We start from the raw sequence: 57,671 nt of genomic DNA on the forward strand, positions 1-57,671 counted from the left end.
CCCGTCGCCCGTCCTGCATCTGCCCTGGCTTAGAACCCCACTGCCGAACCTCCCGGCACGCGCGCCCGCAGCCGACGCCTTCACCGAGGTACCGCTCTCCTGCGTACTGCACTGTGGCCTGTGACAGCGCCACTCTCCGGCAGCCAGCCCCGTCGCCCGTCCTGCATCTGCCCTGGCTTAGAACCCCACTGCCGAACCTCCCGGCACGCGCGCCCGCAGCCGACGCCTTCACCGAGGTACCGCTCACTCAACTTCACTGCCGGGTACTGCACTTGCGTCAACTGCGGTACTGCTCACGGCGGCCCCTGATCACTGCGGGCCACCCGGTCCGGTCGCCAGTCCCGTCGCCGTCCCGCAACAACCCTGGCTTCGAAACTCCACCACCGCACCGTCCTGCGAACTGCAACTGCGGTCACGCTGCCCGGCAGTTCGTCTCTGCCGGGCCCTGCTGTCTCTCTGGGCTACGAGAGAAACCATAACCACACCACCACCCAATGTCTACTCCGGCCGACATAGATTTCTGTACGCCGATCAGGAAGACAGTCGGCCACGACCGCAGACGGGGCATCCCGTGGCCCACTCCGGCCGGGGACACCCGCTCCGAGCAGCGCCGTTACGCAAGCCTCGATGCCGTGAGCACCGCAGCCTCTCCTTCTGACCGCGTGGATGACCAGCCGGACACACTCCCCAGCGGGCACCCCGTACGGTTAGCGGGCCGCGGGCCGGGGCAAAGGCACCAAGCAGACCAGACCCGGCATTGACGATCCAGAGACCAGGGTGAACCTGATGGACACAGTGAGCGTCAACGTCGCAACCGTCCGCTCCGCGACGTCGATCGCCGGTGCGCGCGAGAGCACGCGGGTTTAACTCGAAGGTCTCGCAGATCCGGTCGCGGCCGAGGCCGCCGACACCGTGGTCCTGGTCGTCTCGGAGCTCGTCACCAACTCCCTGCGCCACGGCGGCGCCACCTGCACCCTGGACCTGACCGCGCACGCGGACAGCATCGAGGTGGCCGTGCACGACCGCAGCCCGCGGCCTCCGCGCATGCGCACCCCCGACCTGAACGGCGGCACCGGAGGCTTCGGCTGGCCCATGGTCAACCGCCTCGCCCGCTCCACCGCGGTGACCCACCGGCCGGGCGTCGGCAAAGCCGTAAGCGCCCTCTTCACCCGGTAGGCCCAGGCGCCGGCCGGCCAAGCCTCGCACCGGAGGGCTCATTTCGACGCGGGAAGGCGTCCGGGCCGGACGTCACTACCATCTGGTTATGGTCGATCACGAGACGGCGTTTCGGTCACTGGACGGCACCGCGTTGTTAGGCACGGTCTCGTCTGCGGCAACGCCCTGTGAGTGGCGGGTCTCGTCCACGGGGCAGGGGCGACCCGGGAGGAGGGCGGCTGAGGAGGGCGGCCTTTTCGCGCGCCTGACCGCCGGTCTGGCCTCGTCCGGGGTAACGAGCCTGCGGTTCGACATGCGGGCGCACGGGGCCAGCGGCCGGCGTGAGTCGGAGCTGACGATCGCGTCGGTGACCAACGACTCCGTCCGGGCCCGAGAGCCCTCGGCTCCAACGCGGACAACGCCCCCCCCCGCCGAGTCCTTCGACGCGACGTTCAAGCGGGAGACAGTCCAGGGGCGCAAAAGCTGGTCCAGCGAGTAAGACGTCCGCTCGCCGCGTTCCGCTGGCTGCACCGCTACGACACCCGGCGTCGTGACGAGTGGGGGACGTGCCCGACTTCAGAACGCGGTTCACAACTGTGGTTGCTGGCGCGACCCGCAGAGGGTCGGTCCACGGCCTGAGCTCCTGCGCGAGGCCCGAACGGCGGCTCAGGCGGAGACTTCGGGAAACCCGGGCCCAGTCGTCCAGCAGCCCGCTCGCGCGTTGGCACTGCCGACGCCCTCTGCCGCTGGAGGGAATCTCAATCCTGCCGACAGCGTTGGAGCACTGCCCGTGAGGGCACCAACCATCTGAGCCCGCGTCAGTTCAGCCAGCAACGAGTCTCCAGGCCATCGAGTGGGACACCGACGTGGCCTGAGCAGTAATGCACAAGACTTCGTACACGGTGGTGCACTCAGACAATTACGCGGACAGTACGTGCAGACCGCACACCGCGGACAAGGCCCTGCCACGAGTGAGTCCGCTTACCGGGCGACACCGTCCGCCGCCTGCTCACAGTGGAAGACGTCAACCATGTCCTTGACCTGGTCCCTGCCGGAAGTCTGGTGCCGCCCGTTCTGTCATGACCGGACCTGCGCGGCGCCGTCGATTCGTGGCGGGATCCGCCAGGAGACTGGCGGGCCTTGTCAGTCCGCGAGTGCAGTGTCGAGGCGAGCCAGTGATACCCGCAGGCTTTTCAACTGTTCCGGGTCCAGCGAGCCGAAGAGCTTACGCAGGACATGTGCGCCCGCGTCTTCGGCTGCCGCCAGCGTGGTGCTGCCTGCGGTGGTCAGGGACACGGTCTTGCGGCGGCGGTCGCTGGTGTCGTCGGTGCGAGAGAGCAGGCCGAGGCGTTCGAGTCCTTCCACGATCTGGGTGACGGACCGGGGTGCCTGGCCGAGGATGTCGGCGAGCTGGGCCTGGTGCAGGGTGCCGTGCGCGGCCAGGGCCTGGAGGACCTTGGTCCGGGACAGGGAGAGCCCCACGGTCGACTGCATGTGCCGGTCCACTTCTTCGCGTAGACCGTAGGCGATGGTGAGGAAGGCCAGTCCCACCTGCTCAGGACCGGTGCCGGTGGTGATCGCTTCGTACTCACTCATGGTGTCGGGTATCGTCCCACACAGAGACCATGAGGTACCTCACGAATGGAGTGAAGTGATGACCCGTCCCGTTGCCGTGATCACCGGAGCCACCTCCGGCCTGGGCCGTATCGCCGCCCTCGACCTGGCCGGCCGCGGCTACCGCATCGGCATGGTGGCCCGCTCCCGTACCAAGGCCGACGTCCTGACGAGTGAACTCAAGGCGGTGGCCGGTGACGTGCCGGTGGACGTCTTCTACGCGGATCTGGGCTTGATCTCACACGCTCGACGGGTCGGACAGGAGATCGCCGCGTTCTACCCGCGTTTGGACGTGCTGGTCAATAACGCCGGACTGCACGCCTTTTCGCAGCGCACCACCACCGAGGGCTTCGCGGACATGACCGCAGTCAACTATCTGGGTCCATTCGTGCTGACCCACGCCCTGACCGACAGGCTCCTGGGCTCGGCGCCGTCGCGGATCGTCAACGTCGCCTCCGAGGCGTCCCAGCAGGCGAAGTCGATCGCACCGGCGGAGGACCTGCGCCATGTCGCCCCGTACACCCGCCGGGCGTCGATGGCGCTGTACGGGCGGACCAAGCTGATGACGATCATGTGGACGCAGGAACTGGCCCGGCGCCTGGATCCCGCGAAGGTCACGGTCAACTGCTGTGATCCCGGCTTCAATGCCACCGGCCTGGGACGTGATCTGCCCGGATCCAAGGTGCTGCGGCAGGTGCTGAACGCGCTGCGCATCGGTGACCCGCGCAAGGGCGCGGGCATCATCGTCCGGCTCGCCACCGACCCCGCGTTCGCGAACACTAGCGGCGGCTATTTCTCCGTGCGCGACGCCAAGCCGCTGGAGTGCCCCGAACCGGGGCGGGATCCCCGCCTGCAGAAGGAGCTGTGGGATCAGACCATGGCGCTGCTGTCGGCCCGCGCGTTCGGCTGAGACGTGGCGGCTCCGTCTCAAGGAGGAGGCCGGCCGGTACCGGGGTACTGACCCCGGCGCAGATTCAGCCTTGAGTAGCTCACGTCGGCCACGTCTGGCTTCTACGTTTTCATCCGGCGCCTTCAGGCCCGTTTTCACACATCCTCTCTTTCTCCTGGTGGGAGTACTTTTCGTGGCCACCTTTCTCTACCGGCTCGGCCGGCTCGCCTTCCGGCGGCGTCGGCGTGTGCTGCTGGTCTGGGTCGCGGTGCTGATCGCCGCAGGCATCGGCATCAGCGGCGTCTCCGGCAGTACGACGGACGACTTCACCCTTCCCGGCACCCAGTCGCAGCAGGCCATCGACCTGCTGGAGGCGGAGTTTCCGCAGGCATCCGCCTCGGGTGCCACCGCTCGCGTGGTCATCGAAGCACCGGACGGCGAGAGACTGACGTCGGCCGCCCGCAAGCCGCACGTGGAGGCGCTGGTCGATGACCTGCGCACGGCGCCGCAGGTGGCCAATGTCGCCGATCCGTTCTCCGCCGGGCTGGTGTCCGCCTCCGGCGGCATCGCCTACGCCCAGGTCACCTATGCGGTGCCTCAGGCGGAGATAACCACCACTGCCTCCGATGCTCTGCGCGAGGTGGTGCGGCAGGGTGCGGAGGCGGGCCTGGCCGTCAGTCTCGGCGGCAACGCGGTTCTGGACGAGAGTGGGAGCAACGCCGCGGAGCTGATCGGCCTGCTCGTCGCCGCGTTCGTACTGGTGATCACCTTCGGTTCGCTGGTCGCGGCCGGGCTGCCGCTGCTGTCCGCGATCGTCGGCGTCGGAATCGCGCTGTGCGGGATCACCGTCGCCTCGTCGTTCGTCGACATGGCTTCCAACGCACAGACGCTGTCCCTCATGCTGGGCCTGGCGGTGGCCATCGACTACGCCCTGTTCATCGTCTCCCGCTACCGCAGCGAGCTGCTGCGGGGCCACCCGCCGGAGGAGGCCGCAGGCCGGGCCCTGGGGACAGCGGGATCCGCGGTGGTGTTCGCCGGACTGACGGTAATCATCGCGCTGGTGGGTCTGTCCGTCATCGGCATCGGGATGCTGACCACCATGGGGCTGGCCGCGGCCTTCGCCATCACCGTCGCGGTCCTGGTCGCCCTGACCCTGCTGCCGGCGCTGCTGGGCTTCACCGGTACGCGCGTGGCCAACGGGCGCCTGACCACACGCCGGATGCGTGCCGCGGAGCGCGGTCGCCGCACCACGATGGGAGTGCGCTGGGGCCGATTCGTCACCCGCCACCCCTGGAAGATGCTCCTGGCCTCCGTCGTCGGCCTCGGCGTGCTGGCCCTCCCGGCGCTGTCGCTGCGGCTGACCCTGCCGGACGACAGCATGGCCGCCCCGGGCAGCACCCAGCGAATGGCCTACGACACCCTCAGCAAGGGCTTCGGGCCGGGCTTCAGCGGCCCGCTGACCGTCGTCGTCGACGCGCGCAGCAGCGACGATCCCGAGGCGGCGGCGAAGGACACCACCGCTTTGCTGGACGGGCTCGACGATGTCGCCACCGTGCGACCGCCCGTCTTCAACCAGACCGGTGACGTCGCCCTGATCACCGCCGTTCCGGGCAGTTCCCCCACCAGCCAGGCCACCGTGGATCTGGTCGCCGACATCCGTGAACGCAGCACGGCCGCGGAGGGGGGCAGCGGCGCGCAGGTGATGGTCACCGGCCCGACCGCCCTCAACATCGACGTCTCGGCCAAGCTGGGCGAGGCGATGGTGCCCTACCTGGCCATCGTCGTCGGGCTCGCACTGATCCTGCTGCTGCTGGTGTTCCGTTCGCTGCTGGTTCCGCTCAAGGCCGCCCTCGGCTTCCTGCTCAGCGTGGTCGCCACCCTCGGTGTGCTGGTCGCCGTCTTCCAATGGGGCTGGCTCAAGGACGTGTTCGGCGTCGACGAGACCGCGCCGATCGTCAGTCTGCTGCCGATCCTGCTGATCGGCGTCGTCTTCGGCCTGGCCATGGACTACGAGGTCTTTCTCGTCTCCGGCATGCGCGAGGCGTACGTCCACGGCGCCTCGCCCACCGAAGCCATCGTCACCGGCTTCCGGCACGGGGCCCGCGTGGTCACCGCAGCGGCCATCATCATGATCTCGGTGTTCGCCGGATTCCTCCTCGACGACGTCGCCCTGGTGAAGTCGATCGGCATGGGGCTCGCCGTCGCGGTCCTCTTCGACGCGTTCGTGGTCCGTATGACCATCGTCCCGGCGGTGATGACCCTGCTCGGCGACCGGGCCTGGTCGCTTCCCGCCTGGCTGGACCGGATCCTGCCCAACGTGGATGTGGAGGGCGAAAAGCTGCGCCGGATCCTCGACGACCGAGATCGGGGGGCGGGCGTGCCCGCACCCGCAGGCCAGAAACCGGAGCCGGCTGCCCCCGTCGGCTGAACGCCCGATTGGCCCCACCCGTCGGCCCTGTCCCTCCGAGGCCGGCGGGCGGCCCGGACCCGGGCAGCAGGAGGCCGGACCCCCACCAGGCAGCTGCCCGGGTCCCCCTCCTATCCCCGCCCGCCGGTTTGTCTCCCCTTGGGGGCCGGCGGGCGGCTCTTCCCCTCTGGACCGACCTGGACCGCGAGGGCCCGACTACGAAGGCGCCCTGCCATGCCCGAGCCGATCAACCCGGTGCCCGCCTCCCGGACGGCCATGCACGCCGCCCGGCTACCGCGCTCACTGACCAGCGATCCGGACCAGCGCGTGGCGGTGTCCATCATCAGCGGGCTCGCCGCATGGCGGATGCTCGACCAACGGCACCCCCGGCTGCGCCGGTGGGCCCTGCCCGCGTTCTGCTCCCTGTTGGCCCTGCCCTCGCTGCTCAACCCGGCCAACCGCGCCCACCTGCCCAGCGAGATCGCCCTCACCCTCGCCTACACCGTGCCCCTGCTGTGGCGCGAGCGGCACCCCGGCCTGGTCTTCGCCCTGACGACCATCGCCTCGCTGCTGGCCCTGCCCCTCCACGTACTCAACGGCGCCGACGCCGCCCGCATCGTCGCGCTGTACAACGTCAGCCGCTACGGCACGCCGCGCCAGCTGGCCGCCGCCTGCACCATCACGGCGGCACAACTCGTCGTGTGGGCCTCGGCGTTCTGGGGCAGTGGCCATCTCCAGCACGCCAAAAGACCCGAGATGATCACCCTGCTCACCATGCTGGCCGTCACCGCCTGCGCGGGCCTTGCACTGACCGGGCGGCTGGCGAAGGCATACATCGTGGCCCTGGAGAGTGAGCGGGACCAGCAGGCGCGGCTGGCGGCCGCGCGGGAACGCACCCGGGTGTCACGAGAGATGCACGACATCCTCGGCCACACCCTCGCCGTGATCGTCGGCCTGGCCGACGGCGCCGCAGCCCTTGCCAAGATCCGCCCCGAACGCTCGGCCGACACCTTGCACATCATCGCCGACAGCGGGCGCGAAGCCCTCGCGGAACTGCGCCGCCTCCTCATTGTCATCGACGACCGTGTTCTGAAAACGGACGTGCCCCTGGCGCCACAGCCGACTCTGGACGATCTCACCGCCCTACTGACCCGTGTACGGGCCGCCGGCCCCGCCGCCACGCTGCGCACCGACGGCGACCTGACCGCGCTCAGCAAAGGAGTGCAGCTCACGGCCTACCGAATCGTCCAGGAAGCGCTCACCAACACCCTCAAGCACGCAGCATCCGACACCCGCGTACAAGTGAACGTGACCACCGACGGCAGCACGGTGCACGTGAGCGTCGAGGATTGCGGACCGCCACGCCGCGCGGACACCGAACACCCCAGCGGCCAGGGCCTGGTCGGCATGCGCCAGCGCGCCGCCCTCTACCAGGGTCGGATCAGTGCCGGACCCACCCCCTCGGGCGGCTGGCGCGTACACACCTCTCTCAGCACCCCCACCGTCGCCATGGAGAAGCACCTCACATGACCACCGTCCTCGTCGTCGACGACCAGACCCTGCAGCGGCTCGGCTTTCGCATGCTGCTCGAAGCCCAGCCCGACATGACCGTCGTGGGCGAAGCGGCCCACGGACACGACGCCGTCCGCATGACCGCCGAACTGCGACCCGACGTCGTGCTCATGGACATCCGCATGCCCGGCCTCAACGGCATCGAGGCCACCCGCCGCATCTCCGCTTCGGGCGGCCGCTCCCGTGTCCTGGTCCTGACCACCTTCGACCTCGACGAGTACGCCTACGAAGCACTGCGCGCGGGAGCCGCAGGCTTCTTCCTCAAAGACGCTCGCCCCGAGGAACTCGTGGTCGGAATCCGCGCGGTGGCCGCCGGAGACTGTGTCACCTCACCGAGCCTGACCCGCAGGCTGATCAATGCGTTCACCACCTCACGGCCCCAGCAGCACCTCGACCCGGCCCATCTCAGCCGCGAGCAGCAACAACAACTGGCCCTCCTCACCGAGCGGGAACGCGAAGTACTCGCCGCCGTCGCCTGCGGGTCGTCCAATGCCGAGATCGCCGCCGAACTCCACCTGGCCGAGTCCACAGTGAAGTCCCATGTCAGCCGCATCCTCGCCAAGATCAACGTCCGCGACCGCGTCCAAGCCGTCATCTTCGCCTACGACGTCGGTCTGGCCCGCCCCAACTGATCCCGCGCACAGCAGTCGCAGCCCCGCCCTTCCAGGCCGCGCACGACCACAGCCACACATGCCACCCCACCAGCAGCCGGGCCGACAGGCAACCGCACCGCCCTCCACCACCCACGCCTCATCAGGAGCTACTGCCCCCATGCCCAGGCACTCCCGACCCACCCGCCGCCCGTACGCCGGCACCGCGGCCCTCGCCCCGGCGGAAGCTGTATGAGTACCCTCGCGCAAGAAATCACCGTCGCCGGCACGAGCATCGTCGTCGCAGCCGCCGCCCACCGATACCTGTACCTGCGGCTCGTCAAGAACGTCACAGCCTCCCCCCGGCTGCGCCGCAGTGGGCAGATCGCCGCGGTGGCGCTGACCGCCCTGGTCCCCGCCGGTGTACTGACAGCCCAGTACGCCAACCCCACCAGCATCGCGTGGCTCGTCTGGCCGGTGTTCGCCTGGGTCGCCTGCGCCGCCTACCTCCTGCTCGTCCTCACCGTCCTCGAAATTCCGACGTGCCTCACAGCGCGCTCGCTACAACGGCGGGCCCACGTAACCCGTCACACGCCCACACCGAACACCGGGAACACGCGGCAGCAACAGGGCACGGCAATACACAAAGCGGACCCCGCCGGGCCTGCTCCGTGCCCCGACCCGCCAACCATGGCCAGTCGTCGCCTCGTGCTCGCCCGCTCAGTCGCCCTGCTGGCCACAGCAACCGCCACCGCCACCACGGGCTACGGCTTCCACCGCGGCCTGGGACCACCCGACATCAAGACGGTGCCCGTCAATCTGCGCCGACTCCACCCCTCTCTCGACGGCATGCGCATCACCATGGTCAGCGACCTCCACCTCGGCCCCTTCTTCGGCCACGCCCACACCGCCCGCAACGTCCGCATGATCAACAACACCTCGCCCGACATCGTCGCGATCGTGGGCGACCTCTCCGACGGCAGCGCCGAAGACCTCGCCGGACACGCAGAACCGCTGACGCGCCTCACCTCCACCCACGGCACGTACTTCGTCACCGGCAACCACGACTACCGCTATGACGCCGATGCCTGGATCAACACCCTCACCGACTTCGGCATCACCACCCTGCGCAACACCCGCACCCTGATCACACACCGCAGCGGAGCCATCGACCTGGCCGGCGTCACCGACGTCGAAGGCGAACGCCACCACGACACCCCCGACTACGACAAGGCCCTCGCCGACCGCGACCCCTCCCACCCCATCGTTCTTCTCGCCCACCAGCCCGTCCAGGTACACGAAGCAGCACGACACGACGTAGATCTCCAGCTCTCCGGACACACCCACGGCGGAGGCTTCTTTCCCGGGAACCTGCTCACCCCTCTGACACAGCCGGTCACAGCCGGGCTTGCCACCTTCGACACCACCCAGCTCTTCGTCTCACGCGGAGTCGGGGCCTCCCTCCCCCCGATCCGAGTCGGAGCCCCACCCGACATCACGGTGATCGAACTGCGCAGCACCTCGTAATCACACGTTGCGGCAGAAAGGGCAACGACCAGTCATGGAGGTGACGACCCGATTCCCGCGTTCACTTCGCTGCCCCGCCCCTCGGCCAGGAAGCATCGTGAAAGAGCTCTGACCAGCGTGGTCGGGTCACCCCCGACCACGGACCCGACCACGGGACGGGCCCCTCGCCAGGACGGCGGTTCCGAACGCGATCCGTACGGGGCCACGTCGGCGGGCGCCTGGTCCAGGCGTAGCCGAACGAAGCGGACCGGGTGGCGGTAGAGGCCGCGGTCGACAGCGGTGTCCGTGCTGATCTCCGCGACCACCTCGGGGGCGACCAGTCTTCCCGGCTACAGCCCTCATCACGGTCGAAGAACCGGCCGATCTGACGCGGAGAGCTGAACGGTCGGCCCTCGGCAGGACTTCGCATGGGAAATCCTCGCTCCTGGGCGCGAAAACAAGGAAGCTCCCGCCTGCGGCACCAGTACACGAGCCGGGCGTTCGCAGATGCCTGCCGACGAACCGGCGTCCGGCAGTCCGGCAGTCCGGCAGTCCGGCAGTCCATGAGAGCGATCGGCTCCAGCGCGGACAACGCTCCTCGCCGAGTCCTTCAACGCGACGTTCAAGCGGGAGACACTCCACGGGCGCAAGAGCTGGTCCAGCGAGTACGAGGCCCGCCTCGCCGCGTTCCGCTGGCTGCAGCGCTACGACACCCGGCGTCGTGACGAGTGGGGACGTGCCCGACTTCAAAAAGCGCTTCGCAACTGTGGTTGCTGCCGCGACTCGCAGAGGGTCGGCCCAAAGTCAGCGCTCCTGTGCGAGGCCCGAACGGCGGCCCAGGCGGAGGCCGCGCGAGAGGACTTCTGGGACTTCTCTGGGACTTCCGGCCGCGTAAACAGGCAAGGGCCTGAAACACCAGAAAGGCAATCTCGCCTGGTCAGCGCCCCACGCCTGCCCATGGAAGCAGGTCACAGACCCGGCTGGTCTCTTCCGCGACAAGTGACCATCAGGACCCAACAGCTCCCCGCAAGGGCGCCGCCCGCCCTCGGCGCCCCATAGATGTACGCCGCCTGGGCCCGACCTGCCAAAATATCTGCCCTGGCACCTCATCAGAACGAGCGTCAAATGAGCGTCACGGGCGTCATTTCACCGTCACACCGCACATAATGCCCACTCAAAAAACCGCAGGTCAGAAGCTTTTTGCGGTCGGCTCCAGGATCGCCACGCACTCTACATAGTGCGTCATCGGAATCAAGTGGAATGGACAGGCGGCCGTCGTGCGCTTCGCCACCCGCTAACGGGCGGTAACGGGCATGGGACAGGAGCCACCTCCTACCGACCGCCCGACGCCAGCGCGCCAGACTTCACGATCACCCCTGCCTCTTCGATACTGAGTGCGCCGGGCACGGCAAGGACCGGGCCCAAGACAGTCTGACGATTCATCAGGAAAGTCAGCATCAAGTCAGCAACACCCCCGCCGGGGAACGCCATCGACCGTCACCGACCGCTAAGAGGCAAGGGCCACTGCACGTCGGCTGACCAGGCAGAACCCCGCTCAGAAGCCTGGCTGGTAAACTCTCGAGGAGGATCCGTTGAGAATGCTCATCAATGTGCCGGAGACCGTCGTCGCCGACGGGCTGCGGGGAATGGCCGCCGCGCACCCCGATCTGTCCGTCGATGTGGACAACCGCGTCGTCGTACGCCGGGACGCGCCGGTCGAGGGAAAGGTGGGGCTCGTCTCGGGCGGTGGTTCGGGGCATGAGCCGTTGCACGGGGGGTTCGTGGGGCCCGGGATGCTCTCCGCCGCCTGTCCGGGTGAGGTCTTCACCAGTCCCGTGCCCGATCAGATGGTGCGGGCCGCCACCGCCGTGGACAGTGGTGCGGGCGTGCTGTTCATCGTCAAGAACTACACCGGGGACGTCCTCAACTTCGACATGGCTGCCGAGCTGGCCGAGGACGAGGGCATCCGCGTCGGGAAGGTACTGGTCAACGACGATGTCGCGGTGGTCGACAGCCTGTTCACGGCGGGGCGGCGCGGTACGGGCGCCACGCTCTTCGTCGAGAAGATCGCCGGCGCCGCCGCCGAGGAGGGCGCGCCGCTGGAGCGGGTCGAGGCGATCGGGCGGCAGGTGAACGAGAGCGCGCGCAGCTTCGGTGTCGCCCTCAGCGCCGTGACGACCCCGTCCAAGGGCAGCCCCACCTTCGATCTGCCGGACGGTGAGCTGGAGCTGGGCATCGGTATCCACGGCGAGCCGGGGCGTGAGCGGCGCGCCATGATGACCTCGCGCGAGATCGCGGACTTCGCCGTGGACGCGGTACTGGAGGATCTGCACCCGTCGGGCCCGGTGATCGCGCTGGTCAACGGCATGGGGGCGACGCCCCTGCTGGAGCTGTACGGCTTCAACGCCGAGGTTCAGCGGGTACTTGCGGAGCGGGGCGTGGCGGTGGCCCGTACGCTCGTCGGGAACTATGTGACCTCGCTCGACATGGCCGGGTGCTCGGTGACGCTCTGCCAGGTCGACGAGGATCTGCTGCGGCTCTGGGACGCGCCGGTGCAGACGCCCGCACTGCGCTGGGGCCGCTGACCCGCGGGGCCCGCCGGGCCCCGCGGGCACGTACGCCCGACACGTACGCCCGACGTTCTTCGAGGAGACCTTGTGTCCGACCAGGATTCCGAGCCGGTGTTCGACGTCGATTTCTTCCGCCGTTGGCTCCTGGCGGTGGCCGCCGCCGTGGAGCGGGAGGCGGGCCGTCTCACCGAGCTCGACTCGGCGATCGGTGACGCCGACCACGGCAGCAACCTCCAGCGCGGCTTCCGTGCCGTGACCGCGTCGCTGGAGTCGGAGCCGCCGGAGACGCCCGGCGCCACGCTGATCCTCGCGGGGCGGCGGTTGATCTCCACGGTGGGCGGCGCCTCGGGGCCGTTGTACGGGACGCTGCTGCGCCGTACGGGCAAGGCGCTCGGCGATTCGCCCGAGGTCACGGCCGCGCAGTTGGCCGAGGCGCTGGGCGCCGGGGTCGCCGCCGTGGCGCAGTTGGGCGGCGCGAAGGCCGGGGACAAGACGATGATCGACGCGCTGGAGCCCGCGGTGGCGGCGCTCGGCACGTCGTTCGCGGCGGCGGCGACCGCCGCGGACGAGGGCGCGGTGGCGACCGTGCCGCTCCAGGCCCGCAAGGGCCGGGCCAGCTATCTCGGTGAGCGCAGCATCGGACATCAGGATCCGGGCGCCACGTCCTCCGCGCTGCTGATCGCGGCCCTGGCCGCGACGGCGGGCGAATGAGTACCGGGAAGCCGGTAGGCGTCGTGCTGGTGTCGCACAGCCGGGCGGTGGCTGAGTCGGTCGCCGAGCTGGCCGTCGGGCTCGCGGGCGGCGGCGCCACCGCTCCGGTGGCCGCCGCCGGGGGCACTCCCGACGGCGGGCTCGGTACCAGTTCCGAGCTGATCGCGGCGGCCGCCGCCGAGGTGGACCGGGGCTCGGGTGTCGCGCTCCTGGTCGATCTGGGCAGCGCCGTGCTGACCGTGAAGTCGCTGCTGGCCGAGGGCGACGAACTGCCGGACGGTGCCCGGCTGGTGGACGCGCCCTTCGTGGAAGGCGCGGTCGCGGCCGTGGTCACGGCGTCGGCGGGCGCGGATCTGGACGCGGTGGAGGCGGCGGCCTCGGAGGCGTACGACTACCGCAAGGTCTGACGCCTACCGCAGGGCTGACGCGGTAGCCGGGCTTCCGGGTGGTGGGCGAGAGACCGGCCACACTTTGTGCAACTGGTTGCACAAAGTGTGGCGGCCGGGCTACTACTGGAGCGCAGCCGTCGCGCGAGGAGCCCCCCATGAGCCCGTACCCCCACCTGTTCAGCCCTCTCGACCTGGGCTTCGTCACCCTGCCCAACCGGGTGCTGATGGGTTCGATGCACGTCGGTCTGGAAGAGGCCGAGAACGGCTTCGCCCGCATGGCCGCCTTCTACGCCGCCCGCGCCCGTGGAGGCGTCGGCCTGATGGTGACCGGCGGCATCGCGCCCAACGACCGGGGGCGGCCGTACGAAGGCGGCGCCCGGCTCACGACCGAGGCGGAGGCCGAGCAGCACCGTCTGGTCACGTCGGCGGTGCACGCCGAAGGCGGCCGGATCGCGATGCAGATCCTGCACTTCGGGCGGTACGCCTACCATCCGGACCTGGTCGCGCCGAGCGCGCTCCAGGCTCCCATCAGCCCCCATGTCCCGCACGCCCTCACCGACGACGAGGTGGAGGAGACGGTCGAGGACTTCGTACGGGCGGCGGAGCTGGCGCGGCTGGCCGGGTACGACGGCGTCGAGGTGATGGGGTCCGAGGGCTATCTGATCAACGAGTTCATCGCCGCGCGGACCAATCTGCGCGAGGACCGGTGGGGCGGCACCTACGAGAACCGCATCCGCTTCCCCGTGGAGATCGTCCGCCGTATCCGGGAGCGCGTGGGTGACGACTTCATCCTCGTCTACCGGCTGTCGATGCTCGACCTCGTGCCGGGCGGCTCCTCGCTCGCCGAAGTCGTCACGCTGGCCAAGGAGATCGAGGCGGCGGGCGCGACTCTGATCAACACCGGGATCGGCTGGCACGAGGCCCGGATCCCGACGATCGCCGCGTCCGTGCCGCGCGGCGCCTACACCTGGGTGACCAAGGCGCTGATGGGGTCGGTCTCCGTACCGCTGATCACCAGCAACCGCGTCAACACCCCCGAGGTGGCCGAGCAGTTGCTCGCCGACGGGCGCGCCGACATGGTGTCGATGGCGCGCCCCTTCCTGGCCGATCCCGATTTCGTCGCCAAGGCGCGCGACGGGCACGCCGACAGGATCAACACCTGTATCGGCTGCAACCAGGCATGTCTCGACCACACGTTCAGCGGGAAGATCACCTCCTGCCTGGTCAATCCACGGGCCTGCCACGAGACCGAGCTGGTCCTCTCCCCCACCCGGCGCGCCAAGCGTGTCGCCGTCGTCGGAGCCGGTCCAGCGGGGCTGGCGTGCGCGGTGTCGGCGGCCGAACGCGGGCATTCGGTCACGCTGTTCGAGGGGGCGGACGACATCGGCGGACAGCTCAACGTCGCCAAACGCGTCCCCGGCAAGGAGGAGTTCGGCGAGACGCTGCGCTACTTCCGCGGCCGGCTCGCACGGCTCGCGGTCGACGTCCGGCTCAACACCCTTGTCAGGGCTGAGGAGTTGACGGACGAGGCGGACGGATTCGACGAGATCGTCGTAGCGACCGGTGTCACTCCCCGTACGCCGCTGATCCCCGGCATCGACCACGCCCGCGTGGTCAGCTATCTCGACGTGCTGCGCGGGGACGTCGCCGTCGGCGAGCGCGTCGCGATCATCGGCGCCGGCGGCATCGGTTTCGACGTCGCCGAATTCCTCACCGACAGCGGCGAGGAGGCGAGCCTCGACGCGGACGCCTACTTCCGGCAGTGGGGCGTCGACACCGACTACCGCTCCCCCGGCGGACTGCGGGAGCCCGTACGGCCGAAGCCACCGAGGACGGTCCACCTCATCCAGCGAAAGACGGGGAAGGTGGGCGCCGGACTGGGAAAGACCACGGGCTGGATCCACCGCACCGAAATGCGGCACCGGGGAGTCACCACGATCGCGGGCGCGGTGTACGACCGCGTCGACGACGAGGGGCTGCATCTGACGGTCGACGGCTCGCCGGCCGTCCTGCCGGTGGACACGGTCGTCCTGTGCGCCGGACAGGAACCACGGCGCGAGCTGTACGACGCGCTCCGCGCGGCCGGCGCCGCCCCGCATCTCATCGGCGGCGCGGACGTCGCCGCCGAACTCGACGCCAAGCGCGCCATCGACCAGGGGACCAGGCTGGCCGCCACGATCTGACCGGGCGGCGGTACTTTTAGGATGCGGTCATGTCCCTCCCCCACGCCATCCTCACCGCCCTCCTCGAAAGACCTTCGTCCGGCCTGGAGCTCACCCGCCGGTTCGACCGGTCCATCGGCTACTTCTGGTCGGCGACGCACCAGCAGATCTACCGGGAGCTGGGCAGACTCGAGGAGTCGGGATACATCCGCGCCCTCGCCCCGGAGCAGCCGGCCCGTGGGCGGAAGAAGGAGTACGAGGTGCTGCCGGCCGGCCGCGAGGAGCTGACCGGATGGGTGGCGGGCCGGGAGGATCCCAAGCCCGTACGGGACCCCTTGCTGCTGCGGATGCGGGCGGCGGCGGTCGTCGGGACGGACGGACTCCCCGTCGAGCTGCGCCGTCATCTCGCCCTGCATGAGGAGCAGTTGGCCGAGTACAGGGACATCGAGGCACGGGACTTCTCGCCGGAGCCGGCCCAGGCCCCGGCCCCAGGCCCACGTCCACGCTCGGACCAGGACCAGGACCAGGACCACGATTCTGAGCCCGAGCCGAGGCCGCGGGCGCCGCGCGCCGAGGAGCCCTCGGAGGCTGACCGGCTGCGGCATCTGGTGCTGCGCGCCGGGATCGATCTTGAGCGCATGTGGGTCGAGTGGCTCACCGAGGCGCTCCGCGAGTCGGACACCGCACCGGCCGGCCCCGACGGCACGTAGCCCGCGTCAACCGCGTACGGCGGCGCCCCGAACGGAGGACGTCCGGCACCCTGAGCCGACTCCGACATACTGGACGCTCACGATCAACTGCCGGACGGAACCGGAGACATGGGTATGGACGAGGACGTGCACGACCTGGCGGCGCCCGAAGCCGGGGAGCGAATCACGCCCCATCGGCACACGGGCCGCGCCGCGCGGCACGCGGTGGTGATCGGCGGCGGAATCGCGGGCCTGCTCGCGGCGCAGGTGCTCGCCGCGCACGCCGACCGGGTGACGATCGTCGAGCGTGACCGCTTCCCCGACGAGGCGAAGCCACGCTCCGGTGTGCCGCAGAGCGGTCATATCCATGTGCTGCTCGCCGGGGGCCAGTTGGCGCTGGACACGCTGCTGCCCGGGATCGTCGCCGAGTTGCGGGAGCACGGCGCGCCCGAGGTCGGGATGCCGGGCGACATGGTGCAGTGGCAGTCCGGCATCTGGTATCGCCGCTCGCCCTCCACCACTCATCTCCTCACCGCCTCCCGTCCGCTCCTCGAATGGCTCGTACGTCGCAGGGTCCTGACGGATACACGTATCGGGACGGTGCAGGGTACGGAGGTGGTCGGCCTGCTCGGTGACGCGGTCCGTACGACCGGGGTACTGCTCCGGGAGCGCGGAGCCGGCGCCAGGGCCACCCGTGAAGGCGTCGTCACCCGCGCGCTGACCGCCGATCTGGTCGTGGACGCCTCCGGCCGCGGCTCGCGGGCGCCCGACTGGCTCGCGGCGGTCGGCGCCGAACCGCCGCGGGAGGAGACGCTCGACAGCGGACTCGCCTACGCCTCCCGCGTCTACCGTCCCGGCGGGGACGACGGCATCACCGACTCCATCGGTTACTACGTCGTCCCCGACCCCGGCCAGGTGTGCGGCGGCGTCGCGCTGCCGATGGAGGACGGCCGCTATCTCGTCACCCTCTCGGGGGTGCGCGGGAGCGAACCTCCCTCAAACGAGGCGGAGTTCGCCGATTTCACCAGGCGGTTCCCGCACCCGTTCCTCTATGAGTGGCTGAAGCGGGCCGAGCCGGACTCGCCCGTTCGCGCGTTCCGCAACACGGCCAACGTCCGCCGCCGGTACGACCGTCCGGGCCGCCGCCCGGCAGGCTTCCTCGCCATCGGCGACGCGCTGTGCGCCTTCAACCCGGTCTACGCGCAGGGCATGACCGTCGCGGCCCTGAACGCCGTCGCGCTGCGCGAGACGCTGGCGGACCGGCGACGTACGCCCACGACCCGGCGCGTACAACAGGCACTTCTCACCTCCGCGCGGCAGGCGTGGGACATCTCTTCCGGGGCGGACAAGGAGATGCCCGGCGTCGTCGGTGACGCGGCGCGGACCCGCGCGGCAGACCGGCCCGTGGCCTGGTATCTGGAGCGGGTGCAGCGGCGGGCCGGCGGAAATCCGGTCGTCGGTGCGGCATTCCGTGCCGTGCTGCACCTCTCCGCGCCGATGAACGCGCTGTTCGCGCCGAGTGTCGTACGCGCGGTGCTGTTCGAGCCGGTACCGCACACGCCCGCCGAGCCGCCGATGTGGCGGGAGTCCGACGGTCCCCTCCCCGATACCTGGTAACTTCTACATCACTGTAGAAACAAGCACTGTCCGTGCCACCCCTCCCGGTACGGGCAGCCCGAGACATACGGAGCACTCATGGCCCTGTGGGATCGCATCAAGGAATCCGCCCAGACGATGCAGACCCAGCTGGAGGCGAAGAAGAACGACCTCAAGAGCGGCTCGTTCCGTGACGCCAGCATGGCGATGTGCGCCCTGGTCGCGGCGGCCGACGGTTCCATCGACCAGGCCGAACGTCAGCGCGTCACGCAGCTGATCACCAGCAACGACGTGCTGCGGAACTTCCCGCCCGCCGATCTGCAGAGGCGCTTCGACGACTACCTGAACCAGCTCGTCGCCGACATGGCGATCGGCAAGGTCAGCGTGCTCCAGGAGGTCGCCAAGGCGAAGAAGAAGCCGGCCGAGGCGCGTGCCGTCATCCAGATCGGCATCATCATCGGTGGCGCCGACGGCAACTTCGACGCGCAGGAGCGGGCCATCGTACGTGAGGCGTGCTTCGCGCTCGACCTCCAGCCGCAGGAGTTCGACGTCTAGTTCTCTCTTCGTTCCTCTGTCATCAAGCGTCGGACGGGCCGCCAGTGCGGCCCGTCCGACGTTTTGACCGGGGTCCAACCACCGCACCGGCCGGGCGAGTTCACAGCGGACCGGCCGCCTTCAGTACGAGGAGCAGCGTGAGCGTCGCGTTCGCCGAGGAGAGCGCCGATCCGAGCGTCCCGGCCGCCGCCGCCCAGGCAGCCAGCCCCACCGCGGTGAAGACCGGCGGCCAGCGTACGGCCGACGGCGCCGGCTCCAGCAGCGCGGCCACCCGGCGCGGCACCGGTCCCGGCGCGGCAAAGCCCGCGAGCGTCGGGGTGGGCGTGCCGCGCGAGACGAGCGCCGCCTTGCCGATGGCCCGCGCCACCACCCGCCGTTCGCCCGTCACCCGGGCCGCCTCCTCGTCCGCCCACCGCTCCGTCGCGTAGGCCACGGCCGACCGCAGCGGCATCAGCAGCGGGTTGGCCCGCGCGGCGAAACGGACGAGGAGGAGATAGCGGTGGTGGCGTCCGGCGAGATGGGCCCGTTCATGGGCGACGAGTGCCGCGCGTTCATCGGCGTCCAGACACGCGAGCATGGCCGTGGAAACGACGATCCGGCCCCCGGACATCCCGTGTCGCGCGGACATCCCGTCGTGCGCGGACCGGCCCCCGGTGAACCACCCGCGGACCGCCGACCCGCTCCGTACGCCCGGCAGCGCGTAGGCGTACGCGGCCTCGTCGGTCAGCACGGTCAGCTCTCCGTCCGGCACCCCGGCCAGCGCGTCCTCGGCCCGGCGGCGGACACGGCGGTGTCTGCGGGCCGAGGTGGACCACGACACGGCCACGGCGAGCAGCGCGACGACGGCGCCCTTGCCCGCGGCCTCCTCGTACGGCGCGGTGGTGGGGGCCTCCCGGTCGGCCCAGGCGTCGGGGAGCGGATGGCCGGGCAGCTGCACCGTACCGACGAACACCAGCAGCCCGAGGCACACCGTGCTGCACACGGCCAGGACGGCGGCCAGCGCCGACAACAGCCGTGTGGCGACCCGGGGATGGAGATGCCGTTCGGCGAGGCGCGCGATCGGCACGGCGGTCAGCGGCAGCAGCAACGGCAGCAGGACGAACACTCCCATCCGGTCAGTCCTCCGTCCCGTCCTCGGGAAGACCGAGGAGGTCGCGCAGCAGCCGCTCGTCGTCCGGCGAGAGCGTGGTGACGAACCTGGCCAGTACGGCCTCGCGGTCCGACTCCGCGTCCAGCACGCGGCGCATCCGCAGCGCGGCGAGCCCCGCCTCGTCGGAGGTCGCGCACCACTCGAAGAACCGGCCCACCCGTTCGCGGGTGACCGCCCGTTTGGCCTGGAGTCTGGTCAGGATGGTCATGACCGTCGTGTACGCCAGATCCCCGCCGAGCCGGTCGAGCACCCAGCCCGCGTTGACCGGTCCCGGCGCCTGCCGCAGCACGGCGAGCACCTGGGCCTCCAGCTCGCCCTGGCCGCGCCGCCGCGGTCGGTCGACCGGGCCGTCCGCTCCGCTCTGTTCCCTCACGCCGTCTCCCTCCGCCCGCCCTTGCCCGGAGCCATCCGGCGCAGCCCCGGCGTGGCGGCTTCGCAGCTCCGCACACACTTCTACAGTGTTGTAGATTTTTATTCCTGTCACCAGCTCAACTCAGGAGGAGCAGCGTGGGAGTTTCCCTGTCCAAAGGCGGCAATGTCTCGCTCACCAAGGAGGCGCCGGGGCTGACAGCCGTCCTGGTCGGTCTCGGTTGGGACGTCCGCACGACGACCGGTACCGACTACGACCTGGACGCCAGCGCACTGCTGGTCAACGAGGCCGGGAAGGTCGGCACCGACCAGAACTTCGTGTTCTACAACAACCTCAAGAGCCCTGACGGTTCGGTCGAGCACACCGGTGACAACCTCACCGGTGAGGGCGAGGGCGACGACGAGGTCGTCAAGGTGAACCTGGCCGGCGTTCCCGCCGAGATCACCAAGATCGTATTCCCGGTGTCGATCCACGACGCCGAGAGCCGCGGCCACAGCTTCGGCCAGGTGCGCAACGCCTTCATCCGCGTGGTGAACCAGGACGGCGGCGTCGAGCTCGCGCGCTACGACCTCAGTGAGGACGCGGCGACCGAGACGGCCATGGTCTTCGGCGAGCTGTACCGCAACGGCGCCGAGTGGAAGTTCCGTGCCGTCGGCCAGGGTTACGCGAGTGGCCTGTCGGGCATCGCCGCCGACTTCGGTGTCGGCGTCTGAGCCCTGACGGCTCGCCCGTAGCGGCACTCGAAGGGGCTCGGAGCGCGCGTCACGCGCTCCGAGCCCCTTCGACGTGTCCGGGGCCCGCGGGCCCCGGACCTCAGCCGTGCGAATGAGCCGTGTCGGTCGACCCCGAGGCGGTGGGCGCCTCCGCGGCCGGCGCCTCCGCGACGGACTCGTCGGCGGCGGACCGCTCGGCGACCGGCTGCTCCGCGACCGGCGAGGCCTTCGGCGAGGGACTCGGCGAGGACTTCCGGCCGAAGCGCCGGGCGAGCGGTTCGGTCCAACGGGCGGCCAGCGGCCCGAGGATGACCAGGATCAGCACGTAGGCGGTGGCCAGCGGTCCGATCCGGGGCTCCACACCGACAGCCAGTCCCGCGATGACGATGGAGAACTCCCCGCGCGCGACGAGCGTGCCGCCCGTGCGCCAGCGGCCCGCCGTTTTCACGCCCGCCCTGCGCGCCGCGTACCAGCCCGTGGCGATCTTCGTCAGTGCGGTGACGACGGCCAGGATCAGGGCGGGCACGAGCACCGGCGGTATGGCGGCGGGGTCGGTGTTCAGTCCGAAGAAGACGAAGAACACGGCGGCGAACAGGTCGCGCAGCGGCGCGAGCAGGTTGTGGGCGCCTTCGGCCACTTCCCCGGAGAGCGCGATGCCGACGAGGAACGCGCCGACGGCCGCCGAGACCTGGAGTTCCTGGGCGACGCCCGCGACCAGCACGGTGAGGCCGAGGACGACCAGCAGCAGCATCTCCGGGTTGTCGGAGGAGACCGCGCGGCTGATCAGCCGGCCGTGGCGCAGCGCGACGTACAGCACGAGGCCCACGCTGCCGAGCGAGATGAGCAGCGTGAGGCTGCCGCCCGCGAGGCTCAGTCCGGCCAACAGCGCGGTGAGCAGCGGCAGATAGACGGCCATCGCGAGGTCCTCGATGACCAGGACACCGAGGATCACGGGGGTTTCGCGGTTACCGAGCCTGCCGAGGTCGCCGAGCACCTTGGCGATGACGCCGGACGAGGAGATCCAGGTGACGCCCGCGAGCGCGACGGCGGCGACGGGTCCCCAGCCGAGCAGGAGCGCGGCGACGGCGCCGGGCGTCGCGTTCAGCACGAAGTCGACGATGCCGGAGGGGTACTGCGTCTTGAGGTTGGTGACGAGTTCGGAGGCGCTGTACTCCAGCCCGAGCAGGAGCAGGAGCAGGATGACACCGATCTCGGCGCCCGTGGCGATGAACTCCTCACTGGCGGCCATGGGGATGAGGCCGCCGTGGCCGAAGGCGAGTCCTGCCAGCAGGTAGAGCGGGATGGGCGAGAACCCGACCCGCCCCGCGAGCCGGCCGAGCAGGCCCAGGCCGAGGATGACGGCCCCGAGTTCGATGAGCAGCGCGGTCGTGTCGTGCACGGGCGGTTATCCTCCGGTGATCAGTTCGGCGACGGCGTCCACGCCTTCCCTGGTGCCGACGACGACGAGCGTGTCCCCCAGTGCGAAGCGGAAGTCCGGGGTGGGCGAGGGGACGGCGTCGGTGCGGCGCAGGACGGCGACGATGGACGCGCCGGTGCGGGCACGGGCCTGGGTGGAGCCGAGCGTGCGTCCTGCGAAGGGGGAGCGTTTGGTGATCGGGATGTGCTCGGTGACGAGGTCGATCTCCAGATGCTGGTGCAGGTGTCCCACCGGGTCGGGCATCAGGAGTTTGGACAGTGCCGTCGCCTCGTACGGGGCCAGCGGTGTGGAGTCCTTGCAGTTGTCGTCGTCCTCGGGGTCGTGGAAGGCGACGATGCGGCGCCCGTCCTGGTGCACGACGACCGAGATATGACGGCCCGAGTCGGTGTTCAGGTCGTAGCGGGTACCGACTCCGGGCAGGGCGGTCTTGCTGACGTGAGCGGTGTGCTCCATAGGAAGGCGCTCCATACGGGCATGCGGGCATGCGTTGGCGGTGTGCGGGCACGAAGGCCCCTTGCGGGGAATTCTCCACCATGCGGCGCGGCAGGTACCCGTCAGTCGTCGGCGGCCGGCCGCGACGCTAAGGGGGTACGGGTGCGCTCGTCCATGAGTCGCCCCTCCACCTCGACCACCGATCGGCAATGAGCAGCCCAACGCTCAACCGAGCGGCGACAACTCATTATCTATTTTAACGTAAAATAAAATGGGCCGATTGTGGTGATTGGTAAGGATATTGGCAGATATTCGCCGGGGCTGCCGGGGCCGTCAGGGCCGCCCGTACCGCATGTGCCGTCCTGCGCCGCCGGTCAGGACGGCGGCGGGGTGCCGCGCCGGATGTGGTCCCGGTTCGGGTCGAAAAGATGCCCGGCCGCCCCGGACACCACGAGCCCGCCCGCGAGCAGGAGCCCGTGTCCCAGCGCGATGCCCAGCCCGAGCAGAACGAGCCCGACGGCGAGCGTCAGCCACGCGGCGCCGCGCCGGTACTCCCGGGGTCGGCAGGGCAGGCCCTGCTCGAAGGCGGCGGCGAACCGCGGGTCGTCGTGCCGCAGCCGGTCGGCGAGATCGTCGAGAAGCCTGTCTTCGTCGGGGGCTTGCATGGAACCTCCTCCCCCAGGTCGGTGCGGTGCCGTGAACGGCACCGCGTGGCGCCCTGGCCCGGCGGTCGTGATCAGGTCAGGCCAGGGCGAAGTAGCGCAGCCACACGTAGACCGCGGCGATGACGGTCGTGACCGCGGTGACGACCAGTCCGTAGCGGCTGAACTGCCAGAACGAGATGTGGTGGCCCTCCCGTTCGGCGATGCCGACGACCACGACGTTCGCCGACGAGGCGATGATCGTCGCGTTGCCGCCGAGGTCCGCGCCGAGCGCGAAGGACCACCAGAGCATGCCCGCCTCGCTCGTCCCGCCCGCCGAGGAGACGATCTCGGAGACGATCGGGCTGACGGAGGCGACGAACGGGATGTTGTCGATGAAGGCCGAAGGGACGACCGAGCCGAAGATCAACGCCATGGAGGTACCGAGGAGTTCGCCCTCGGTCGCCTCGGCCGCCATCTCCCCGAGATCTCCGATGACCCCGATCCGTACCATCGCGCCGACCATCACGAACAGACCGGTGAAGAACGCCAGCGTCTCCCACTCGACGTCCCGAGCCACCTCCTCGGCGTCGAGCCGCGACAGGGCGAGGAGGACGAGCCCGCCGGTGATCGCGACGACCGAGGGCTCGATGTGGAACGTGGTGTGCAGGACGAAGCCGACCATCACCGCCAGCAGGACGATCCCGCTCAGCTTGAGCAGCCGGGGGTCCTTGATGGCGGCCCGTTCGTCCATCTCCATCACGGACTTGACCCGCTCGGGGTCGTAGCGGAACGCCTTGCGGAACATCACGCGGCTCATCAGGACGAAGACCACCATCAGCACCACCACGATCGGTGTCATGTGCATCAGGAAGTCGTTGAAGGAGAGGCCGGCGCGCGAGCCGATGATGATGTTGGGCGGGTCACCGATCAGGGTGGCGGCGCCGCTGATGTTGCACGCCATCACCTCGGCGATCAGATACGGGACGACCGGCAGACCGAGCTTGTTGCAGACGAGGATCGTCACGGGTGCGATCAGCAGAACGGTCGTCACGTTGTCGAGCCACGGGGACAGCACCGCGGTGGCCAGGATCAACAGGACCATGAGCCGGTAGGGCTTGCCGCGGGCGCGTTTCGCCGCCCAGATCGCGATGAACTCGAAGACTCCGGTCCGCTTGAGCACCGAGACCATCAGCATCATGCCGAGGAGCAGGAAGATGACGTTCCAGTCGATGCCCGCCTCTTCCGAGAAGAAGGCGTGCTCGGCATCGGTCACCCCGAGCGCCAGCATGATGACCGCACCGCCAAGAGCGGCCTTCACGCGGTGGACCCACTCGGTGGCGATCAGGACGTAGACACCCGCGAACACCCCGACGGCCAGCCAGGCCGTGATGCCCATCTACGTTTCCCCTCGGTGTGCCGCGCCGTTCCGGGCGGCCGGCTCCTCGACCGCCCCGTACCCGCCTGATGTCTGTGTCCACGATCACCCGCCGCAAGGTGCCGTCACCATCGGTGCCGACACCCATATCCGGGGGTGTGGAACATGTATTCGGGGGTGGGGGACATGCAGATCGCCCCGGGGTGGCCGGGACTCCCGGCGCGTACGGGCGATAGTGGGGAGGTCCACCCCGAGGAGGCAGTACTCCGTGTCCCTGTTCTGGCGCATCTTCCTGCTCAACGCCGCCGTGCTGTTCGCGGCGACCGCGCTGCTGCTGCTCGGCCCCGTCACGGTGTCCACGCCGGTCCTGCTCACCGAGGCGATGATCATGGCCGCCGGTCTGGTCGCCATGCTGATCGCGAACGCCGCGCTGCTACGGATCGGACTCGGGCCGCTCCAGCGCCTCACCCGCGCGATGACCACCACCGATCTGCTGCGTCCCGGCCCCCGGCCGGCCGTGTCGGGACACGGGGAGATCGCCGAGCTGATCCGCACGTTCAACACGATGCTCGACCGGCTGGAGGCCGAACGCGCGGCCAGCAGCGCGCTCGCGCTCTCCGCGCAGGAGGCCGAACGCCGCAGGATCGCCCAGGAGTTGCACGACGAGATCGGCCAGACCCTGACCGCCGTCCTGCTCGAACTGCGGCGGGTCGCCGACCGGGCGCCCGAGCCGCTGCGGGACGATCTGCTCCAGGTGCAGGAGACCACCAGGGACAGCCTGGACGAGATCCGCAGGATCGCCCGCCGGCTGCGCCCCGGCGTGCTGGAGGAGCTGGGGCTGATCAGCGCGCTCAAGGCGCTCGCGAACGAGACCACGACGCACACCGAACTCGCCGTCAGGCGCAGCTTCGACAGCGATCTCCCCGCGCTGGACCAGGAGGTCGAACTGGTCCTCTACCGGGTGGCCCAGGAAGGGCTCACCAACATCATCCGGCACGCGCGGGCGAGCCGGGTCGACGTGGCGCTGCACCACGGCGCGCTCGGGCTCGAACTGCTGGTCAGGGACGACGGACGCGGTATCGGTACGGCCCCGGAGGGCGCCGGCATCCGGGGCATGCGCGAGCGCGCGCTGCTGATCGGCGCCGAGGTGTCGGTGGGGGACGCGCCGGGCGGCGGTACGGAGGTACGGCTGCACGTCCCCCTCGCGCACATCGGACCGGCCACGCATCTGACGAACGGGAGCCACAGACTGTCATGACCGACCCCACTTCCGGACACGGCTCCGGATCCGGACACAGCTCCGGACACAGCTCCGGATCCGAACACGGCTCGGGCTCCGGTCCCGCCTTCGAGCCGGTGCCGACGCGCATCCTGCTCGCCGACGACCACGCCCTCGTCCGCCGCGGGGTGCGGCTGATCCTCGACGGCGAACCGGACCTGACCGTCGTCGCGGAGGCGGGTGACGGCGCCGAGGCCATCGAGAAGGCCCGCGAGCACCGCCCCGATCTGGCCATCCTCGATATCGCGATGCCCAGGATGACCGGCCTCCAGGCCGCCCGCGAACTCTCCAGGCTGCTGCCGGACACCCGCATCCTGATCCTGACGATGTACGACAACGAGCAGTACTTCTTCGAGGCGTTGAAGTCCGGCGCGAGCGGCTACGTGCTCAAGTCGGTCGCGGACCGGGACCTGTTGGAGGCGTGCCGGGCGGCGATGCGCGACGAGCCGTTCCTCTACCCCGGCGCCGTCACCGCCCTCATCCGCAACTACCTGGACCGGGTTCGCCGGGGCGAGAGCATCCCGGAGAACGCCGTGACCGTACGCGAGGAGGAGATCCTGAAACTGGTCGCCGAGGGCCACTCGTCGAAGGAGATCGCCGACCTGCTCGTCATCAGCGCCAAGACGGTGGAGCGCCATCGGGCCAATCTGCTCCAGAAGTTGGGGCTCAAGGACCGGGTGGAGCTGACCCGGTACGCCATCCGGGCCGGTCTCATCGAGCCCTGACCGGCGTACGGTTGGAGTCCCGGTGCCCTCCGCCGGGCAGGGTCACACTCACGAACCGCACCACGAGAGCGGAATGAGGCGACGCCATGTCCTCTTACGGCGGCTGGGAGTTCACGGACGATCGCGGCCATCTGACGGTCGCGGACCATCGCCCGGTCCGGGTGGTGGCCTACATCCAGGCGGGCGCGACCCTGTGGGACCACGGTCTGCGGCCCATGGGCATCTTCGGTTCCCACCACGACGGCGACTCCCCCGATCCGGCGAAGGCGGGCGGGCTGCCGCTCGACAGCACGCGGGACTTCGGCGCGGGCAGCTCGGTCGACCCGGATGCCGTCATCGCCGCCGAGCCCGATCTCGTTGTCGCCGTCAGCTACGGCGGCGGTCAGATCTACGGCCTCGATCCGGAGGCGGCCAAGCATCTGGAGGAGCGGGTGCCCGTGGTCGTCGTCGACGTGGGCAAGGACCGTCCGCTCGACGGGATCAGGGACCGGTTCACGGCGCTCGCCCGCTCGCTCGGCGCACCGCGGGAGCCCGACGAGCAGGATCTGGAGTGGGCGGAGGCCCGGCTCCGTACGCTCACCGCGCGGCCCGCCGCGGCCCGGGTGCTCGCCCTGTCGGCCGCCGGGCCCGGCGCCGTACATCTCGCGCGGCCCGGTACCTGGCCGGACCTGCGGGCGCTGACGGCGCTCGGTGTCGATCTGCTCGATCCCGGACACGGCGCGGGCGGCAACTGGCTGACCACGGACTGGTCACGGGCGCTCGAGCTGGAACCGGACGTCGTGCTCGGTGACGTACGGGCGAACGCGGCCACTCCCGACGCGCTCAGGGGCGACCGGCAGTGGCGCGCGCTCCAGGAGCGGGTGCGCACCGTGGCATGGAATCCGGAGGCACCGCGCAGCCACCGGGGGCACGCGCGGTTCGTGGACGCGGTGGCCGCGGCGCTGTAGTCGGCGCCGCGCGGCCGTGTAGGCGGCGTGTCGGTGGCGTATCGGTGGCGGCTGCGACCTTCTCCGCATGACACGTCACACAGACACGCCCGCCGGGCTGCCCGCCGCTCCGGCCCTGCCGGTACGGACCGTGGAGGTCGCCGCCGTACGGCGGATCTCGCCGCGCATGGTCCGCGTCACCCTCGGCGGCCCCGAACTGGCCGATTTCTCGTACGAGGCCCCCGATCAGCAGGTGAAGCTCTACTTCCCCAAGCCGGGACAGACCGCTCCCCGGCTCCCCGAAACCGGCGCCGACGGGGATGTGATGCGCTGGTACGGGGCGTTCCAGGCCATCCCGGAGGACGAGCGGCCCTGGACGCGCAGTTATACGATCCGCGCGCACGATCCGGAGCGGGGCACGGTCGACATCGACTTCGTCCTGCACGACGGTGCGGGCGTCGCCGACAGCGGGGGCGGGGACGCCGTCGAGGGCCCCGCGACCCGGTGGGCGCGGTCGGCCGGACCCGGGGACGTGCTCGGTATGTTCGGGCCGTCCGCGTACTTCGCGGAGCCCGTGCCTCTAGGGACCACCGACTGGATGCTGCTGGCCGGTGACGAGTCGGCGCTGCCGGCGATCGGCACGATCATCGAGGCGCTGCCGGCGGGGGCGCGTGCGGTGGCGTATGTGGAGGTGTGGGACGCCGCCGAGGAGCAGCGGTTCGAGTCGGCGGGTGAGGTGACGGTGCACTGGCTGCACCGTGCCGCGTCGGCCGGGGGCACGTCTGCCGGTGACGGGGCGGCGGGCGGCGGGGCGGTCGGGGACGGGGTGTCGGTGGACGGTCTCGCGCTGGTGGCGGCCGTGCGGGCGGCGGTCTTCCCGGCGGGCTCGGTGTACGCGTGGCTCGGTGGCGAGGCGAACGCGGTACGGGCCCTGCGCCGCCATCTGCTCGGCGAACGCGGCCTCGACAAGCGCTCGGTCCACTTCACCGGCTACTGGCGACGCCGTCTCACGCACGACGACGCGCCGACCGAGGCCGATCTCGCGGAGGCGCGGGAGCGGTTGGCCGACCGGTCCTGAGCGGAGTCGGGGGAAGTCAGATGAGGGCGGCGGCCTCCCGTACGGAGAGGGCGCCGCCCTCGGCGTACGCGCGGGCCCATGTCTCGTCGTCGAGCCCGGCCCGCACCTCGGCCTCGGCACGCCGGCCGATCTCCCGCTCGTAGCCGGCCGGGTAGGGATGGAAGAGGAACTTCTCCGCGAGCCCGGTGTGCCGTCCGTACGCCCCCAACAGCCGTGCGCCGTCCGCCGCTTCGCCGGTACCGGTCTTCGCCCAGGCGGCACAGAGGAACTGACTGGTGATCAGCTGCGGCGCCACGAGATGGGCCAGGCTGTCCAACAGGCGTACCGATTCCCGCAGATGGCCCAGCGCCCGCTCGTACGCGACGTCGAGGCAGTCGAGCCAGCCGCGCAGGCCCTCGGTCAGGCCCATCTGGAGGACGTGTTCGCGGAAGCCCGGTTCCTCTTCCAGCGTGGTCAGTTGCTCCCGGGCGAGGGCGGTGCGGCCGGTACGGCCGTAACGGCCGGCGAGCAGCAGTCGCGCCGTGCCGCCGGTGCGGCCGGCCTGGCCGCGGGATTCCTCGGCCGCCTCCAGCAGCAGCCGCTCGGCGTCCTCGTCCGCCTCCGGGCCGGTGGCGGCCTCAAGCCGGGCGGACGCCAACCTCGCCTTGAACAGCGACACCTGGGTGGACACGCCGATGAGCGCACAGCTCTCCATGGCCCGTTCGAAGTCCGCCGCGGCCTCCTCGTAGCGGCCCCGCCGTTCGTACGACTCGCCCCGGGCGGAGAGGGATTCGGCGAGGATCACCAGATCACCGGCCTGTTCGAACAGGGTCACCGCCTCGTCGGCGTCCCGCACCGCGCGGTCCTCGTTGCCGGGCGCGGCGTCGAGCAGTTTCCCGCGCAGCGTCAGCGCGAGGCCGAGGTCCCAACCACGGCCGGGCCGGGCCCGGCAGGAGTCCACCAGGGCGTCCAGCGTCTCGCCCATGCTGCTCCACTCGCCGACCAGCAGGCCGGCGAAGAACCACATGACGCCGGGCTGCCGGCAGACCTGGGGCATGTCCCGGCGGTAGGCGGCGACGATCCTGGTGAGCTGTTCGAGGGTGTCGGTGCTGCCCCAGAACTGCGCGCCGTCGTCAGGCGCGTGGCCCGACTCCTCCCTCTCTCCCCCGCCGCTCGCGAAACTCACCAGCCGTACACCGCGCCTGGCCTCCCACACCTGTTCGTCGGACCAGGGTGGCGGGAGGTCGATGCACGGGTCGGTGAGCGGTACGGCGGGGCGGACGGGCGCCGCGAAGGGGTCGGGCCCGAGGGCCGCGGCGGCCATGGACCAGTCGCGGGCGTCGCGCTGATGGCCACGCAGTTGCCAGAACCAGCTCATGGAGAGCACGAGGCACAGCGCGTCCTGTTCGCTCGGCCGGCCGTCCTCGCCGTGGAGAGCGGCTCGCAGGGCGGCCCGCACGTTGTCGTGCTCCCGCTCGAACTGAGCGAGCCGGTGGGACTGCCGGGGGCCGCGCAGCTCGGGTTCACCGACGCGTACGAGTTCGCGGTAGGCGCGCAGATGCCGCAGTTCGACGGCCGCCCGCTCGCCCGACTCGTCCAGTCGCCCGGCCGCGTACTCGGCGACGGTCTCCAGCAGCCGGTAGCGCATGCCGTCCGGGCCGCCGGGCACGGCCACGACGAGCGACTTGTCGACAAGAGAGGCGAGTGCGTCGAAGACCGGCACGTCACCACCGGCGCAGACCTCCTCGGCCTCGCTCGGCGTGCAGCCGCCCACGAAGACGGAGAGCCTGCGCAGCACGGCGCGCTCGGTCCCGGTCAGCAGCTCCCACGACCAGTCCACGACGGCGCGCAGGGTCTGCTGCCTCGGCAGCACGGTCCTGCTGCCGCTGCCCGCGCCCAGCAGCCGGAAGCGGTCGTCGAGCCGGTCGGCGAGCTGGCGCGGGGTGAGCAACCGCAGCCTGGCGGCGGCCAGTTCGACGGCGAGGGGCAGACCGTCGAGCCTGCGGCAGATCTCCTCGCAGGCCGAGGTGTCGTCCTCCGTACGGAAGCCGGGCCGGGCGGCGGCGCCACGCTCGCCGAGCAGACGCAGCGCCGCGGGGAGCGCCAGCGGTCCGACCCCGTACAGGAACTCGCCGCGCACCCCCAGGGGCTCGCGGCTGGTGGCGAGGACGGTCACGTGGGGGCAGCGGGTGAGAACGGTCTCGGCCAGTTCGGCGGCGGCTCCGATCACCTGTTCGCAGTTGTCCAGCACGATCAACAGGCGGCGGGATCCGCAGTGTTCGACGAGCCGGGCGAGCGGGCCGGGCGCGGCGGCCTCCGCGCCGCCGGGAGCGCGCACCGCCGTCTCACGTCCCCCGAGTGCGGTCAGTACGGCCTCGGGAACGTCACCCGGCTCCCGTACGGACGCGAGTTCCGCGACCCACACCCCGCCCGGCCACGCACCACTCGCGCCGGCCGCGCTCTCGGCGGTCTCCAGGGCGAGCCGTGTCTTGCCGGCGCCACCGGGCCCGGTGAGCGTGGTCAGCCGATGCGCCCGCAACTGGCTTGCGAGCGCGACGATTTCACCCTCGCGCCCGACGAAGGAGGTGAGCCGGGCGGGAAGATTGCCGGGCACGCCGGGGGGTGCGGTGAACCGGGCCGCGTCGGTGCCGCCGGGGGGTGCGACCTCGTTCCACGTGGCGTCCGCCCCGTGGGCGGGAGCCACGGCGACCCGGCCGGCCTCCCGCTCCGAGTCGGACGACACGCCGTCCCCGCCGGCCCGCGCCCCGCCGGAGGACGGCCCCCCGTCCGTCCCACGCGAGAACGCCACCCCCAGCCGCGCAGCATCATCCGACTCGCCAGAGCGCACCGCTGGGTCCCGAACGGCGTCGCGCTCCACGACAGGCGACCTGTCGCTCCGGTCGGCCCGCGACTCGCCACGCCCGGCCCTGCCGTCCGGCGGCGGTCCCGCCGGGGACCGCGCGTCCGTCTCGTCGTCCGACAGGAGCTTCGCGTGCAGGAGCCGCAGTTCCCTGCCCGGACCGGTGCCCAGACGGTCGGCCAGCAGGGTGCGGACCTCGTCGTACGCCTGGAGCGCTTCGGCCCGGCGTCCCGCCGATCGGAGCGCGCCGATCCAGGTCGCCTGGAGCGGCTCGTCCAGCGGTGCCTCGGCGGCCAGCGCGGCAAGTCCCGGCAGGGCCCGCTCGGGCCGGCCGAGGCGGACGTCGGCCGTCAGGCGGTTGCGACGTGCCTCGGTGTGCCGCTGACGCGCGCGTACCGTCAGCGGGTTGGTCTCCCGGCCCGGCAGATCCGCGAGGGCCGGGCCGCGCCACAGTGCCAGTGCCTCGTCCAGCAGGGCGGCCGCGCGGGCGCAGTCGCCGTCCAGCGCGAACGCCCCTTCGGCGGCGAGCCGTTCGAAGCGGAACAGGTCGATGTCGTCGCGCTCCACCACCAGCCGGTAGCCGCCGGGCCCCGACGTGATCGCGGCGCCGCCCAGTGCCTTGCGCAGTCGCCCGATCAGGGCCTGGAGGGCGGCCGACTCGTCGGCGGGCGGCTTCCGGATGTCGTCGTCCCACACCTGCGCGGCCAGCCGGTCGGCGGGGACGGTGCGGCCGCCCGCGGTGGCGAGCGCGGTCAGCAGCGCGCGCATCCTCGCCCCGCTGATCCGCACCTCGGCGCCGTCCGGAGTGAAGGCCCGGGTGGCGCCGAGTACGTCGTAGCGGTAGTTCACCAGGCCATTGTCCCCGCCCCGGGGGACGGCCGCCGACGCGGCGGACCCGCGCCCACGGACATCCGCCGCACGACCCCTGCGCGGCGCGTGGCGCGGACGGCGTGAACTCGCACCGGACGGCCTTGCCGTCCCCGCGCGGGTCCACCCCCTGGACACGGCGGATGCCGCGTGCTCTGATGCCAACTGCCACCGTTTCCAACGTTGTACAGACCTTCGTTCGATGCTTGTGGACGGGAGACCCAATGACGCTCGACCGACGACATTTCCTCGGCACCGGCGCCCTCGCGATCGGCGGTGCGAGTCTGCTGGGCCCCCTGGCGCCGACAGCCGCGGCCGTCGCCCCCGCACGCGGCGGCTGGTACACGCCGAACGCCGCACCGCTCGCCCCGACCGCGTTCCAGAAGCTGCCGCTGGGCAGCGTCACCCCGCGCGGCTGGCTCAGCGGCCAGTTGCGTCTGCTGCTCGACGGCCTCTTCGGCCGGTACGCCGAGGTCTCGCACTTCCTGCGGTTCGACGACTCCGGCTGGGTGCACCCGGAGAAGGCCGGCTGGGAGGAGGTCACCTACTGGCTGCGCGGCTACGTCGACCTGGCCGCCCTCACCGGCGACGCGGCGGCCCTCGCCACCACCCGCCGCTGGATCGACGCGATCATCGCCACCCGGCAGCCCGACGGTTTCTTCGGCCCGACCCGGCTGCGTACGGCGCTGAACGGCGGCCCGGACTTCTGGCCGTATCTGCCACTGCTTCAGGCGCTGCGCTCGCACGAGGAGTTCACCGGGGACGAGCGCGTCGTGCCGTTCATCGTCCCGTTCCTGCGCTACATGAACGCGCAGGGTCCCGGCGCGTTCAACTCCAGCTGGGTGTCGAAGCGTTGGGGCGACGGTCTCGACATCGCCTTCTGGCTCCACAACCGCACCGGCGCGTCCTTCCTGCTCGACCTCGCCGACAAGATGCACACCCACGGAGCCAATTGGGTCGACAACTTCCCCGACCTGCACAACGTCAATATCGCCCAGGGCTTCCGTGAGCCGGCCCAGTACGCGCTGCGGTCCGGCTCCGCGGAGCTGACCCGTGCCACGTACCGGAGTTACGCCTCCGTCATGGGCGCCTACGGCCAGTTCCCCGGTGGCGGTTTCGCCGGGGACGAGAACTCCCGCCCCGGCTTCGACGATCCCCGCCAGGGCTTCGAGACCTGCGGCACGGTCGAGTTCATGGCCAGCCACGAACTGCTCACCCGGATCACCGGGGACCCGGTGTGGGCCGACCGCTGCGAGGAGCTGGCCTTCAATCTGCTGCCCGCCGCCACCGACCCGCACGGCCGGGGCATCCACTACATCACCAGCGCGAACAGCGTCGAGCTGGACGACGCCGCCAAGAACCAGGGCCAGTTCCAGAACGGCTTCGCCATGCAGGCGTACAAGCCGGGCATCGTCCCCTACCGCTGCTGTCCGCACAACTACGGCATGGGCTGGCCCTACTTCACCGAGGAGCTGTGGCTGGCCACGCCCGACCGGGGACTCGCGGCGGCGATGTACGCCCCGAGCCAGGTGCGCGCGAAGGTCGCCGACGGCACGGAGATCACCGTCACCGAGGACACCGACTACCCGTTCAAGGAGACCGTCACCCTCAGCGTGGACACGCCCCGGCGTGTCACCTTCCCGCTCTACCTGAGGATCCCCGGCTGGTGCGCGGATCCCCAGCTCACGGTCGCCGGACGGCGCGTGGCCGTGCCGGGCGGGCCGCGGTTCTTCAAGGTCACGCGTGAGTGGCGGAGCGGCGACCGGGTGACCCTGCGGCTGCCGCAGCGCACCACCGTACGCACATGGGACGACAACCACGGCTCCGTCAGCGTCGACCACGGACCGCTCACCTACTCCCTCAAGATCGGTGAGCGGTACGAACGGTTCGCGGGCACCGAGGACTTCCCCGAGCTCTCGGTGCACCCCACCACCCCGTGGAACGTCGGTCTCGCGCCGGACCCGCTCAGAGGACTGCGGTTCACGGCCGACGACGGACCGCTGGCCGCGAACCCCTTCACCCACGAGGGCTCACCGGTCCGGATCACCACGTCGGCGCGCCGTATCGAGGAGTGGGTGGCCGACGACCAGCGGGTCGTCGCTCCCCTCCAGGACAGTCCGGCCCGCAGCACTGCGCCGCCCGAGCCGGTGACGCTGATCCCGATGGGCGCGGCCCGGCTGCGGATCACCGCCTTCCCGACCGCGTCGCCCGGCGGGCGGGCCTGGACGGCGGAGCCGCCGTACCGCCGGATACGGAACAAGCACAGCGGCAAGGTGCTCGGCGTGGACGGGATGTCGCTGGACGCGGGCGGACGGGTCGTGCAGTTCGACAACACGGGGACGGCGGACCACGCCTGGCAGCTCGCCCCTGCGGGTGGCGGCTGGTTCCTGATCCGCAACGGCAACAGCGGGAAGATCATCGGGGCCGAGGGCAGGTCGACGGCGAACAGCGCGCGGGTCGTGCAGTTCGAGGACGACGGGAGCGGCGACCATCTCTGGCAGCTGGTCGACCGGGGTGAGGGCTGGTCGCTGATCCTCAACCGGCACAGCGGAAAGGTCCTGGGCGTGGACGGGATGTCCACGGCCAACAGCGCGCAGGTGGTCCAGTTCGAGGACAACGGTACGGACGACCATCTCTGGCAGCTCGTCTGACCGGCCCTCTCCGTTCCCGGGTGACCGCCTTGTGACCGCCTTGGTGACCGCCCTGGTGACCGCCGACGCCCAACTCGTCGGCGGTCACTTGTTGTTCACAACAGAACCCGTGACGGTCCATCTGTTCACAACTCTTGACGTGTACGAAACAGCGGAGCAGCATCAGCCGTGCACTCAGAGAGCGCTCTCTGAAGATTCACGGAGGGCTCTTGAGGTGTTCCCCCCACCGTTCACGACTCAGGAGAGATGCCCGTGCACGCTCCCCCCATCGACTCTCCGGCGCTCGGCGGCACCTCACGGCCGTCCCGCCGCGGGCTGGCGGCGACGCTCGCCGCCACCCTGGCCGCGACCCTGCTGGCCTTCGTCCCGAGCAGCCCCGCGCACGCCGACCCGATCGAGGGCGGCGGTGATCTCGGCCCCAACGTGATCGTGTTCGACCCTTCGACGCCCAACATCCAGGGCAAGCTCGACGAGGTCTTCAAGCAGCAGGAGTCGGCCCAGTTCGGCTCCGGCCGCTACCAGTTCCTCTTCAAGCCGGGGACGTACAACGGCCTGAACGCCCAACTCGGCTTCTACACCTCGGTGTCGGGTCTCGGACTGTCGCCCGACGACGTCAGCATCAACGGTGACGTGACCGTCGACGCCGGCTGGTTCGACGGCAACGCCACGCAAAACTTCTGGCGCTCGGCCGAGAACCTGTCGCTCAACCCGGTGAACGGGACGAACCGCTGGGCCGTGTCACAGGCCGCGCCGTTCCGCCGTATGCACGTCAAGGGCGGGCTCAACCTGGCTCCCGACGGATACGGCTGGGCCAGCGGCGGCTACATCGCCGACAGCAAGATCGACGGCACCGTGGGCCCGTACTCCCAGCAGCAGTGGTACACCCGTGACAGTTCGGTCGGCGGCTGGCAGAACGCCGTGTGGAACATGACGTTCTCGGGTGTGGAGGGCGCGCCCGCGCAGAGCTTCCCGGACCCGCCGTACACCACGCTGGAGACGACCCCCACCTCCCGCGAGAAGCCGTTCCTCTATCTGGACGGCGACACCTACAAGGTGTTCGTTCCGGAGAAGCGCACGAACGCGCGCGGGGTGACCTGGGACAGCGGCGCGCCCGCGGGCTCGTCGATCGATCTGAACCAGTTCTACGTGGTCAAGCCCGGCGCGACGGCGCAGACCATCAACGCCGCGCTCGACCAGGGTCTCAATCTGCTGTTCACGCCCGGCGTCTACCACGTGGACGAGACGATCAACGTCGACCGTGCCGACACGGTCGTCCTCGGTCTCGGCCTCGCCACGGTCATTCCCGACAACGGGGTGACGGCGATGAAGGTCGCCGACGTGGACGGGGTGAAGCTGGCCGGGTTCCTGATCGACGCCGGTCCGGTCAACTCCGAGACGCTGCTGGAGATCGGCCCGGAGGGATCGTCCGCCGACCACGCGGCCAACCCGACCACGGTCCAGGACGTCTTCATCCGGATCGGCGGAGCCGGTCCCGGCAAGGCCACCACCAGCATGGTGGTCAACAGCGACGACACGATCATCGACCACACCTGGGTGTGGCGGGCGGACCACGGCGACGGGGTCGGCTGGGAGACCAACAGGGCCGACTTCGGCGTGCGGGTGAACGGTGACGACGTCCTGGCCACCGGCCTGTTCGTCGAACACTTCAACAAGTACGACGTCGAGTGGTACGGCGAACGCGGCCGGACGATCTTCTTCCAGAACGAGAAGGCGTACGACGCGCCCAACCAGGCGGCGATCCAGAACGGCGACACCAAGGGCTACGCCGCCTACCGGGTCGACGAATCGGTCGAGCAGCACGAGGGCTGGGGGATGGGCAGTTACTGCTACTACAACGTCGATCCCACGATCCAGCAGCACAACGGCTTCTCCGCGCCGGTCAAACCCGGCGTCAAGTTCCACCATCTGCTGGTCGTGTCGCTCGGCGGGCAGGGCCAGTACGAGCGGGTGATCAACGACATCGGCGAACCCACGTCCGGCACGTCGACCGTCCCCTCGGTCGTGGTCCAGTTCCCCTGACCACACCGAACCGCGGCCGGCGCCGACCACGGAACCGGCACCCGCGGGCAGGGCCCGGCCTCATCGTGAGGCCGGGCCCTGCCGTGTGCGGATACCGCTCAGGTTCAGCAGTGGTCAGCGCCTGCCGCCACGCAGCTTGCCGAACAGCCGGCGGGCCTGTTCGCGCTTCCTCGGGTCCGACGAGGCCGCGCGTGCCTGACCGATCACGCGCTGCCCCTGCGGACTACGGGTGAAGGCCTTGATGCGGTCGATGATTCCGGGCATGCCGTCTCCTGCGCTTCGATGACACCGACGGCCCCGCTGAAGGGCCTCGGACTACGTCTACCCCCCTAACGCTTCGAGACTCCCATTACGTTCCCATTACTTTCCCTTTACCTTCGAGGCCGCCCTCGAAGCGTCCTGCCGCCTCGCATGCGCTCCCCCGATGGCGACCCCGCGCGAGGACCCACAGACTGACGTGATGTCAGGGAAGCGAAGCGCGGGACTCCTTCTGTACCGGGTCACGGACGCGGGCACCGAAGTGCTCATCGGGCACATGGGCGGCCCGTTCTGGGCGGGGCGCAGCCGGGCCGCGTGGTCGATCCCCAAGGGTGAGTACGGCCCCGACGAGACGCCCGAGGACGCGGCCGACCGGGAGTTCGGGGAGGAGGTGGGCCACCCTCCGCCCGCCGGGCACCGGGAGCCACTGGGCGAGACCCGCCAGTCGGGCGGCAAGACCGTCACCGTATGGGCCGTCGAGGCCGACTTCGATCCCGCGCTCGCCGTACCCGGTACGTTCACGATGGAGTGGCCGCGCGGGTCGGGCGTCGAGCGGGAGTTCCCGGAGCTCGACCGGCTCGACTGGTTTTCTCTGGAGGACGCCGTGGAGCTGCTGGTGACGGGGCAACGGATCTTCCTCGGCCGGCTGGCTCTGTTCTTGGAGAGCCGCGAGGACAGGCCGTAAGGCGCCTTCGAGAACCCGAGAGGCAACATCTCCGTGCAGCACAGTCCGCACCTCCACGCCGCCGTCGGCGCCGTACTGCTCACCGCTTCCGCCCTGCCCGCCTCCGCGCACCCCGCCAGGACTCTCGACACGACGCATCTGCCGCCACCGCCCCTGGCCCGCGCCGGGAAGTCCGGCCCGCCGGCCACCGACGGCTCGCCCCGGCTGGAGGGTTCGGTCACGGCGGCGGCGCTGCGGGCGAAGGTCGAGGGCTGTTCACGCGTCTCGAAGGGCCGGTACCGGACCGACCGGGGCAGGCCCGCCGACGTCCCCGTGTGCGGCAAGAAGGGCGCCGTGTTCTGGAAGGCCGACCTGGACGTCGACTGCGACGGCCAGGTCACCGCCCGCTGCAACAAGAAGGCGGACCCCTGGTTCCACGGGAACACGGCCTTCCACCAGTCGGACGGCAAGCCGCTGAACGCGGAGAAGCTGCCGTACGTCGTGGTGCCGGCGCCGAGCAGGACCTGGGACCACGCCGCGTCCGGCATCCGGGGCGGCGGTGTCGCGGCGGTCGTCCATCGGGACCGGGTGGAGTACGCGGTGGTGGGCGACACCGGGCCGACCGGGCTCGTCGGGGAGGCGTCGTACGCCGCCGCGCGCTCGCTGGGGATCGATCCCGATCCCGCGCGGGGCGGTGTCCCCGCCGGGGTGACGTACATCCTGTTCAAGAACTCCGAGGTCACGCCGATCAAGAGCCGGTCGTCGGCGGTGAGGCTGGGCAGTGAGCTGGCCAGGAAGTTCCTTGAGGAGAACTGACGGGCGTTCACGGTAAGGACGCCCTCGGTAGAGGCGTCCTCGATACAGGCGTCCTCGGTAGAGGGGTCCTGCGTACGGACGTCCTCGGTACGGAGGCTGAGTCGGCGTCGCCTCCGTACCGAGGACGTGGTCGTACGCGTCGAACTACACGATCCCCTCGGAGATCTCCGACTGCTCGCGGGCGCTGCCGTACGACTGGGGGGTGCTGTAGGTGTCCCTCGCCGCGTACCACCAGGCCGTGGCCAGGGCGAGTACGACGGCCAGCGCGATCACCGCGTAGTTCATGGTGTCCGTGGTGACCGGGTTCTTCTGCGGCAGACAGAAGATCACGGTGACGATCGCGACCCAGACGACGGCGATCCAGCCGATCGGCTTGCTCCAGCGGCCGAGCGTCCAGGGGCCGGGCTGGAAGCGGTCGCCGGCGCGCAGCTTCAGATAGATCGGGATCGCGTACGCGGGCGTGATGCCGATGACGTTGATCGCGGTCACGGCGCCGTACGCGGTCGGCGAGTACAGCGACGGCACGGCGAGCACGCAGGCGAAGCCGACCGACAGCCACACGGCGGGGACCGGGGTCTGCGTGCGGCTGCTGACGCGCCGCCACAGCGCCGATCCGGGAAGGGCGTTGTCCCGGCTGAAGGCGAACACCATACGGCTGGCGGCGGCCACCTCGGCGTTGCCGCAGAAGAGTTGCGCCATGATCACGACAAGCAGAAGTGCGCTGGCGCCGTTGGTGCCCAGGACGTCGATGAAGATCTGCGCGGGCGGCACGCCGGCGCCGCTCGTGGCCGCGTAGTCCTGGATCGCGAAGGTCAGACCGGCGAGGAGGGCGAAGCCGGCGATCCAGGAGACCCAGATGGCGCGCACGATGCCGCGTGCGGCGGTGACGGAGGCGTTGGACGTCTCCTCGGAGAGATGCGCCGACGCGTCGTAGCCGCAGAAGGTGTACTGGGCGAGAAGGAGACCGATCGCGGCCACATAGATCGGGTTCTCCCAGCCGGTCTCGTTGACGAACTGGGTGAAGACGAATTCGGGCGACTGGTGGTTCTTGGGGACGACAGCGAGAATGCCGACGATCAGGGCGACACCGCCGAGGTGCCACCAGACGCTGATCGAGTTGAGGACGCTGACCAGGCGGACACCGAAGAGATTCAGTGTCGCGTGCAGCAGCAGGATGCACATGAAGATGACCATGGTCCAGCCCGGCGTGGGATCGAATCCCCACTGGAGGTTGAGGAACGCGCCGGTGAACAGGGCCGCGCCGTAGTCGATTCCGGCGATCGCGCCCAGCAGCCCGAGCAGGTTCAGCCAGCCGGTGTACCAGCCCCACTTACGTCCGCCGAGCCGGTCGGCCATGTAGTACAGGGCCCCTGACGTGGGATAGGCGCTGGTCACCTCCGCCAGCGCCATGCCTATGCAGAGCACGAAGATCCCGACGCCCACCCAGCCCCAGAGCATCACGGCGGGACCGCCGGTGATGAGTCCGAAGCCGTACAGGGTCATACATCCCGAGAGGATCGAGATCACCGAGAAGCTGATGGCGAAATTGCCGAAACCGCCCATCCTGCGGGCGAGCACCGGCTGATAACCGAGTTCCCTCAGCCGTTCTTCTTCATCCTGCTGCGGAACTGAATCCGGCTTCGACCAGGCCGGTGGGGAGACGGACATGGAAGTACCTCCGGGTACGGAGCATTTCGAGGAGAGTCGATGAATGTGCGGCGGGACCTGGCGGAGCCGGCGCGGGGCGCGACAGGGGCTGGAGCAGAGCCCTAGGTGTCCGACTTCCGCTCACGGGCGGCGGAGAAGCAGCGGGCGCGGGCGCGGGCGAACACCTCCTCGACCTGTGCGGTGTCATTCGGTCTCCGGGCGCGGTAGGACCACGGCAGAGGGGTGTAGTACGGCCCCAGCGCCTCGAACACCCGTGCCGCCTCCGCCAACTGGAGCGATCCCCACAGGGCGTGCGCCAGATAGTTGAGGTCCAGCAGCGAGCTCTCGGCGGGCACGGACCGGTCGAACCAGATGTGCAGTGCCCGCAGCGCGTCCCTGGTGGCGTCCTCGGTGACCCAGTGCAGGTCCAGCGCCTTCTCGTTGCCGCCCTCCCTGCGGTACCTCTCGACCCGTACGAAGAGCGGGAGCGCCTGGAGCGCCGACCCCTCGGAGGCGGAGGACGCCGCCCACTGGACGAAGTTGACCGCCTCGGACAGCGAGCCGTCGGACCTGCGGGCGTACACGAACTGGAGCATCCGGTGGTACGCCTCGCGGTTGCCCGGATCGCGTTTGTCGGCCTCGGCGAGCAGGGCCCACGGACCGGGGAAGAGCATCGGTCCCGGCGGCGCGAGCCGGTTCTCCTCCATCCGCTGCTTGCCGTCGAGTTGGGCGAGCGCGAGCAGACAGACCCAGGGGACGGGGTCGGCCGGGACCAGCCGCGCGGTGGCGCCGCACGCCTCCCACGCCTGCTGCCACAGATCGGTCGTCCGGGCATGGTTCTCGCGGTGCGCGCGCAGGGCGCGTTCCACGCTCACGCGTGTCTGCATGACGACGGCGGCCTCGTTGTCCGGCTCCTCGGTCAGCCAGGTGTGCACGGTGTCGGAGCCGGCGGCGACGGCGGCGAGCACCTGCGTGCGCTGGGTCCACAACGTCCAGCCGTGCGTGCCGTCGAGCAGGTCACGCATCGACAGCCAGCGTCCGGTGCGCAATTCCTGTACGGCCGCCCGGAGTTCGCTGTCATGACCTGCTGGGTGGTAGAGCGGACGAAAGCGATCGCTCACGGACCCTCCGCCCGATTCTCCCGCAACTCCGCCTCATTCCGGTGTAGTTCACATCCCGGCACCCGAGAATCACGCTACTCAGTGACACTCCGCTGTTACTCGGCGATCAGTGTAGGGGTCAATGCGACGACCTTTGAACACTTTGCTGATCTTAGGCAACCCTGAGTGCATGTCGTGACCTTGACGTCGCAGGCGGGCCGCGCCACCCTTTCGCTCAGTGATCGGACGATCACCGGCCTCCGAACCGAAGAACGTGACATGCCGCCTGCTCAGCACTCCCCCGGCACCGCCGTGGACCCGGCCTCGCGGCCGGTGCTCGCCGTCGATCAGGGCACCTCCGCCACCAAGGCGCTGGTGATCTGCCCGGAACGCGGGGTGATCGGAAGCGGCTCGGCGCCGGCGCCCCCGCGCTACGGAGCCGGCGGACTGGTCGAGGCCGACCCCGCCCTGCTCCTCTCCTCGGTGGTCGACGCCGGACGCCTGGCGCTCGCCGACGCCGGTGAGCCCGTCGCGGCGGTCGGACTGGCCAACCAGGGGGAGACCGTCCTCGCCTGGGACCCGGACACCGGTGAGCCGCTGACCGACGCGATCGTGTGGCAGGACCGGCGAGCCGCGTCCGTCTGCGCCGAACTCGCCGCGCACGAGGAGATGTTGAGAGAGCTGACCGGTCTGCCGCTGGAGCCGTACTTCGCCGCGCCCAAGATGGCGTGGATCCGCCGGAACCTGACCCGCGAAGGCGTCGTCACCACCTCCGACTCCTGGCTCGTCCACCGGTTGACCGGCGAGTTCGTCACCGACGCGGCGACGGCCGGGCGCACCCAGCTGCTGGACCTCGACACGGCCGAATGGTCCCCAGCCGCCCTGGACATCTTCGGGATGAGCGACGAACGGCTGCCCCAAGTCGTGGACGCGGCGGGGCGGTTCGGCGTCACCACGGCCTTCGGCGACGACCCGATCCCGCTGACGGGGCTGCTCGTCGACCAGCAGGCAGCACTGCTCGCCCAGAACGTCACCGAGCCGGGTACGGCCAAGTGCACGTACGGCACAGGGGCGTTCCTCCTCGCGCAGACCGGCGCGCGTCCACTGCGCAGCGGGACCGGTCTGGTCGGCTGCGTGGCCTGGCGGCTCGACGGCCGTACCAGCTACTGCCTCGACGGGCAGGTGTACACGGCGGCCTCGGCCGTTCGGTGGCTGAGCGATCTCGGCGTGATCTCCGGCGCCGACGACCTCGACCGGGTGGGCTCGTCCGTCGCCGACAGCGGGGGCGTCACCTTCGTACCCTCGCTCGCCGGACTCGCCGCGCCGTGGTGGCGCGGTGACGCGAAGGGGTCGATGACCGGGCTCGGTCTGGAGACCGGCCCCGGGCATCTGGTGCGGGCGCTCTGCGAGGGCATCGCCGCCCAGGTCGTCGCGCTGGCGGACGCCGTGGCCGAGGACACCGGCACGCCCCTGGAAGCGCTGCGCGTCGACGGCGGGCTGACCCGGTCGGACCTGCTGATGCAGACCCAGGCCGATCTGCTGCAACTGCCCGTCGAACTCTCCCCGTTGCCCGACGCCACCGCGCTGGGCGTGGGCGCCCTCGCCCGGCTCGGCCTCGACCCCGGTCTGACGGTGGAGCGGGCCGCGCCCCGGTGGCTTCCCAAGAAGGTCTTCGAGCCCAGGATCGGAGCGGCCGAGGCGGCCGAGCGGCTCGGCGTCTTCCGTACGGAGGTGGACGCGCTCGTCGCCGGCCTGTCACCCGCCGGACGGACGGGCACGGCATGACCGTCACCGTTTCGGGGCCGCTGCCGGACGAGGTGTACGACGTGGTGGTCGTCGGCGCCGGGGTCGTCGGCGCCGCGATCGCCCGCGAACTGGCCCGGTACCCGCTGCGCACCGCCCTGGTCGAGGCGTCCGGTGATGTCGGCGACGGAACGTCGAAGGCCAACACGGCCATCCTGCACACCGGTTTCGACGCGGTGCCCGGATCGCTCGAAGCCCGGCTCGTACGCGAGGGCCGGGACAGACTCGCCGTGTACGCCGAGGAGTGCGGCATCGCGCTCGAACCGATCGGCGCCCTGCTCGTCGCCTGGGACGACGAACAGCTCGCCACCCTGCCGGCCCTCGCCCGCAAGGCGGCGCGCAACGGATACCGGCGCACCCGGACGGTCTGCGCCGACGAGCTTCGCCGACGCGAACCGCATCTGGGACCCGGCGCGGTGGGAGCCCTCGAAGTCCCCGACGAGAGCGTCATCTGTCCGTGGACGACGACGCTCGCCTACGCGACGCAGGCGGTACGCGCGGGCGTCGACCTGCATTTCAACTGCCGTGTGGACGAGGTGAACGGGGGCTCGCGGCGCTCCCCGCACCGGCTCTCCACCGGGCGCGGGCCGCTGCGCACCCGATGGCTGGTCAACGCGGCGGGCCTGTACGCCGACGAGTTCGACCGGCTGCTCGGTCACACCGACTTCTCGGTGACGCCCCGGCGCGGTCAGCTGATGGTCTTCGACAAGCTCGCGCGCGAACTGCTCACGCACATCCTGCTGCCGGTTCCCACGGCGATCGGCAAGGGAGTCCTGGTGTCGCCGACCGTGTACGGCAATGTGATGCTCGGCCCGACCGCCGAGGACCTGGACGACAAACGCGCCACCGGCTCCACGGCCGAAGGGCTCGCCTTCCTGGTGGAGAAGGGCCGACGGATCATGCCCGACCTCCTCGAAGAGGAGGTGACCGCCGTGTACGCGGGGCTGCGCGCGGCCACCGAACACGACGACTACCTGATCCGCTCGCACCCCGGGCAGCGGTACGTCACGGTGGGCGGGATCCGGTCGACCGGGCTGACCGCTTCGATGGCGATCGCCGCGTACGTGGTGGACCTGCTGACGGAGGCCGGTATTGAACCGGGCACGGCGGCTGACCTCGTACCGCTGACGATGCCCAATCTCGGCGAGGCGTTCCCCCGTCCGTACGAACGCGCCGAACTGATCGCGGCCGATCCCGCGTACGGGGCGATCGTGTGCCACTGCGAGCGTGTTTCGCGCGGCGAGATCCGTGACGCGCTCGCCGGTGACATCCCGCCGTCCTCGCCGGAGGGGCTGCGCCGGCGGACGCGGGCGCTGGGCGGCCGGTGCCAGGGGTTCTACTGCGGGGCGGCGGTGCGCGCCCTGTTCGACGCGCCGTCGCACGAGACGCCGACGCCCGACGCGTCGTCGCACGGCACGGAGGCCGCCCGGTGAACGGCGAACAGCGACAGGCCGCGACCGGCAGCGCGCCGGGCCGACGCGAACGCGCCGTCGACGTCCTCGTGGTCGGCGCGGGCCCGGCCGGTCTGGCGCTGGCTACCCGGCTGGCCGCCACCGGCTCCGTCGGCGTCGAGGTCGTCGACCGGGAGGACGAGCCCGGCGGTGTCCCCCGGCACTGCTTCCACTCCGGATTCGGCCTGCGTGACCTGGGGCGGCCCCTGAGCGGTCCGGCGTACGCGCGGCACTGGGCGGACGCGGCGCTCCACGCGGGCGCGACCCTGCGCATGGGCGTCACCGTCACCGGATGGAGCGACACGACGGGGCCGACCCCGCTCACTCTCGACGTCACGAGCCCCGCCGGCCTGGAGCGGATCGCGGCGCGCGCCGTCGTCCTGGCCACCGGTGCGCGCGAACGCCCGCGCAGCGCGCGGCTGGTGCCGGGCACCCGGCCCGCCGGGGTGTTCACGACGGGTGAGCTGCAACGAACGGTGCATGTCCAGCACCGGCCGGTCGGCCGGCGCGCGGTCGTCGTGGGTGCCGAGTCCGTCAGCTACTCCGCCGTGCGGACGCTGCGGGAGGCCGGTGTCGAGGTGGTGGCCATGGTCACGGAGCTGCCGTACCACCAGGCCGCCCCCGCCACGGCTCTCGACGCCCGGCTGCGGCACGGCGTCCCGCTCCTCGTCGGCGCCCGTGTGAGCGAACTGCTCGGCCGGGGACGCCTGTCGGGGGTTGCGCTGCGGCGCAGGGACGGCCGGGCCACGACCGTCGCGTGCGACACGGTGGTGTTCACCGGCGACTGGATCCCCGACCACGAACTGGCCCGCCGGGGTGGTGTCACGCTCGACCGCGCCACCCGGGGTCCGGCCGTCGACGGCTCGTTCCGCACGGACCGGGCCGGGATCTTCGCTGTCGGCAATCTGCTGCACGGGGTCGAGCCGGCGGGGACGGCGGCGCGCGAGGGCCTGCTGGCGGCCGGACCCGTCCTACGCCATCTGAAAAACAGCGTCCGGCCTGCCGTGCGGGTGCCCGTCGAGGTCGACGCGCCGCTGCTGTGGATCGCGCCCAACCGGATCGATCCGGCGGACCCGCGTGTGGCGACGGGCGGCTTCATCCTCCGTACGGAGAGCAGGCTCGACGCGTGGTCGTCGCTGGTCGTCAGCCGGGGAGGGAGGGTGCTGCACCGGCAGCGCCTCCTACGGAGCGCGGTGCCGAACCGGACGCTGCGGCTGTCCGCCGCCTGGACCGCGAAGGTGTGGGCAGGAGCCTGCGACGAGCCCGTACGGATCTGCGTGGAGAGGTGACCGGCCCCGGAAAAGGGGCGGCCCCACCGGCAGGGGGTGGACCGGTGGGGCCGTTGGAACACTGCGGCGGGGGATGCCGCAGGCTCGGGTCGAAGAGGCATGTGCCCCCTGTCCCGCGAAATACTCCCTACGGCATCACTTCTTCTTCCCCTTGGGCACGAACATCTTGATGTCGGTCAGGCTCGCGCTGCCCTCGTACACGTTCGTGTACAGGTCTCCGATGACGAAGGAGTCCGGGTAGGCGGATCCGGCGGGCCACTGGTCGGGCCAGGTGGAGCTGCCGTTGTGGTCGTTCTGCACGAGGGTGTTGTTGTAACGCCCGTCGTACTCCCCCGGCTTGACGTTGTAGTGCCAGATCGGCTTGTCGTCGACGACGAACGGCCGGTGGAAGCGCAGTGTCTGCTGTCCGGCGCGGGCGAAGTTGCCGCTGGCCTCCAGCGTGTAGCCGGTGGCGTCGCGTTCGATCGCGAAGACGTAGTCCTGGTCGGGCATCAGCTCCGGCTGGAGCTCGGCCGCGGACGAGAGCTGCTGCTCGGCGACCCCGTCCGAGCAACTGGTCATGAACCACTGCGAGTTGCCCGCGAGACCGCCCTTGCCGGGGGTCCAGTTGGGCAGTCCGCTGATCCACATGTTGACCGTGTTGAAGCTGCTGTCCTTGTAGTCGTAGTACGTGTCGTTGCCCGAGTTGCAGACCCGGCCGCCGGTGCCCGAGCCGACCCGGTCGGGGTGCTGGGCGAAGGAGTCCATCAGGACCTTGCGGCGGTAGTGCCAGAAGTGGTTGTTGCGGGGCGCGGGGTTCTGGAAGTCCACGATCGACAGATAGTGGAAGCCGTTGTACCCGTAGTTGCCCTCGCGCACGTCCTGCCACTCGCAGTACGGCGCCGACGCGTCACCCTCCCAGCCGGGGCTGTTGGACCCCTCGCCCCAGGGGTGCTGGGTCTTGCAGCCGTCCTTGCTGTAGCCGTTGACGCGGTTGTCGTAGTCGATGGTGCCGTTGCGCTTGCCGCCGAAGTCGAGCGTCTTGAGCTTGTACTCGATGCGGTACTGGTCCGGCAGGGCCTTCGTGGGACGGAAGATGGCGCCGCCGGTGTGGTCGGGGACCTTCAGCTCGGCGACGGTCTTGCCTGCCGCCCTGCCGTTGGTGATGGTCGGCGGCTTCTCGATCCGGCCGTCCTTGTCCCAGTCGCGCGCGGAGAGGGACGCCGTGAGCCAGCCGCCGTCACCGACCTTGAACTCCTTGCGGTAGGTGGAGAAGGAGTCGAAGGCGGTGTTCCACGCGGGCCCGTAGTCGTTGGCGTACCACTTGCCGTTGTCTTCCATGATGGTGTCGAACGGCCGGTTGTACGTCTCACGGGTCCAGGGCGTGCCCGCGGGGTCCAGCGGCTTGGCGAAGTTCTCCGAGTGGAGCAGCTTCCAGGCCGGTGCCTTGGGCTGCTTCGGTGGCTTTCCGGGCCTGTCCGCCGCGGTCGCCGTCCCGTCGTCCGGGGCCGCGTTCGCGGACCCGAGCGAGAGCGGCAGGACGAGGGCGCCGCAGAGCAGTGCCGTCAGGGCGTACGCGCGTTTCTTCCGTGGCAGTGACCGGGTGCGGCCGGTCCCGCCTCTCGGTGGGGGAATGGTGGGGGTGCGGCTCATCAGAAGTTGCCCTCCGGGTCGTAGTACTTCTCCGCGTTCTCCTTGGTGACGCGCGGCGAGGGCACGACCGTGTCCTTCTCGGGCTTCTCGCCGTCGAGGATCTCCACGGTCCTGTCCAGGCCGAGACTGCCGATCACGTCGGCGTCGTTGAGGCCGGTGACCAGGTAGTTGGTCCCGTCGAGGATCGCCTTCAACGCCTCGGCCTGGCCGTCGACGCCCGCCAGCACGATCTTGTCGGTGCGGTCCGCGTCCTTGACGGCGCGCTGGGCGCCCAGGCACATGGCGTCGTTCTCGCAGAAGACGGCGTCGATGTCGTCGTGGGCGGCGAGCAGGCTCTCCATCACGGTCAGTCCGCCGTCGGAGCTCCAGTTGCCGTAGTCGGGGGCCTCGACCAGTTCGATCCCCGACGCGCTCTCCAGGGCGCCCTTCACCCCGTCCGTACGCGCCTTGCCGATGCTGTTGTCGGCGGGTCCGCCCTTGATCAGGGCGACCTTTCCGCCATCGGGAAGCTGTTCGACGAGGAACTCGCCGTTCTGCTTTCCGATCGCCTCGTTGTCGGGGCCGACCCAGCTCGCGTACTCACCCGTCTGGAACTTCCGGTCGACCAGGACCGCGGGCTTGCCCGCCGCCTTGAGGGAGTTGAGCACGGCGGGCGCCGACTCCAGGGGTCCGCCGGAGATGATGACGGCGTCGACGTCCTTGCTCAGCAGGTCCTCCACGTTGGAGGCGAGCTTGGCCGCGTCGCCGCCCGCGTCCGTACTGAGGATCTCGACGTCCTTCTTCTTGGCCTGGGCCTTGATGGCCTTGTCCATACCGTTGAAGTAGGGGCCGCCGAGGGTGAAGTTGGCGACGCCGACGGTGTAGGAGCCGTCGCCCTTCTCACCGCCGCTCCCGGAGTCGGAGGAACAGCCGGTGAGAGCCGCGGTGAGAACTCCGGCCACCAGCACACCGGTCGCTCGTTTCGTGATCATGATGGACTTGCCTTTCCGGGATTCGGATCGTTCACGGGCGCGCTGCGGAAGCGGCCGGTGCGCTGGATGAGAATGACGGCGACGATGATCAGGCCCTTGAGCACCTGCTGCCAGAAGCTCTGTACGTCGTAGAGGTTGAGCAGGTTGTTGATCAGGGCGAGTACGAGGACACCGGCGAACGTGGCGCGTACGGAGCCCTTTCCGCCGGCCAGGCTGGCCCCGCCGATGACACAGGCGGCGATCGCGTCGAGTTCGAACGCGGTGCCGACGCTGGGCTGCGCGATGCCGACCCGGCTGGCGAGGATGACGCCCGCGAGTCCGGCGCAGGCGCCGGAGATGGTGTACGCGAGGACGATGTGGCGCCGTACGCCGATGCCCGCGAGCCGTACGGTCTCCGCGCTGCCGCCGATCGCGACCAGGGACCGCCCGGCCGGGGTGCGGCTGAGGAAGACGCCGCCGACCAGGAAGACCGCCAGCATGATGAGGGTGGAGACGGGCAGCGGGCCGATCACCGCCGAACCGAGCTCGAAGAAGCCCGGCTTCTCGGGCGCGACGGGTGTCTCGGAGTAGACGAAGGCGAGACCTCTGATGGTGGTGAGCGCGGCGAGTGTGACCACGAACGGCGCCAGTTGGAAGCGCGCCACCAGCGCGCCGTTGACGAGTCCGAAGCCGATGCCGGACGCGATGCCGACCGCCATGGCGACGGGCACGGGCAGTCCGGAGGACAGCCCGGCGGCGACGATGCCGGAGAACGCCACGACCGAGCCGACGGAGAGGTCGATGCCGCCGGTGAGGATCACGGCGAGCATGCCGTAGGCGAGCAGGCCGGTGGTGACCATCTGCTTGAGCAGATTGGTGATGTTGCCCTCGGTCAGGAAGGCCTCGGTGGTGGATCCTGCCACCACGACGAAGATCACCAGAAGCGCGGCGAGCCCGGTCTCGACGGTGATGTCGTGGCCGGCGACGGTGAGCCGGGGCAGCCGTAGCCCGCGCGGCGGCGGTCCGGGTTGGCCGGGCCCGGTTGACTTGGTGAGCTGTTCGGTCATGCTGCGTGTCCGATCGCGTGGGCGAGGACCGTGTCCTCGGTCGTACCTTCCGAAGGGAGCTCCGCGGCGATCCGCCCCTCGTGCATCACCAGCACCCGGTCGGTGGCGCCGAGCACCTCCGTGAGGTCGGAGGAGATCAGCAGGATGGCCATGCCGTCGCGGGCGAGCCCGTCGAGCATCCGGTAGATCTCGGCGCGGGTGGCCATGTCGACGCCGCGGGTGGGCTCGTCGAGCAGCAGCACGCGCGGCCCGGTGAGGAGCCACTTGGCGAGGACGGCCTTCTGCTGGTTGCCGCCGCTGAGCGTGCGGACGGGCAGCTTCGCCGAGTGCGCGGGCCTGATGTCCAGTCGGTCGACCATGGAGACGACATCGCGCCTGCGTCCGGCGGTGTCGAGCAGCGGGCCCCGCGTGGTGGTGCGCAGGGTGGTGAGCCCGATGTTGTCGGCGGTGCTGAGGCCGAGTACGAGTCCGGTGCGTTTGCGGTCCTCGGTGACGAGCGCGAGGCCGGCGGCGATGGCCTCGCGGGGACTGCGGAACCGTACGGCGTCACTGCCCGGCGCGCGGACGGTGCCGGTCCTCGCGGGCTCGGCGCCGAAGACACAGCGGGCCAGTTCGCTGCGGCCCGAGCCGACGAGCCCGAAGAGGCCGGTGATCTCGCCCGCGCGCAGGGAGAAGGAGACGTCGCCGAACTCCCCGGTGCGGCCCAGCCCCGAGACGTCGAGCAGCGTGTCGCCCCCGGTGGGGCGACGGGCCGGGTAGAGCTGTCCGGCGGGGCGGCCCGCCATAAGCCGGATGAGTTCGTTCTCGTCGGTGTTGTCGGGGGTCGTCTCGGCGACCACCCTGCCGTCCTTGATCACCACGATGGAGGTGGCCAGTTCGGTGACCTCCGCTAGCCGGTGCGAGACGTAGACGATCAGGACGCCGCGCTCCTGGAGGCGGCGGATCAGCGCGAACAGGGCCTCCAGGTCGCTGCCTGCGAGGACTGCCGACGGCTCGTCGAGGACCAGCACCTTGGGCTCGCCGCCCTCGCTGACGAGGGCCTTGGCTATCTCGACCATCTGCTGTCGGGCCACCGTGAGGCGGCCGGCCCTGGTCCGGGGGTCGATGGCGCCGTAGCCGATGCCCTCCAGCAGGGCTCGGGCGCGCCGGTGCGCGGCCTTCCAGTCGATGAGGCCGCCGAGGCGCCGGGGGAAGTGGCCCATCAAGAGGTTCTCGGTGACGGACAGCTCGGGGACCAGGGTCAGTTCCTGGTGGACGGTGCGGATGCCATGGGTGTGGGCGTCGTGGGGCGAGCGCAACTCGACCTTCACGCCGTCGAGTCGGAGCTCCCCCGCGCTCATCCGTTCCGCGCCCGCGAGGATCTTGATGAGTGTGGACTTGCCGGCCCCGTTGGCTCCGACGACGGCGAGCACCTCACCGGCCCTGCCGGTGAGGTCCACCCCGTGCAGCACCCGCGTGGGCCCGTACGACTTGTGCACCCCGCTCATCCGCAGGACCGGCCGGGTCGGCGTGCTCACCCGAAGGCCCCCATCACGATGATGGTCTTCTGCCGGGTGAACTCCAGGGCCGTGTCGTGCAGCCCTTCGGCCGAGCCGCCGGTGTCCTTCGGTCCGCCGAAGGGCAGGTTCTCGGCGCGCAGCGCGGTCGATCCGTTGATGACGACGCCACCGACCTCGAGGCGTCCGGCGAGGGTGAAGGCGCGCTGGATGTCGCGGGTGAAGACGGCCGCCTGGAGGCCGTACGGGGAGGAGTTGGCCATCCGTACGGCGTCGAACGGGTCGGTGAAGCGGGCCACGGGTGCGACGGGGCCGAAGATCTCGTCGGCGAACGCGGCGCTGTCCTCGGGGACGCCGACGAGGACGGCGGGGTCGTAGAAGGCGCCCCGGCGAGCACCGCCCGCCACCTTGCGCGCGCCGTCGGCGACCAGCGCGGCCACCGCCGACTCGACCCGCTCGGCCGCCTCCTCACTGATCAACGGACCGACATCATTGCCATCCACCAACTGGTCCCCGACGCTGAGCTTGGCGGCGCCCGCCAGCAGTGCCTCGACAAAGCTGTCGTGCACGCCGTCCTGGACGTAGACGCGTTTGACGGCGCAGCAGATCTGGCCGTTGCCGCGGGCGAGTCTGCCGAGGACGACGGCGTCGGCCGCGGCCTCGATGTCCGCGTCGTCGCAGACGATGAGGGCGTCGTTGCCACCGAGTTCGAGGTGGACCTTCTTCAGGGTGTCGGCGGCGCGGCGGGCGATCTCCCGGCCGGCGGTGGTGCTGCCGGTGAGGCTGACGGCGGCGGCACCGGGGCGCGAGGCGAGTTCCCGGGAGACGCTCACGCCGCCGGTGATCATCTGGTGGGCGCCTTCGGGGGCGCCCGCGCGCTCGACGAGTTCGCCGATCCGCAGCACGGCGAGCGGACAGCGCGCGGGCGGGTGGACGAGGACGGCGTTGCCCGCGGCGAGGGCGGCCGCCGCCTTGTGGGCGTACAGCTCGACCGGGTAGTTGAAGGGCACGAGCGCGGCGACGGGGCCGAGCGGTTCGCGGACGGTGACGGCCAGGTGCTTCTCCAGGCCGGGGACGGCGTCGAGCGGGATCTGCCGGCCGAAGAGACGGGTGGCCTCCCCGGCGAAGCCGCGGAAGATCCGGACGGCCGCGCGGACCTCCTCGGTCGTCTGGAAGACGGGCTTGCCGTTCTCGGCGGCGAGCAGCCGCGCCAGGTCGTCGGCCTCGGCCTCGATCAGATCGGCGATGGTGAGCAGCAGTCGGGCGCGTGCGTGCGCGGGCATCGCGGCCATCGCCCGCTGACCGTGCGCCGCGGCGGCGAGGGCGGCGGTGACGCGCTCCGGTCCGGAGTCCTCGATCTCGCCCAGCGATTCGCCGGTTCCTGGGTTGCGTACGGGCAGCGGTGCGGTTCGGGTGGGCATGCGGAGCTACTCCCGGGTGCAGGGCTCGGCAAGGAATTGTTCGGCACTTCGAACATTTGGAGGCGATGCTGACGCACGCTCAGTAATTCGTCAACACATCTAACAAAATGGGAAAGCGCTTTCGGGCACGGCCTGGGAACGGTCCGGGCAGGGGCGCCCGAGCGCCGCGGACAGCCGCGCTTCCCCGTCCGGTGAACGGTGGATGAGCGGATCCCGGACGCCGCGAGAGGGGCCGGAGAACGTTTGCGGTTGCGAGTGATCCCTGTGCGGTGATCGGCGCCGGGCGTTGCGGCCTCGTTCATACGCGGGCCACGCCGGGTGCCCAGCATCAGTAGGAAGCCGGGCCCTCACCCCGGCGTCCTTGCTGTCGCGACGTACGCACTCGGGGAGAGCGCACCATGTCACGCATCCGCTCCGCGGTCACCACTGTCGACCGCCGTTCCTTCCTCGCCGCCGCCGGCGCCGTGGGCCTGTCCGCAGGGATCGGCCTGGCGGCCGGTACGGGTGGCGGCTCCGGCAGCGCCTCCGCGGCCCCCGCGCCCACGGTGCCCGGCGCCCGCACACCGGCCGCCACCACCCCCACACCCGCCCCGTCCCCCACCGGCCCGTCGGCCGGCCGCACCACGCTCCACTCACTCGCCGCACCGCGCGACCCGAGCGCCACCTTCCGGCGGCTCGGGGACGGACCCGGCTGGCGCAGGGTCGTACGGGAACAGTTCGCTTCCGCCAAGTCCGGCCGCGAGGACCGCCGTACGGTACTCAGCTCCTTCGTCCAGCTCACCGACCTCCATGTGACGGACGTCCAGCACCCGGTGCGCACCGAGTACGTACGCAGCCAGTCGTCCGGCGCCTGGCGCCCCCACGAGGCGCTGTCGGTGGCCGGAGCCGTATCGCTCATCGAGCAGGTCAACGCGCTGGGGACCGGGCCGGCGACCGGCGCCCCGCTCACCTTCGCCGTGACGACCGGCGACAACACCGACAACAACTCGCTGTGCGAACTCGACTGGTACCTCACCCTCATGAGCGGCGGTCTCGTCACCCCCAACAGCGGCGACCGGGAGGCGTACGAGGGCGTGCAGAACTCGGGCCTGCGGATGTACTGGCACCCGGAGGACGGCGCGCCCGACTCCGACAAGCGCCTGGGCTACCCCCGTATCGACGGATTCCTCGAAGCGGCCCTGCGCCCGGTGCGCAGTCCGGGCCTGACGCTCCCCTGGTACTCCACCGTCGGCAACCATGACGGCCTCACCAGCGGCGCGTACGCCGACCGGACCGGCTTCCTCGCCGAATTCGCCGTCGGCGGCCGTAAGTTGTACGACATCCCGGACCCGGACGCGGCGACGCTGCTCGCGCGGATCTCCCAGGGCGACACCGCCGACGGCGGCGCGCTGATCTCACTGCTGCGCCGCGAGAAGCGGCGCATGCGGGCGGTCACCGCCGACCCCCGCCGCGCGCCGTTCACCCCACGGCAGTACCTCTCGGCGCATCTGAACCCCGCGAACACCGGAGCGGGACCGGTCGGCCACGGGTACACGCGGGACAATCTGGACGGAGCGAGCCTCGACTACACCTTCTCCATGGGGGAGAACGTCACCGGGGTCAGCCTCGACACCACCGACCACGGCGGGCACTTCACCGGTTCCGTCGGCACGGCGCAGCTCGACCGGCTGGAGCGGACCCTGAAGGAGCACCGCGACGGGTACGTGGTCCTGTTCACGCACCACAACAGCTGGACGATGGGCAACAAGCGGCCCGACCCCGCCCGGCCCGGCGAGGCGCGGCACGACGGGGACGAGGTCGTGGCGCTGCTGCGGCGCCACCGCTGCGCGGTGGCCTGGATCAACGGGCACAGTCACCGCAACGTGGTACTGCCGCACGGTTCGTTCTGGGAGATCTCCACCGCATCGCACATCGACTTCCCACAGCTCGCGCGTGTCATCGAGATCGCGGACAACAAAGACGGCACGCTCTCGCTGTTCACCACGCTGATCGAGTCGGCGGCGCCGCGCGAGACCGATTTCACGGATCTCTCCCAGTCCGGCCTGGCGTCGCTCTACCGGGAGCTCGCGCTCAACGCGCCGGGCAGCCGCCAGGACCTGGCGGGGCTGAAGGACGCACGCAACACGGAGCTGCTCCTGCGCCGCTGACGATCATATAATCAAAGGTTCACGAGTTTCGTCACCTTACAATCAAACCGTCAACCAGTGAGTCCGGCTGCGAATCAACCAGTTCCAGCCCATCTCACCGCCCGATCCGCACAGGCCCGGAGCGGGTCGTTATGGACACACACCGCGATCGGAGCGACACGCGGAGCGACCAAAACCGGTCACAGAGCGGGCGAAGCACCCCTGGCGTGAGCAAGACTCACGTCCGTTGTCCGAGACATCGACCCAGGGAGTGTTCGAAATGCGGAGCATCGCAAGGGCTGCGGCCTGTGGAGCGGTACTGGCCCTCAGCAGTCTGACGTTCGCCGGAACGGCCGGCGCCGCCCTGCCGGCCGGGGGCGCGCCGACCGGAGGCACCGGGGCCTCGGAGCCGTCCACCGGAGAGCCAGCCATCGGAGGCGTGCCGGCCTCGACCGACACCGCGCCCGACGCGAGAGGGAGCATGTACGCGCCCTCGGCGCTGGTGCTGACCGTCACGGACGGTGCCGATCACAAGACCGGGACGGTACGGCGCGCGGTTACTCTCAGTTGCGCGCCCACCCCGTCCGGCAGCCACCCCGACGCGGCCACGGCCTGCGCCGAACTCAAGAAGAACAGCGCCAAGTTCGACGCGATCACCACGTCGGCGACGAACCGCGTCTGCACCAAGGAGTGGGAGCCGGTCACGGTGACGGCCGACGGCGTGTGGGAGGGGCAGCGCGTCGACTACGCCCACACCTTCTCCAATTCGTGCGCCATGGACGGAGGCAGAGGCACCGTCTTCACCTTCTGAGACAGGCCCGGCGACCGGATGCCGGTGACCGGCGGCGGCCGGGGCAGGGGACTCTCCCCCGCCCCGGCCGTCCGGCGTCCGGGCGCCCGCGAGTGTCCGCGACACCGTCCACGCCCTTCACATCCGCCACCTCCGGAAGTGAGGGCCAGTGGCGGAATCCGGACAGGATGTCCCGATACAGGCCCTGGAGGGGCGCCGAACTCGGTTTCTCAACAACGGACTTGAGGACTTCGGACGGCGTCGCCGGCGCGCCGCGGGGCCCGTCCTCCCAGGTCCGGGGGACGGCGGGGCCCGCTCCGCCTGACGGTTCGTCATTTATGACTTTCCGTGCTGAGACCATTACATCTTCGCCACGTATTGTTACCTCTGTGACTGAAACACACTCGTGGGGCAGTGGAGGAGAATCATGCGACCGTTCGCTCTGAACTACGCTTTTCCGGCGGAGAGCTCACCGGTCGTCGGACCTTTCACCTACGACTCCACGCTCCAGCTGAACGTCCTGCCGGACGGACGTCCCGCGATAGCCGATCGCGCACTGCTGCTGGCCGCCGGGTCGACGACCTCGACGGCCGGCTCCAAGACGCACTTCGACGACTGACAGCCCTGGTTACCCGATGACTGTGCTGATCCTGACCGCCGAGCAGGACGTCACCGCGGACATGGTCGTGGCCGAGCTGCACGGGCGCGGCACGCCGCTGGTGCGCTTCGACCCCGCCGATCTGCCGGGCGAGGCGTCGATGTCCGCCGAGTACGTCAGCGGCGACTTCCGTGGCCATCTGTCCGCGGGCGGACGCCTGTTGAGCATGGACGGGCTGCGCTCGATATGGGTGCGCCGGCCGGGCGCGAGCGCGGCCCACGCGCCCAACCCCTCGCCGTGGCTCACCGCCGAGTCCGCGCACGCGTTCTTCGGCATGCTGTACTCCACGACGGCGCGCTGGATGAACCATCCGCAGGCGGCGGCTCAGGCGCGGCTCAAGCCATGGCAGTTGCGGGTCGCGCACCAGAGCGGGTTCGCCGTACCGCCCACGCTCGTCACCACCTTCCCGCGCATCGCCCGGCTGTTCGCCGCCGAACACCGGGACATCGTGGTGAAGTCGATCACCGGCCCGCCCCCCGGTGACCCGCCGGTCTCACTGCCGACCACCCGGGTTGGCGCCGGCGCCGACTTCGAGTCGGTCGCCGCCGGCCCCACCCTGCTCCAGCGCTACATATCCAAGCGGGCCGACATCCGGCTCACCTGTGTCGGGCACCAGTTGTTCGCCGCCCGCAAGGCGGCGACACCCGATCAGGTGGACGGCCGGTACGGCGAGAGCGGCCACCGCTGGGAGCCCGTCGAGGTGCCCGAGCGCATCACCCGCGCCGTGTACGGCTATCTGCGCGTCGCCCGACTCGCCTACGGGGCGTTCGACTTCGCCGAGGACGCCGACGGCACCTGGTGGTTTCTCGAATGCAACCAGGGCGGCCAGTTCGGCTTCGTGGAGCTGGAGACCCGGCAGCCGATCGCCGAGGCCGTGGCCGGCTGGCTCACCTCACCGCCACCCGTCTAGACCACCGGCCTGCGAATCGTCGCGGGACCGGGGCGGATCCGGGCGTCCGGCCGGCGGCGGGGCCCTCCCAAGTCGACCGGGACCCGCCGTCGGCCGTAGAGTTGCCGATGCGGTGCGACTGCGAAGATTCAGCTTCCGCACGGGCCCTCGCGGGCCTTCTCGGCGACCCCGTTCGCCGGTTACCCGCAGTATTTCCCATGACAGGAATTGGATCGCGGCGGTACGAATCCTTGCCCAACTCGTTCTTCAACGGCCCGTAAAATAGCCGCAGTTGGAGATCCCTTGTTTCACCCGCACGGGCTGTGCAATGGTGAACGCGCTCAGTCGGCAGCAATGCCGGGAGCGCTCAACCGTTCGATTCGGCGACAGCCGAGCGCCCGGAAATGCTCGGCGGCTGTTGTTGTCGACCGCTCTCCGCCGTTCTCCGCCCACGGGCCGCTTTCCTGGAGGCACCACACACCGTCCAAAAGGTACGCACCAATCGGACCACCACCCTTTCAGTCGGCCGGAAATCACTGCCGCCACACACGCGTCAAGGGACTGGACACCCCCCACTCAGTGCCCTGGAAGGCAGGACCTCTGTGCAGGATCCTCGTACGTCCAGAACCACCCCGCTCCGCCCGGCCGGCCGGCCGGACCCCCGCTCCGAAGGTTCGGACGC

At 70.5% G+C, this 57,671-nt stretch carries 45 protein-coding genes and 2 pseudogenes (1 of these 47 cut by a window edge); 31 read left to right on the forward strand and 16 right to left on the reverse strand.

All coding sequences use genetic code 11. The features are described 5' to 3' along the window. The first annotated feature begins 786 nt into the window (after nt 1–786). Nucleotides 787–1,176, forward strand: a pseudogene (locus tag ACFWHU_RS31315) (ATP-binding protein). Between the two features lie 1,122 nt (nt 1,177–2,298). Here ACFWHU_RS31315 and ACFWHU_RS31320 read toward each other — a convergent pair. Then, entirely contained in the window at nt 2,299–2,751 is a 453-nt protein-coding gene (locus ACFWHU_RS31320) for a MarR family winged helix-turn-helix transcriptional regulator (RefSeq protein WP_387228914.1), read from the reverse strand. A 58-nt stretch (nt 2,752–2,809) separates the two neighbouring features. Here ACFWHU_RS31320 and ACFWHU_RS31325 point away from each other — a divergent pair, with 58 nt between their 5' ends. The 13 genes and pseudogenes from ACFWHU_RS31325 to ACFWHU_RS31385 all read left to right on the forward strand — a co-directional run bounded on the left by ACFWHU_RS31325 (nt 2,810) and on the right by ACFWHU_RS31385 (nt 18,405). Beyond that, nucleotides 2,810–3,679, forward strand: coding sequence for an SDR family NAD(P)-dependent oxidoreductase (locus ACFWHU_RS31325; RefSeq protein WP_387228916.1), 870 nt, complete (start codon nt 2,810–2,812; stop codon nt 3,677–3,679). A 172-nt stretch (nt 3,680–3,851) separates the two neighbouring features. Beyond that, a complete protein-coding gene (locus tag ACFWHU_RS31330; RefSeq protein ID WP_387228918.1) occupies nt 3,852–6,086 on the forward strand; it encodes an MMPL family transporter in 2,235 nt (744 codons plus the stop codon). A gap of 213 nt (nt 6,087–6,299) precedes the next feature. Further along, nucleotides 6,300–7,595, forward strand: coding sequence for a sensor histidine kinase (locus ACFWHU_RS31335; protein ID WP_387228920.1), 1,296 nt, complete (start codon nt 6,300–6,302; stop codon nt 7,593–7,595). Further along, the gene (locus ACFWHU_RS31340; protein WP_387228922.1) at nt 7,592–8,269 is read left to right on the forward strand and encodes a response regulator; all 678 of its coding nucleotides are present in this window, start codon (nt 7,592–7,594) and stop codon (nt 8,267–8,269) included. Before ACFWHU_RS31335 ends, ACFWHU_RS31340 begins: the two co-directional genes overlap by 4 nt. 210 nt (nt 8,270–8,479) lie before the next feature. Then, nucleotides 8,480–9,754 (forward strand): metallophosphoesterase, encoded by a 1,275-nt coding sequence (locus ACFWHU_RS31345; RefSeq protein WP_387228924.1) that lies wholly within the window; start codon nt 8,480–8,482, stop codon nt 9,752–9,754. Between the two features lie 461 nt (nt 9,755–10,215). Beyond that, nucleotides 10,216–10,456, forward strand: a pseudogene (locus tag ACFWHU_RS31350) (integrase core domain-containing protein); the annotation flags it as partial. Between the two features lie 869 nt (nt 10,457–11,325). Continuing rightward, nucleotides 11,326–12,318, forward strand: coding sequence for a dihydroxyacetone kinase subunit DhaK (gene dhaK, locus ACFWHU_RS31355; protein ID WP_385804397.1), 993 nt, complete (start codon nt 11,326–11,328; stop codon nt 12,316–12,318). 96 nt (nt 12,319–12,414) lie between these two features. Next, on the forward strand, nt 12,415–13,014 hold the full coding sequence (gene dhaL / locus ACFWHU_RS31360; protein WP_387229054.1) for a dihydroxyacetone kinase subunit DhaL: 600 nt from the start codon (nt 12,415–12,417) through the stop codon (nt 13,012–13,014). Continuing rightward, a complete protein-coding gene (locus tag ACFWHU_RS31365) occupies nt 13,011–13,421 on the forward strand; it encodes a PTS-dependent dihydroxyacetone kinase phosphotransferase subunit DhaM (protein ID WP_385804399.1) in 411 nt (136 codons plus the stop codon). Before dhaL ends, ACFWHU_RS31365 begins: the two co-directional genes overlap by 4 nt. A gap of 137 nt (nt 13,422–13,558) precedes the next feature. Beyond that, nucleotides 13,559–15,586, forward strand: coding sequence for an FAD-dependent oxidoreductase (locus ACFWHU_RS31370; protein ID WP_387228927.1), 2,028 nt, complete (start codon nt 13,559–13,561; stop codon nt 15,584–15,586). Nucleotides 15,587–15,615: 29 nt separating this feature from the next. Then, nucleotides 15,616–16,275 (forward strand): PadR family transcriptional regulator, encoded by a 660-nt coding sequence (locus ACFWHU_RS31375; RefSeq protein ID WP_387228929.1) that lies wholly within the window; start codon nt 15,616–15,618, stop codon nt 16,273–16,275. A gap of 108 nt (nt 16,276–16,383) precedes the next feature. Then, nucleotides 16,384–17,871, forward strand: a complete 1,488-nt coding sequence (locus ACFWHU_RS31380; protein WP_385804406.1) for an NAD(P)/FAD-dependent oxidoreductase — start codon at nt 16,384–16,386, stop codon at nt 17,869–17,871. A gap of 78 nt (nt 17,872–17,949) precedes the next feature. Beyond that, complete coding sequence (locus ACFWHU_RS31385) at nt 17,950–18,405, forward strand: tellurite resistance TerB family protein (RefSeq protein ID WP_385804407.1); 456 nt, start codon at nt 17,950–17,952, stop codon at nt 18,403–18,405. 100 nt (nt 18,406–18,505) lie between these two features. Here the strand turns inward: ACFWHU_RS31385 and ACFWHU_RS31390 are convergent, their stop codons facing one another. Both ACFWHU_RS31390 and ACFWHU_RS31395 read right to left on the reverse strand, forming a co-directional pair. Further along, nucleotides 18,506–19,516 (reverse strand): M56 family metallopeptidase, encoded by a 1,011-nt coding sequence (locus ACFWHU_RS31390; RefSeq protein WP_387228934.1) that lies wholly within the window; start codon nt 19,514–19,516, stop codon nt 18,506–18,508. 4 nt (nt 19,517–19,520) lie between these two features. Next, complete coding sequence (locus ACFWHU_RS31395) at nt 19,521–19,928, reverse strand: BlaI/MecI/CopY family transcriptional regulator (protein WP_385804791.1); 408 nt, start codon at nt 19,926–19,928, stop codon at nt 19,521–19,523. Between the two features lie 134 nt (nt 19,929–20,062). Here ACFWHU_RS31395 and ACFWHU_RS31400 point away from each other — a divergent pair, with 134 nt between their 5' ends. Then, nucleotides 20,063–20,638 (forward strand): TerD family protein, encoded by a 576-nt coding sequence (locus ACFWHU_RS31400; protein WP_385804789.1) that lies wholly within the window; start codon nt 20,063–20,065, stop codon nt 20,636–20,638. Nucleotides 20,639–20,738: 100 nt separating this feature from the next. On the opposite strand, the gene ACFWHU_RS31405 is transcribed toward ACFWHU_RS31400, so the two are convergent. The 4 genes from ACFWHU_RS31405 to ACFWHU_RS31420 form a co-directional block, all read right to left on the reverse strand. Further along, the gene (locus ACFWHU_RS31405; RefSeq protein WP_387228938.1) at nt 20,739–22,037 is read right to left on the reverse strand and encodes a cation:proton antiporter; all 1,299 of its coding nucleotides are present in this window, start codon (nt 22,035–22,037) and stop codon (nt 20,739–20,741) included. Between the two features lie 6 nt (nt 22,038–22,043). Beyond that, nucleotides 22,044–22,529, reverse strand: coding sequence for a cation:proton antiporter regulatory subunit (locus tag ACFWHU_RS31410; protein ID WP_078078737.1), 486 nt, complete (start codon nt 22,527–22,529; stop codon nt 22,044–22,046). Nucleotides 22,530–22,882: 353 nt separating this feature from the next. After that, the gene (locus ACFWHU_RS31415; RefSeq protein ID WP_385792292.1) at nt 22,883–23,173 is read right to left on the reverse strand and encodes a DUF3040 domain-containing protein; all 291 of its coding nucleotides are present in this window, start codon (nt 23,171–23,173) and stop codon (nt 22,883–22,885) included. Nucleotides 23,174–23,249: 76 nt separating this feature from the next. Further along, a complete protein-coding gene (locus ACFWHU_RS31420; RefSeq protein WP_385792293.1) occupies nt 23,250–24,548 on the reverse strand; it encodes an SLC13 family permease in 1,299 nt (432 codons plus the stop codon). A 247-nt stretch (nt 24,549–24,795) separates the two neighbouring features. Between ACFWHU_RS31420 and ACFWHU_RS31425 the strand changes: the two genes are divergently transcribed. From ACFWHU_RS31425 to ACFWHU_RS31440, 4 genes are all read left to right on the forward strand, one after another. Continuing rightward, on the forward strand, nt 24,796–25,785 hold the full coding sequence (locus ACFWHU_RS31425) for a HAMP domain-containing sensor histidine kinase (RefSeq protein WP_385792294.1): 990 nt from the start codon (nt 24,796–24,798) through the stop codon (nt 25,783–25,785). Next, on the forward strand, nt 25,782–26,531 hold the full coding sequence (locus ACFWHU_RS31430) for a response regulator (RefSeq protein WP_387228942.1): 750 nt from the start codon (nt 25,782–25,784) through the stop codon (nt 26,529–26,531). The genes ACFWHU_RS31425 and ACFWHU_RS31430 overlap by 4 nt, the downstream gene beginning before the upstream one ends. 86 nt (nt 26,532–26,617) lie before the next feature. Then, nucleotides 26,618–27,478 (forward strand): ABC transporter substrate-binding protein, encoded by an 861-nt coding sequence (locus ACFWHU_RS31435; protein WP_387228944.1) that lies wholly within the window; start codon nt 26,618–26,620, stop codon nt 27,476–27,478. A 67-nt stretch (nt 27,479–27,545) separates the two neighbouring features. Continuing rightward, complete coding sequence (locus tag ACFWHU_RS31440) at nt 27,546–28,535, forward strand: siderophore-interacting protein (protein WP_387228946.1); 990 nt, start codon at nt 27,546–27,548, stop codon at nt 28,533–28,535. Between the two features lie 16 nt (nt 28,536–28,551). Here ACFWHU_RS31440 and ACFWHU_RS31445 read toward each other — a convergent pair whose 3' ends face one another. Continuing rightward, nucleotides 28,552–32,223 carry a BTAD domain-containing putative transcriptional regulator gene (locus tag ACFWHU_RS31445; RefSeq protein WP_387228949.1) on the reverse strand — a complete coding sequence of 1,224 codons (3,672 nt, stop codon included), beginning with the start codon at nt 32,221–32,223 and terminating at the stop codon, nt 28,552–28,554. A 242-nt stretch (nt 32,224–32,465) separates the two neighbouring features. On the opposite strand from ACFWHU_RS31445, the gene ACFWHU_RS31450 reads away from it, so the two are divergent. Together ACFWHU_RS31450 and ACFWHU_RS31455 are read left to right on the forward strand one after the other, a co-directional pair. Further along, a complete protein-coding gene (locus ACFWHU_RS31450) occupies nt 32,466–34,892 on the forward strand; it encodes a beta-L-arabinofuranosidase domain-containing protein (RefSeq protein WP_387228951.1) in 2,427 nt (808 codons plus the stop codon). Nucleotides 34,893–35,138: 246 nt separating this feature from the next. After that, nucleotides 35,139–36,932, forward strand: a complete 1,794-nt coding sequence (locus tag ACFWHU_RS31455) for a coagulation factor 5/8 type domain-containing protein (protein ID WP_385792300.1) — start codon at nt 35,139–35,141, stop codon at nt 36,930–36,932. Between the two features lie 114 nt (nt 36,933–37,046). Here ACFWHU_RS31455 and ACFWHU_RS31460 read toward each other — a convergent pair whose 3' ends face one another. After that, the gene (locus ACFWHU_RS31460; RefSeq protein WP_167756268.1) at nt 37,047–37,196 is read right to left on the reverse strand and encodes a hypothetical protein; all 150 of its coding nucleotides are present in this window, start codon (nt 37,194–37,196) and stop codon (nt 37,047–37,049) included. A gap of 196 nt (nt 37,197–37,392) precedes the next feature. On the opposite strand from ACFWHU_RS31460, the gene ACFWHU_RS31465 reads away from it, so the two are divergent. Then, complete coding sequence (locus ACFWHU_RS31465; protein WP_385792301.1) at nt 37,393–37,875, forward strand: NUDIX domain-containing protein; 483 nt, start codon at nt 37,393–37,395, stop codon at nt 37,873–37,875. Between the two features lie 33 nt (nt 37,876–37,908). After that, nucleotides 37,909–38,670: a glycoside hydrolase family 75 protein gene (locus ACFWHU_RS31470; RefSeq protein ID WP_387228954.1), complete on the forward strand. Its 762-nt coding sequence runs from the start codon at nt 37,909–37,911 to the stop codon at nt 38,668–38,670. Between the two features lie 144 nt (nt 38,671–38,814). Here ACFWHU_RS31470 and ACFWHU_RS31475 read toward each other — a convergent pair whose 3' ends face one another. Both ACFWHU_RS31475 and ACFWHU_RS31480 read right to left on the reverse strand, forming a co-directional pair. Further along, on the reverse strand, nt 38,815–40,338 hold the full coding sequence (locus ACFWHU_RS31475; RefSeq protein ID WP_385792303.1) for an amino acid permease: 1,524 nt from the start codon (nt 40,336–40,338) through the stop codon (nt 38,815–38,817). Nucleotides 40,339–40,439: 101 nt separating this feature from the next. Continuing rightward, entirely contained in the window at nt 40,440–41,438 is a 999-nt protein-coding gene (locus ACFWHU_RS31480) for a hypothetical protein (protein ID WP_387228957.1), read from the reverse strand. Nucleotides 41,439–41,696: 258 nt separating this feature from the next. Here ACFWHU_RS31480 and ACFWHU_RS31485 point away from each other — a divergent pair, with 258 nt between their 5' ends. The 3 genes from ACFWHU_RS31485 to ACFWHU_RS31495 are packed head-to-tail and all read left to right on the forward strand — an operon-like array spanning nt 41,697 to nt 45,960. Then, on the forward strand, nt 41,697–43,202 hold the full coding sequence (locus ACFWHU_RS31485; protein ID WP_385792305.1) for an FGGY family carbohydrate kinase: 1,506 nt from the start codon (nt 41,697–41,699) through the stop codon (nt 43,200–43,202). Continuing rightward, nucleotides 43,199–44,653 (forward strand): NAD(P)/FAD-dependent oxidoreductase, encoded by a 1,455-nt coding sequence (locus tag ACFWHU_RS31490; RefSeq protein WP_387228959.1) that lies wholly within the window; start codon nt 43,199–43,201, stop codon nt 44,651–44,653. The genes ACFWHU_RS31485 and ACFWHU_RS31490 overlap by 4 nt, the downstream gene beginning before the upstream one ends. Continuing rightward, the gene (locus ACFWHU_RS31495; RefSeq protein ID WP_387228961.1) at nt 44,650–45,960 is read left to right on the forward strand and encodes an NAD(P)/FAD-dependent oxidoreductase; all 1,311 of its coding nucleotides are present in this window, start codon (nt 44,650–44,652) and stop codon (nt 45,958–45,960) included. Before ACFWHU_RS31490 ends, ACFWHU_RS31495 begins: the two co-directional genes overlap by 4 nt. Nucleotides 45,961–46,095: 135 nt before the next feature. Here the strand turns inward: ACFWHU_RS31495 and ACFWHU_RS31500 are convergent, their stop codons facing one another. The 5 genes from ACFWHU_RS31500 to ACFWHU_RS31520 are packed head-to-tail and all read right to left on the reverse strand — an operon-like array spanning nt 46,096 to nt 52,526. After that, a complete protein-coding gene (locus ACFWHU_RS31500) occupies nt 46,096–47,592 on the reverse strand; it encodes a mucin-5B (RefSeq protein WP_387228963.1) in 1,497 nt (498 codons plus the stop codon). Then, on the reverse strand, nt 47,592–48,563 hold the full coding sequence (locus tag ACFWHU_RS31505) for a sugar ABC transporter substrate-binding protein (protein ID WP_385792309.1): 972 nt from the start codon (nt 48,561–48,563) through the stop codon (nt 47,592–47,594). Before ACFWHU_RS31505 ends, ACFWHU_RS31500 begins: the two co-directional genes overlap by 1 nt. Continuing rightward, nucleotides 48,560–49,609, reverse strand: a complete 1,050-nt coding sequence (locus ACFWHU_RS31510) for an ABC transporter permease (protein WP_385792310.1) — start codon at nt 49,607–49,609, stop codon at nt 48,560–48,562. The genes ACFWHU_RS31505 and ACFWHU_RS31510 overlap by 4 nt, the downstream gene beginning before the upstream one ends. After that, nucleotides 49,606–51,126: a sugar ABC transporter ATP-binding protein gene (locus ACFWHU_RS31515; protein WP_387228966.1), complete on the reverse strand. Its 1,521-nt coding sequence runs from the start codon at nt 51,124–51,126 to the stop codon at nt 49,606–49,608. Before ACFWHU_RS31515 ends, ACFWHU_RS31510 begins: the two co-directional genes overlap by 4 nt. Beyond that, complete coding sequence (locus ACFWHU_RS31520; RefSeq protein WP_387228968.1) at nt 51,123–52,526, reverse strand: aldehyde dehydrogenase family protein; 1,404 nt, start codon at nt 52,524–52,526, stop codon at nt 51,123–51,125. Before ACFWHU_RS31520 ends, ACFWHU_RS31515 begins: the two co-directional genes overlap by 4 nt. Before the next feature lie 398 nt (nt 52,527–52,924). Between ACFWHU_RS31520 and ACFWHU_RS31525 the strand changes: the two genes are divergently transcribed. The 5 genes from ACFWHU_RS31525 to ACFWHU_RS31545 all read left to right on the forward strand — a co-directional run. Continuing rightward, entirely contained in the window at nt 52,925–54,673 is a 1,749-nt protein-coding gene (locus ACFWHU_RS31525) for a TIGR03767 family metallophosphoesterase (RefSeq protein WP_387228970.1), read from the forward strand. A gap of 259 nt (nt 54,674–54,932) precedes the next feature. Beyond that, nucleotides 54,933–55,463: a subtilase-type protease inhibitor gene (locus ACFWHU_RS31530; protein WP_387228971.1), complete on the forward strand. Its 531-nt coding sequence runs from the start codon at nt 54,933–54,935 to the stop codon at nt 55,461–55,463. Between the two features lie 406 nt (nt 55,464–55,869). Next, the gene (tgmA, locus tag ACFWHU_RS31535) at nt 55,870–56,061 is read left to right on the forward strand and encodes a putative ATP-grasp-modified RiPP (protein WP_078078718.1); all 192 of its coding nucleotides are present in this window, start codon (nt 55,870–55,872) and stop codon (nt 56,059–56,061) included. Between the two features lie 16 nt (nt 56,062–56,077). After that, entirely contained in the window at nt 56,078–57,010 is a 933-nt protein-coding gene (tgmB, locus tag ACFWHU_RS31540; RefSeq protein WP_385792315.1) for an ATP-grasp ribosomal peptide maturase, read from the forward strand. A 581-nt stretch (nt 57,011–57,591) separates the two neighbouring features. After that, nucleotides 57,592–57,671, forward strand: partial view of an RICIN domain-containing protein gene (locus ACFWHU_RS31545; protein ID WP_387228974.1) — the 5' portion only. 1,828 nt of this gene lie beyond the right edge of the window; 80 of the gene's 1,908 nt are visible here — the first part of the coding sequence; it begins with the start codon at nt 57,592–57,594; its stop codon lies off the right edge, out of view.

This window comes from Streptomyces sp. NPDC060366 (assembly GCF_042725135.1).
In the GTDB taxonomy this organism is placed as follows: domain Bacteria; phylum Actinomycetota; class Actinomycetes; order Streptomycetales; family Streptomycetaceae; genus Streptomyces.

Excerpts from the sequence above, each read along its gene's own strand:
- ACFWHU_RS31320 (WP_387228914.1), bottom strand. The coding sequence starts at position 2,751 with ATGAGTGAGTACGAAGCGATCACCACCGGCACCGGTCCTGAGCAGGTG.
- ACFWHU_RS31325 (WP_387228916.1), top strand. The coding sequence starts at position 2,810 with ATGACCCGTCCCGTTGCCGTGATCACCGGAGCCACCTCCGGCCTGGGC.
- ACFWHU_RS31335 (WP_387228920.1), top strand. The coding sequence starts at position 6,300 with ATGCCCGAGCCGATCAACCCGGTGCCCGCCTCCCGGACGGCCATGCAC.
- ACFWHU_RS31340 (WP_387228922.1), top strand. The coding sequence starts at position 7,592 with ATGACCACCGTCCTCGTCGTCGACGACCAGACCCTGCAGCGGCTCGGC.
- ACFWHU_RS31345 (WP_387228924.1), top strand. The coding sequence starts at position 8,480 with ATGAGTACCCTCGCGCAAGAAATCACCGTCGCCGGCACGAGCATCGTC.
- ACFWHU_RS31365 (WP_385804399.1), top strand. The coding sequence starts at position 13,011 with ATGAGTACCGGGAAGCCGGTAGGCGTCGTGCTGGTGTCGCACAGCCGG.
- ACFWHU_RS31370 (WP_387228927.1), top strand. The coding sequence starts at position 13,559 with ATGAGCCCGTACCCCCACCTGTTCAGCCCTCTCGACCTGGGCTTCGTC.
- ACFWHU_RS31375 (WP_387228929.1), top strand. The coding sequence starts at position 15,616 with ATGTCCCTCCCCCACGCCATCCTCACCGCCCTCCTCGAAAGACCTTCG.
- ACFWHU_RS31380 (WP_385804406.1), top strand. The coding sequence starts at position 16,384 with ATGGGTATGGACGAGGACGTGCACGACCTGGCGGCGCCCGAAGCCGGG.
- ACFWHU_RS31385 (WP_385804407.1), top strand. The coding sequence starts at position 17,950 with ATGGCCCTGTGGGATCGCATCAAGGAATCCGCCCAGACGATGCAGACC.
- ACFWHU_RS31390 (WP_387228934.1), bottom strand. The coding sequence starts at position 19,516 with ATGGGAGTGTTCGTCCTGCTGCCGTTGCTGCTGCCGCTGACCGCCGTG.
- ACFWHU_RS31410 (WP_078078737.1), bottom strand. The coding sequence starts at position 22,529 with ATGGAGCACACCGCTCACGTCAGCAAGACCGCCCTGCCCGGAGTCGGT.
- ACFWHU_RS31415 (WP_385792292.1), bottom strand. The coding sequence starts at position 23,173 with ATGCAAGCCCCCGACGAAGACAGGCTTCTCGACGATCTCGCCGACCGG.
- ACFWHU_RS31420 (WP_385792293.1), bottom strand. The coding sequence starts at position 24,548 with ATGGGCATCACGGCCTGGCTGGCCGTCGGGGTGTTCGCGGGTGTCTAC.
- ACFWHU_RS31430 (WP_387228942.1), top strand. The coding sequence starts at position 25,782 with ATGACCGACCCCACTTCCGGACACGGCTCCGGATCCGGACACAGCTCC.
- ACFWHU_RS31435 (WP_387228944.1), top strand. The coding sequence starts at position 26,618 with ATGTCCTCTTACGGCGGCTGGGAGTTCACGGACGATCGCGGCCATCTG.
- ACFWHU_RS31440 (WP_387228946.1), top strand. The coding sequence starts at position 27,546 with ATGACACGTCACACAGACACGCCCGCCGGGCTGCCCGCCGCTCCGGCC.
- ACFWHU_RS31450 (WP_387228951.1), top strand. The coding sequence starts at position 32,466 with ATGACGCTCGACCGACGACATTTCCTCGGCACCGGCGCCCTCGCGATC.
- ACFWHU_RS31455 (WP_385792300.1), top strand. The coding sequence starts at position 35,139 with ATGCCCGTGCACGCTCCCCCCATCGACTCTCCGGCGCTCGGCGGCACC.
- ACFWHU_RS31460 (WP_167756268.1), bottom strand. The coding sequence starts at position 37,196 with ATGCCCGGAATCATCGACCGCATCAAGGCCTTCACCCGTAGTCCGCAG.
- ACFWHU_RS31465 (WP_385792301.1), top strand. The coding sequence starts at position 37,393 with ATGTCAGGGAAGCGAAGCGCGGGACTCCTTCTGTACCGGGTCACGGAC.
- ACFWHU_RS31475 (WP_385792303.1), bottom strand. The coding sequence starts at position 40,338 with ATGTCCGTCTCCCCACCGGCCTGGTCGAAGCCGGATTCAGTTCCGCAG.
- ACFWHU_RS31485 (WP_385792305.1), top strand. The coding sequence starts at position 41,697 with ATGCCGCCTGCTCAGCACTCCCCCGGCACCGCCGTGGACCCGGCCTCG.
- ACFWHU_RS31490 (WP_387228959.1), top strand. The coding sequence starts at position 43,199 with ATGACCGTCACCGTTTCGGGGCCGCTGCCGGACGAGGTGTACGACGTG.
- ACFWHU_RS31500 (WP_387228963.1), bottom strand. The coding sequence starts at position 47,592 with ATGAGCCGCACCCCCACCATTCCCCCACCGAGAGGCGGGACCGGCCGC.
- ACFWHU_RS31505 (WP_385792309.1), bottom strand. The coding sequence starts at position 48,563 with ATGATCACGAAACGAGCGACCGGTGTGCTGGTGGCCGGAGTTCTCACC.
- ACFWHU_RS31510 (WP_385792310.1), bottom strand. The coding sequence starts at position 49,609 with ATGACCGAACAGCTCACCAAGTCAACCGGGCCCGGCCAACCCGGACCG.
- ACFWHU_RS31520 (WP_387228968.1), bottom strand. The coding sequence starts at position 52,526 with ATGCCCACCCGAACCGCACCGCTGCCCGTACGCAACCCAGGAACCGGC.
- ACFWHU_RS31525 (WP_387228970.1), top strand. The coding sequence starts at position 52,925 with ATGTCACGCATCCGCTCCGCGGTCACCACTGTCGACCGCCGTTCCTTC.
- ACFWHU_RS31530 (WP_387228971.1), top strand. The coding sequence starts at position 54,933 with ATGCGGAGCATCGCAAGGGCTGCGGCCTGTGGAGCGGTACTGGCCCTC.
- tgmA (WP_078078718.1), top strand. The coding sequence starts at position 55,870 with ATGCGACCGTTCGCTCTGAACTACGCTTTTCCGGCGGAGAGCTCACCG.
- tgmB (WP_385792315.1), top strand. The coding sequence starts at position 56,078 with ATGACTGTGCTGATCCTGACCGCCGAGCAGGACGTCACCGCGGACATG.